Here is a 57472-nt window from a genome sequence, read left to right on the forward strand (position 1 = left end):
CGGAAACCAAAGGAGTGTGATAGAACGTGTGATCAACCAGCGGAACGCGCAGGAAATTGTTTCTCTCGGGGTCTATGCCACGCTGGGCAATGCGGATTTTGTGGTGCCAGGGGACAAACTGGCCACCGCAGCCAAGCTGATAGGCGGTGTTACCGGCAAGCAAGGGATGTGGAAGGACAAACTTTTCAGCCTTACCAACATGCGGCCCAGCGACCTGCCCGGAGCTCTGTCTTTTGTGAAGTTCGAGTCCGGCCTGCTGCTCTACGACCCTGAAGGGCTGCAGCCTTGATCCGCTGAGTTAATCGACGCTCACTTCCACATTCAAAGTGGCGGGCAGCTTCGATGCTTCGGCAGCATTGGCAGCCGCCGGTTCGTCAGGAAAAATCACCACGATTTCGCGAATGCCGCCCTGGTCTTGCGCTTTTTGCTCCTTGAGCACCCAGTGCTGCACAAACTTGGCCACGGAAGTACGGCTGGCTTCGCGCACGTGCTTGATCTTTCCGGGGACACCCGCGCGACGTTCCAGCATCGGGGTCAATCCTTTCTCCAGTTCGGCCATGTTCTCCGCCGCATTGAACCGCAGCCAGCCAGCCTCAGCCTTTTTCTCCATCGTTTCCGTGCGGATCGCCGGTGGCAGCGAAGGCCGGATGGCGGGCGCGATCACCACGCAACGACCGTTTTCGACCGTGATCTTCCACTCGTCGGACAGCTTCAAATGGTAACGATAGACCACCATCGCGCGGATCTCCGCCACGGTGGTGCCGAGGTAAACGGCATCGTTGAACAAGGTCTTCGTGTCATACTTCGTGACGGTCTCCTCGGTTTCCATGGTGGCGAGTTCCAATACATCCCCCTGAGTCGAGGCGATGCGTTTCACGTTTTCACGAAAACTCTCGGTGATGGTCTGCTTCTGGAAATGCTCTACCAGCCACTTCATGCCAAAACCTGAATCCACCACCTTCCAAACCACGAGGCCACCAATGACCACCAGCGCCAGAAACGTCAGGGCCAGGGTGGAGAGGCATCCTGGCCTGCGGCGCGGCGCGGGTGCTGGAGCAGAATTTGGTTCATCCATGGAATAAAGAGTGAGTCAAAGGCCCCTGAACATGCGGCCTAAGGCTTCCTCTGCCAATTACGAATCTGGTAAAAACCTCGCCTTGACGATCTCCCGCAGCCCCTGCGAGACTGGCGACGCATGAAGCCTTCATTCCTCTCACGCGCCGTACTGCTGGCCTGTCTCGCAGTTTTCTCCACCTCTCAGGCTCAACAACCCGCGAACCAGAACGCGGAGGAGCAGGAGAAAAAGCTGCTGGATGACATGGAAAAGGTTGGCTGGGTGCGTGAAGGCGCAGGAGATCTCGGCGGCGTGGCCAAGATCGCCATCCCGAAGGGCTACCGCTTCACCCACGGCAGCGGCACCAGCCGTGTGCTGGAATTGTTTGGCAATCTGCCCCAGCCCTCCGCCTCAGGCATGCTCACCACCGAGGGATTCGGCCCTTGGATCATCTTCGGCTATGACGATTCCGGCCATGTGAAAGACGATGAGAAAAACGACATCAATGCGGATGAGCTTCTCGCACTCCGCCGCGAGGGACTGGCGGAATCCAATAAAGTGCGCAAGGAACGCGGCATCCATGAGCTGGCCATTCTTGGCTGGGCCATGCCGCCGCGCTTCAACGACACCACCAAAACTCTTGAGTGGGCGGTTCGAATCCAAAGCTTGGACGGGACAGGAGGCGAGTCTGTGAACTATGAGACGCGGCTGCTGGGCCGCACGGGTTCCATGAAGGTGCAGCTCGTGTGTGACCCGGCGGAGTTTCAGCCGCTGCTGACCGAGTTTCAGAAAGTCATGGGCGGCTTCTCCTATGTCGAAGGTCAGCGCTACGCGGAGTTCCGCGAAGGAGACAAGGTCGCAAAATACGGCCTCACCGCGCTCATCGCCGGCACCGGCGCCTTTGCCGCAGCCAAGATGGGCCTGTTTGGCAAGCTCGGGCTGTTCTTTGCCAAGCTGGGCAAGGCGGCGATCCTGCTGGTGGTGGGTGTTCTGGCCGGCTTGAAAAAGCTCTTCGGCAAAATCTTCGGCTCGCGTCAGCCCCCAGGCGAATAGCGCATGACCGACGGCCAGACGCTTCTCGCAGTCTTCGTGCTGCTGTATCTCATCGAGTGCCTGCGCCTCGTGCCTTCCACGGCCTGGATGGCTGCGGGCACGGGCAAGTCGGGCTGGAGCCCGCTGCGGCCATGGATGCGGCTGCAAATCGGCAGCGGCTCGCCATTGCTGCTCTCTCCTCTGCCGCCCATGCAGGCGCATGCTCTGGCGCTGCCATGGTTGTTTGTGCCCGAGCAAGAATCACTGCGTGTGCGATTGACCGACAGCATGAGCGTCAGCATTGCATGGGAGAAGCTGGCTCCACGTGTCGAGGAAAGCACGCTACAGCTCGACGCTGTGACCCGAGTGCGCCTGCCTTCTAAAACGCTGGCTGAACTCTGGCAGCAACGGCTCACTGAATGGCGTGGCCTGACGCCCGAGCAGCGCCGCAGCGCATTCCTCAAGCACGCCCGCACGTCACTCGACACGAAGTCTGCCCACACAACCGCCACGGCTTCATCGCAGCTCACCCGATCACTGCGGCTCTGCGCCACGATCCACTTCATGTGGTGCTTTGGCGTGATGAGCGTTTTGTATCATCGCTTTGGCGACAGCCTGATCGTGCTCGCGGCTGCGGGTGTGCTGCTGCTGGTGCAATTCTTCCAATCCTGGCTCTTTCTGCGCAGCACCCGGAAAAGCCGCGTCCTTATTCCGCATCGTCGCTGGCGCGCGCTCGGGATTGCCTTCCTGCCGCAACTGGCGATGCGTGCCTTTGATGTCGTGAATCTGACCACGGATGGCGAACCGCCGCATCCGCTCGCCTGGCGCGGACTGATGGATGACAAGCGGTGGATGGAAAGTGCGCGTCTGTTTTGGCGTGAGTCACGCTACGCTCCTGGCTGGCTTCAAGATGAAACGCTTCAGCTCGAAGCCGAGGCACTGGAAAAATTCTTCCGCCATGAAGGCATCGCAGAGGCTGATTATGACCCGCCCGCGACGGCAAAACTTCCCACCTGCCCGCGGTGCGGTGCTGAATTTCAGAGCGGCATGACCGCCTGCTCTGACTGCGGTGGCGTGGAACTGCGGCAGCCGGCGGCTTAGTTCTACTTTGATAAGTTAGCGGGATTTGGGAGCTGGCTGTACGTTGTGAGTGAGGCGGGGCGCCTTGCAGACGCTGCTGGTGGTCGTGGTATGTGGCGAAGGCGCTGGGTTTGCTTTCCCAAATCAGGTTGTGCCCTCTACCAGGGTAGCCTCGCTGAGGCTCGGCAACCCTTCGCTCTGATGCGCAGTCCCGTTGGGACTGGTGTCAAGCGGAGTGGGATGACGAAAGACGGCGACAACCGGCCAATGGATTCTGTGCCCCCGATGACTTACCAAAGTAAAATTAGGCTGCCATCACTTGGGAACGTGACGCAGCATCCATTCGGCCATTTCTGCGTAGATCGGAAAATCAGTGATCAGCACATTGTCGTGATCCGCGCCGGGAATTTCAACCCAGCGTTTTTCGATGCCGGATGGCAGGGCTTCATAGAGGAGGCGTCCACACTCGACTGGGATCACCCGGTCTGACGTTCCATGCGCGACAAGCACCGGGCATTTGAGCTCGGGAACCAGAGAGAGGGAGTTCGCCGCACTGACTTCCATGTGTGCCTTTCTTTGATAAAACCAGCCCGTCATGTGGCTCCAGACTGAACCCAGCCACTCTCCCACCCAGCCCGAAGTCTGATGACGCACCACGTGGTCCAATGAATCGAAGGTGGAAACCAGCACGGCAGCGCGCCAAGGCGCATCCTTCTCCACGGCTGAGCGGATGCTGACTGCACCTCCCATCGACAGCCCCATGATGCCTGCGGGTTGCGGATTGAAGCCGAACTTCGCTGCGGCCTCATGCAGCGCCAGTGCCGGAAGGTGGGCCTCCCGCACGCCATAGCTGGCGGTTGTTCCCGGGTGATCGCCATGAGCAGGCATGTCGGGCAGAATGCAGCGAAAGCCCACGGCGCAGAAACGCTCTGCGACGAGCAGGTAGTCCTCCTTTCGACCGCGGCGGCCATGCACCAGCACCAGATTTCCCACCACGCTTCCGGGTGCTGGCAAGCTGAGACCTTTCAGCGTCAACTGTTCACGGATGACCTGCCCGCGTTTTCCAAGTGCGCCCTGCGACTCAGGCTCACAGACGAGACATGGGGTGCCATCGGCACAGGTGAAGGATTTCAAAGCCACGCCATGTACCGCCGGATTGGACAGAAACTCATGATGATAATCCTGCAGCGGCCTGCGTGGCGGATGCGCCAGCTGATCTGCGGCCAGCCATCCGGCCAGCGGTGGCACCAGCAGAAGCGCGGCTCCCAGGATGACTCGTTTTCTTTTCACTGGCCGATGATGAGCAAGATTGTGCCTAGTGACAATCTTGTTATGTTCGCAAAAGCAGAACATGAACTTTTCCGCACTTCTTCGATTCCTTGCCATTTCGGTGCCCGCACTGCTGGCCAGCTGCGCCAAGCCTGCCTATGAGATGCGCGGATATGCGTCCTACATCGCGGATCAATATGCAGGCCAGTACACGACCTCAGGGTCCATTTATCAGCCGCAGGGCTGGACCGCCGCGCACAACACCCTGCCCTTCGGCACGGTGGTCAAGGTGAAGAACAACAGCAACGGACGAACGGTGAATGTGACGGTGACCGACCGCTTCCCTTATTACCCGAACCGCGTCATCAATCTCTCCCGCGCCGCTGCCGAATACATTCAGCTTCCCTATCGCCAGCTCGGCGATGTCACGGTGACTGCCAAAACCATCGCCAACGGCGCTGCGCCAGCGGCCAACTACAGTACGCCGCCAACCAGCTACGGTCCTGCTCCAGCCAACTACAACACCCCGGCTCCGGTCAAACACAGCACGCCGCCACGCACTGCGTACAAGGCGCCCAAAACGTATCGCGCTCCTCCAGCAGCCAGCAGCTACCGCACGCCCAGCACGGTGCCGCCTGCAGGCTATGGCACCGGTGCACCGCCCCCAGGGTATGGCACAACGGCAATGCCTGCGGGCATTCCTCCGCCACCGCCGGGGTATGGCGGAAGATGAGGCGGCCATATTTTTCTGCCACACTTTGGACTCGAGCGTCCATATCCACAGTGCATGGATTCTCTCACGCCGCCCAAAACTCCGCAGGATGCCGAACTCGCCAGACAGGTGGAAGCCGGTGACGACGCAGCGTTTCGTCTGCTGATGCAGCGGCATTTGCAGCCGCTGCGCGGCTACCTGGCGCTGCGGGCGCCGGTGCCTGACTTGATCGATGAAGTGGCGCATGACGCCTTTGTGTTCGCTTATCAGAACATGAAGGACTTCACCGAAGGGTCCATGCAGCCGTGGCTGCGCACCATCGCCTACAATCAGCTGCGCGACCGGCTGAAGGCGTATGCGCGGGACTTCACCAAGCACGAGCGCTACTCCGAGCAGGTGCGCTGGGAAATGGCTCTGGAGGCTTCTGACAAGCCCGTGAGTGATGAATCAGACCATCTGGCGACCTGCCTTGAGAAGCTGCGCCACCATCAGCGCACCATCCTGGATCTGCGCTACGAGATGCAGCTCAGCTCCGAGGAAATCGCGCAACGCACGGGCCGCAGCACGCTCGCGGTGCGCACCGTGCTGATGCGTGTACGCCAGCAGCTGCGCAAGTGCATTGAACTTCACCTGGAGCACAAAACCGCATGAACACCGAAGAAGCGATCGACAAGGCTTTGGAGGGGGTGCTCTCCAATCATGAATGGCAGATTTTGATGAGCGCCCCCGACACGCTCAAGGAGCTGGAAGAGCAACTCGGCATGGATGCACTGCTGCGGGTGGCCCTGGAAAAAAATGACACTCCTGAAGCTCTTGCTGATGCCATCGAAGCCAGCGTGAATGTGTCATCCGTCGATGATCTGATGCGCAGCATCGAAGAGTCAACCACTCGCCGTCGCCCGCGGCGCTGGTTCACCCACCTGCCCCGCTGGACCACCGCGGCCGCAGCTGTGTTGATCGGGTTCATCTGCGGTACTCTTGCGTGGCCGGATTTGTTTCAGCGGCTTGATCTTGCCCCCGTGGTGGCTCAGCGCACGGGCAAACGTGTCATCATGTACGGACGCATTGTCGCCAACCCACCTGTGACTCGTGTGGTGGTGGTGCCCGAGCCGATGCTGGTTCAGCCACCCCTTGCACCTGCTCCTCCAGCTCCGAATCCGCAGACACCGAAGGTGGTGGTCGTGGAGAAAAAATCGGAGCCTGCTCCGCCAGCAACTCCGGTGACACCGCCCGCCATCAGCATGGGCAACGCCCCCGCACCGGTGCCGGAGAAAATGGAGACCGTGACGATTCCTCCCATGAATCTTGCCTCGAAACCCAAGAGCGAGATGCCCATGGAGACTCCCGATGTCTCCTCGAAGATCGATTTCGAGCGGCAGGTGCTGCCGATTTTGGAGCGCTCCTGCTTTGAGTGCCACAGCAGCAAACTGAAGAAGCCGAAAGGTGGGATCCGGCTGGATGATCTGGAAGCGATTCGCGAAAAAAGCCAGACGGACAATCTCATCCTGCCGCACAAGGCCGCCAAGAGCACGCTGGTGAAATCCATCTCTCACAAGCCCGGCGACGATGATCTCATGCCGCCGCCCAATGATGGCAAGCCGCTGAGCGCCGAGGAAATTGCGCTCATCCGGCGCTGGGTTGAAGAGGGGGCGAATTTCGGATCGTGGACCTCCATGCGTGCGAAGGAGGTTTCGATCTCGACGCTGAACGAGGCTGTGGATATCACCCAACTCAAGGCGGTGGCGGCACGCATTGATCAGCTGATCGAACGGGACCTGAGCAAGCACGCGGAGGAGGCGCGCCCGATGGCCAGTGAATTCGTGTGGCTGCGCCGTGTGTATCTTGACCTTGTGGGCCGCATTCCCACCAGCGATGAGGCGAAACGTTTCATCGCCCTCAAAGAACCCGAGAAGCGCGGACGCCTGATCGAAGAGCTGCTGGCCTCCAACGGCCACGTCAGCCACATGTTCAACTACTGGTGTGATCTGCTGCGCGCCAAAGACGACCTGGCCGAAGGTGTGCAGGGGGATTTTTATCTCGCCTGGATCAAACAGAGCGTGCGTGAAAACAAACCTTTCGACGAATGGACACGTGAGCTGCTGAGCCCCGAAGGCTACGGCTGGCGTGCACCTGCGGCGGGCTATTACCTTCGTGACGGTGAGAACCGCGCCGCAAACATCGAGAGCACGGCCACGCTTTTTCTTGGCACGCAGATTTCCTGCGCGCAGTGCCATGACCATCCTTACAGCCGCTGGACGCGGAAGGAGTACCATCAGTTCCTTGCCTGGACCTCCGGGATCAAGACTGCGTCAAAAGAAGACGGAGTCGGAGAAGTGGGCGGCAAGGCAATCCGCGAAGCGGCAGAGCGCTATGACCGCATGGCGATGGACAAGCTGGACTATGAACGGCGGCAAAAAAACCAGCGCATCCGAGATGCCCTGCTGGCGCTGCAGCGTGCGGCCGGTGGTGCAGGCGTGGTGAATGGAGAGGGGCAGCCTGCCAAGCTGCCGGACGATTACCAATACCCGGATGGCAAACCCGGCGAGCTGATTCCTGCGGCTGTGCTTTACGGCGAATCACCGGCCACAGGTGCACGCCCCGCAGAAACTCTGGCTGCGTGGGTCACCGCGCCCAATAACACACGTTTCGCCCTCACGCTGGCAAACCGCCTGTGGGCCAAGTTGTTTGGCATGCCGTTCGCAGGCCGGGTGGATCAGGTGCGTGAAGTGGCGGACTGCGAGAATCCTGGTCTGGCTCAGTATCTCGTCAATGTGGTGCGCGATTCGAAATACGATGTGCGACGGATTCTGCACATCTTCACCCTGACCCGCGCCTATCAGCGCGAAGCCGGACTGCCGCCGCAGGATTCTTCGGTGGTGTATCGCTTCCCGGGTCCGGTGGTGCGTCGTTTGAGCGCAGAACAAGTATGGGACTCGATGATGGCGCTGGCGGTGAAGGATCTGGATTTGAAACTGAATTTTGATCCTCCAGGTGTCGCTGAACTTGAAGCTGCGGTCGCTGCTAAAAAAGGGAGCGAAGTCACCGCAGTAGCCCGCAAAATTGCAGGCAAGGAAGAACGTGAAATGAAGGTGGAGGAACGCCGTGCACGCCTGCGCAAGGAGATGGCCCGCGAGTTTGCCGGTGGTGGCCTGGAGCGTGCCTCGGAGCTGCCGCAGCCAACGCCTGATGGTCATTTCCTGCGCATGTTTGGCCAGGGAAACCGTGACTTCATCGGTGATGCGTGGAGCTCCTCCACGGTGCCGCAGGCGCTGCTCATGCTGAACAGCGATTTCTTTGACCATGTGGCGCGTTCCGGCAGTCCTTTGTCCGAAAGTTTGCGGGGGCTCAACAACATCACCGAAGTCTCGCGCGGCGCCTTCCTGGCCGTAATGACACGTGAGCCGACGCAGGCCGAGCTCGATGCCTGCAAGCTGGCGCTGGGAGATGCACGCAATGCCAAGGCGCTCGCCCGCACGCTGCTCTCCACTGCTGAATTCATGTTTCAAAAATAACCCCTCACTTTATGAAGCACTCCCTGAACCGCCTTGATGATGTCTCCCGTCGTGAGTTTGTCACGCGCATGGCCCGCACCTGCCTCGGCGTCAGTTTGGTGCCGCCACTGGGCCTCGCGCGAGCGCTGGAAACGAGCACGCCGAAGTTTGCCAGCCACGTCATTTATCTGAACATGCGCGGTGGCATGAGCCACATCGACACCTTTGACACCAAGCCCGATGCGCCTGCGGGGCATCAAGGGCCGGTGAAAACGATCAAGACCAAGGCGGATGACTTGCTCATCTCCGGCTTCTTTCCCAAGCTGGCGGAACATGGGAAAAAAATAGCGGTGGTCCGCTCGCTGCACCACACGCAGGGTGCCCACGAGCCGGGCGTGTATAAAGTGCTCACGGGTTATGAGATGTCCGCCACGATGCGGCATCCGGCGCTCGGTGCGTGGGTGGCGCGGCAGGTGACGCAGGGACATTCCACCCTGCCGCCTTACATTCGCCTCGCGGGTCTCGCCGGGCATCCGGGCAGCGGGTTCATGGATGCACGGTATGCGCCTGTCCCGGTGCTGGATGCCAGCAAGGGGCTGGAACACACCCAGCTGCAAAACGGCGACTCCATGACCAATCTGCGCAAACGCAGCGGGCTCGCTGAAAACTTCAACCGCGATTTCCTTGCGCGCTACCCCATGGCGGACGTCAAGGCGCATGTGGATGTGTATGCCGACGCCATCAAACTCATGACCAGCAAGGATCTCGATGCCTTCGACATCACGCAGGAAAAAAGCAAGCTGGTGGAAGACTACGGCAATGATGAATTTGGCCAGGGCATTCTGCTGGCGCGCAGGCTGATTGAGAGCGGCACCAAGTTTGTCGAGATCGAACTCGGCGGCTGGGACACGCATGCGGACAACTTTGCCCAGGTGGAATACCTCTCTAGTCGTGTGGACAATGCGGTGGGCACCTTGCTGGAGGATCTGGAGACACGCGGCATGCTGGACAGCACGCTGGTGGTGCTCACCACGGAGTTTGGCCGCGGCCCCAAGATTGATGGAACGGGACGCGGGCACCACCCCATCGCGTTTTCATCGTTCATCGCGGGCGGGGGCGTCAAAGGCGGTCAGGCTTATGGCAAGACGGATGAGACCGGGACGCATGTGATTGAGAACCCCGTCACCGTGCTCGACTTCCATGCAACCATCGGAGCGCTGCTGGGTGTGCCGCCACAGGAAACCATCTCCGCCGGCAGTGGCGGAAGTTTCAGCATCTATGGCGGCACTGGAGCGAAGCGCGGCGTGCCGATCGCGGCGCTGATCTGATCAAGCTGCTTTGGAATTACGCTCGATCCAGTCATAGAGCATCGGCAGCAGCAGCAGCGTGAGCAGCGTGGAGCTGATGATGCCGCCGATGACGACGGTGGCCAGCGGGCGCTGCACCTCGGCTCCCGCACCATGCGCGAGGGCCATGGGCACGAAACCGAGGGCAGCGACGAGAGCGGTCATCATGACGGGACGCAATCGCGTGGAGACACCGGTGAGCACGGCATCGCGGACGCTCATGCCTTCCTCACGGAGCTCGTTGAAGTAGTTGACCAGCACGAGTCCGTTGAGCACCGCGACACCGCTGAGTGCGATGAAACCGACTGCAGCAGTGATGCTGAAGGGCATGCCGCGCAGCTCAAGGGCGATGATGCCACCGGTCAGCGCGAGCGGGATGCCTGTGGCAACGAGCAGGGTCTGACGAATGCTGCCGAAGGCGAAGAAGATGAGCATCAGAATGAGCGCCAAGGCGGTGGGCACCACGATGACCAAACGGGCGCGGGCTTCCTGAAGATTCTCAAAGGTGCCGCCAAACTCGAAGCTGTAGCCCTCGGGGAAGGTTACTTCTTTTTTGATGCGTGCACTCGCTTCATTGACGAAGCCTTCCATGTCGCGGTCCTTCACACCGACGAGGATGGCGGCACGGCGCTGCGTGCGGCTGTGGCGGATGGGCTCCACGGTTTTCTCGGTGTGGATGTCCACGGCATCTCCCAGCGAGAGCATGCCGAAGTCACCGACACGCAGAGGCAGGCTCTTCATGATTTCCTCCTTGGCACGCTCTTCCTCCGGCAGGCGCACGACGATGTCGCGCTTGCGATTGCCTTCGACGACCTGACCGGACACTTCACCGCCGAGACCCGCAGAGACGGCATGATTGAGCTCGGCAAGGGGAACGTTGTACTTGGTCAGAACATCCCGCTTCACCTGCATCACGACGGTGCTGGTTCGACCATCTGTTTCAAGCTCAGCGGATCCCCCCGGAGTGTTGTTGATGATGTCACGAATCTGGCTGGCAAGCTTTTCGAGCATGTCAAATTCGATGCCGTAGATGCGCACGGTGAGCTCGGCCTTGGAACCTTCCATCATTTCATTGAAGCGTGTCTCGATCGGCTGGCCGAATTCGATGCTCTGGTCTTCGTGCTCGCTGAGCGCCTCCTTCTCGATGGCGGCGCAAAGCTCGGCCTTGTTGGTCGGCAGGCCGGGGCCTTTGGGCCACTCGGAGACGGGTGTGTAGAAGACGTAGAAATCCGTTTCGTTTGGCGGCATCGGGTCGGTGGCCACTTCGCTGGTGCCGCTGCGGGTGAAAAAGCGGGTGACCTGCGGAAACTTTTCACGCACCATTTTGCCGAGCACGAGGTCCTCATGCAGCGACTCCTTGAGGCTCATGCCGACTTTGCGGTAAATCATCCCGGCGATGGAGCCTTCGTCCAGCTTGGGCACGAACTCGGCCCCCAGTGTGCTGAAGCGCCAGCCGCAGAAAGCAAAGAAGGCGACTGCCAAAAGCACCACCGCCCAGCGCATTTTGATGGCGGTGCGCAGCATGGGCTGGAACACGCGATTGAGACCCGAGATGATCCAGTTGTCCTTTTCGGCGACGTTGCCGCCGAGGAAGAACGAGCACATCGCGGGCATGAGCGTCAGCGCCAGCAGCAGGGCCCCGGCGAGCGCAAAAATCACCGTCACCGCCATGGGGCGGAACATTTTGCCTTCGACGCCCGTGAGCGTCAGAATCGGCAGATAAACGATGGTGATGATGAGCACCCCGAAAAACATCGGGCTCGCCATCTGCTTGCTGCCGGCGAGCACTTCGCGTGAACGCTCTTCTTTGGTGAGAATGCGTCCGAGGTGATGCTGCTTGACCCCGATCCTGCGGATGATGTTTTCGACCATGACCACGGCGCCGTCGATGATCAGACCGAAATCGACCGCGCCAAGACTCATCAGATTACCAGACCATCCGCCCTGAACCATGCCACAGATGGCAAAGAGGAATGACAGCGGAATGGCCAGCGCCACGATCAAAGCCGCGCGCCAGTTTCCGAGAAGGACGAGCAGGACGACAATGACGAGCACGGCGCCTTCGAGGAGATTTTTTTCCACCGTGCCAACGGTGGCCTCGACGAGATCGGAACGTTCGTACACGACGGTCACATCCATGCCCGCAGGCAGCTTCTCCTTCAGCTCCTCCAGCCGTGGGGCCACGCGATGGCAGACGACGCGTGCATTCTGCCCCATGAGCATCATCACGGTTCCCAGCACGACCTCTTCTCCGTCCATGGTGGCCGCACCGCCGCGGAAGCCGGCCCCCCACTGCACCTTGGCCACGTCCTTCACCCGCAACGGCTCAATGGCGGCACCGAATTTGATTGGCAGCTGGGCGATTTCCTCCGCCGTGCTGACACGGCCCACACTGCGAATGGTGAGCTGCTCATCACCGCGATTGATGACGCCGCCACCGGCGTTTTCGACGTTGCCGCGAATGATGGCGGCGAGTTCGCCCACGGTCATGTTCGCCGCTTTTAATTTATCGAGCATGGGCTCGACCGTGACCTGACGCTGATGTCCGCCGTTGCTGTTGATTTCCGCCACGCCTTGCACGACGCGCAGGTGCGGTTTCACGATGTATTCGTGTGTCTCCCACAGACGCATGAGGCCTTCCTTTTCATCCGCAGGCTTCTCCTTGGCCCCCTTCTTCCAATGAAGCGTGTAGTAGAAAATTTCCCCGAGCCCCGTGCTGATGGGAGCAAGGCTCAGCGAGCTGCCCGGAGGCAGATCGTTCATCACGGCGGTGAGACGTTCGGTGACGAGCTGGCGTGCACGAAAAATGTCCGCGTCGTCTTCAAACTGGATCGTGACCTGGCTGAGGCCAAACTTTGTGAGTGAACGCGAATCGAGCACGCCGGGCATCCCGGAGAGCGCCATTTCGATTGGGCGTGTGACAGCGCGCTCGGACTCCTCAGGAGCCAGGGCCGGCACAGCCACGTTCACCTGCACCTGCGGGCCGGTGAGATCCGGCACTGCATCGATGGGCAGGTGCATGAGTGAATACAGGCCCGCACCGAGCAGGCCGAAAGCCCCCAGCAGCACGAGGGCACGCTGGCGGACAGAGAATTCGAGAATGAAATTGAGCATGATCGCAAAAGAAGAGGTTCAAAACGCGATGCCGCTTATTTCACCAAAGTGCTGCCCGTGAGCTGCTCAAGCTGCAGACGTGCGTCCACAGCACCCAGCTGCGAAGTCAGCACGGCTTTGACGGAGGCGATGTACTGGCGTTGCAGCTCTGTGTAAGTCGCCAGCGGCAGCGCGCCCAGGCGATAGTGCTCATCGGCTTCTGCTGCCGCCTTGCGAAAGCTTTCCAGCGTGTCAGCCGGCCATTTGGCAAGCTCCTCGGTGTGGATGCGGTAATGAGCAGCCTGAGCAGCGACGTCACGTTCGAGCTGGCGCATCTGTGCAGTGAGCATGACTTCCGCCTGCACTTCCTTGGCTTTGGCGGCGTCGATGGCTCCTTTATTACGGTTCCACAAGGGCAGAGGAATGGAAACACCAATGCCCACTTGGGTTTCCCGCGTGAACGTCGTCTGCTTCTGCATATAAGGCTGCACGGTGATGGAAGGCCAGCGCTCGTTTTTGGCAAGCTCCACAGAGTACCCCTGCTGCTCCACATCAATGAAGCGGGCGCGCAGGGCGAAGTTTTTGCGACGTGCCTCGGCCAGCAAGAACTCGAGCGGCGGTGGTGGATTGAGCACGAGATCCTCCATGCGCAGCTCCAGCGGATGCTCTGCTTTTTCACCCAGAAGCTGGTTCAGCTCAAAGCGGGCCGCGGCCAGTTCGTTGCGCGCCAGCGTGGCTTCGGCACCCAGCGTGAGCGCGCTGGACTGAATGATGCGGGCCTCCAGCCGTGGAGCTGCACCGGCGGGATCACGCTGCAGGAGCACCGCCGCGAGGGACTGAAAGCGTTTTGCCACCTCCTCGGCGGCACGGGTTTGCTCCTGTGCGGCCAGCAGCTTCCAGGCGATGGTGCGCACCCGGCCGGCAAGCGCAGCACGAAACTGCACCACCCCGAGCTGGGCGAGTTCAATGTCTTTTTGCGCGATAGCCTTGCGCAGAGAGAGACGTCCGGGCCACTCAAATGTTTGAGTGAGCTGCACCGCCCAGGTGGGACCATCGCCAACTGCACCCGTGGAGAGATCGCGAATATGCCAGTTGCCGACACCGACCATCATGTCCGGGTTTTTAATCTCCCCCGCCTTGGTTTTTCCGCCTTGGGCGACATCGATTTGGGCCTCGTAAAAACGAAGCTCCGGGTGTGTGGCGAGAGCCTTGAGAACGAGGGAATTGACTGAGACGGGCTCCGTTTCGCCCCTGGAGGGCAACTGGAGGCAAACAAGCAAAGTGAGAAGAAGAGAGGAAAGTTTCATGCGCGTAAATTGAGATTGGATGGTGAGTTATGGGCAAGGCGGATTCATCCGCAGCATGTGCCCGAAGTGTCCGCTTTTGCGGCCCCGGAGATTCGATCCATTGCTCAACAACGCATGACGGTCCTGCCAGACTTCAGGGCAAGACCATGCGACCATGAGTTCCTCTGCAAGCGCCCGACTGCAGCAGCCACAACTGGCTTTGCGAGGAGGCAGTGGGCCACGACATGCGAAGGGACCGCCGCTTTGGCAATACCTTGCGTGGACGTCATCAGTCGTTGCGCACGTGATGCGTCATCGACTTGTTTGAATGCCAGCACGTGGTCCGTGGCATTGGACGCAGGCGCTTCGGCAAAAGCCACCAGCACTCTGCAGAGGGCGTCATGCTCATGAATTGTCAGCTCAGCGGCGGACTTGCCTGCATGAGAAAGCACCACCGTCAGGGCACCTTTGTTGGACACACCGACCTTCACGGCGTGATCACCGTCAATCATAGCCGCCGCCATGCAAATGGCCGGTGCGATCCCATGAGAGGAGAGCATCCAGCCAATCAGCAGCAGCAAATGCACCAGCCGGACGAGCGGCTTGGAGTCATGGCGGTGAGATTTCATGTGTGTATGTAAGACAATAACGCACAGCCCTGGCAGTTTCCAGCATGAAAAATCAACCTGACCCAAGCCCTTCAGCTGGATCTGCGGGCTTGCCCGGTACGTCAGGCTCTTTCTGGTGCAAAGACAAGAATGGCTGGTGATCCGGGCCTTCGATGAGGACATACTTGCTGTGCAAGCCTTCTTCCCCGGCGTCAAAGTGGGGATATAGCACCGGAAGGATGAAGAGTGTGAGCAGGGTGGCGGTGATCAGGCCCCCGATGATGACGCAGGCAAATGGACGTGCCGTTTCCGCGCCGACGGCGTGGGACAGGGCTGCGGGCAGCAGGCCCAGAGCTGCCATGGCGGCGGTCATCACGACCGGCCTCACACGGCTGATGGCCCCCTCGCGCACCGCCTCGGCCATGCGCATGCCCTCCTTGCGCAATTCACGAATGCGCTCGACCAGAAGCACCCCGTTTTGAACCGACACGCCGAAGAGGGCGATGAAGCCGACCAGAGCGGAAACAGACATCGCCAGCCCCGCAAGTGGGAGCACTAAAATCCCGCCCACCGCAGCAAAGGGCACATTGAGCAGGATCAGAGTGGCGAGCTTCGCGGAATCAAAGGCGGTGAACAGCAGGAAGAAAATGGCAACGAGTGTGATCGGCACGACCAGAATCAGGCGTTTGACCGCACGCTGCTGATTTTCAAAGGCACCTGTCCACTCCAGGCGAAACCCCTTGGGCAGGACGACCTGCGCATTGACCTTCTGCTGCGCTTCAGCCACCAGCGTTCCCAGATCACGCCCGCGCACGGCGAGCTTCACAGCGGTCAAACGAGCGTTTTCTTCGCGATAGATGCGGGCAAACCCGGGCTTCACTTCCACGGAGGCCAGCGCACCAAGCGTGAGTCGCTCGCCATCCGATCCGGAAACAGGAATGCGCCGGATGCCGTCAATGCTGGCCACGGAGCGCGGGATCATTTTGACCACGAGATCAAAGGTGCGCTCACCTTCGAGCACCTTGGTGGCGACGGAACCGCCCATGGACGTCTCGATCACAGACTGCACATCCGTCATCGACAACCCGGCACGGGAGATGGCGGATCGGTCCACGGCGATCTGCACCTGCGGCTGTCCCATGAGCCGGTCGGTGCCGACATCCGCAGCTCCCGGAACGGTGTTGAGAATGTCCACGATCTGATCCGCAAGCTGCTGGAGCTTCTCGGGTTCATCCCCGAAGATTTTCACACTCAGCTCGGACTTCACGCCGGAGATGGCTTCATTGACGTTGTCCTCAATGATCTGGCTGAACTGAAACTGCACGCCTGGAACTTCGATGTTGAGCTTTGCCTTCATGGCTTTGACGAGGCCATCCCGATCCTTGGCGGTCCTCCATTCCTCGCGCGGATAAAGATCCACGGAAGTTTCACTGACATCAAAGCCATTGACGTCAGTGCCATCGTCCGGCCTGCCATTCTGCGTGATGATGGATTTGGATTCCGGGAAGGAGGCCAGCACACCACGGAGGCGCCGCATGATCTGAGCGGACTCGGAGGGCGAGATGGTCTGCGGCAGGAAAGAGCGGATGTAGAGAGAGCCTTCATCCAGCTTGGGCAGGAATTCCGTACCCGTATGAGAGGAAACAACACCTGCCACGGCCAGCATGGCCACGCCGCTGAGCACAATCATGCGCCCATGCTTGAGCGCCCAGCCAAGCGACGGGCGGTACAGGCGCAGGAGGATCCGCACGAGCCATGACTCATGCTCTCCGGGCCCCTTCTTGAGCGCGTAACTGGCCAGCAGCGGCACAATGGTCAGAGCCAGAATGGTTCCAGCTATCAGAGCAAAAGTCAGCGTGAGAGCCATCGGCTTGAAGATTTTCCCTTCGACCCGCTGCATGGTGTAGAGCGGCAGGAAAGCCGTGAGGAGGATGGCTTTGGAAAAGAGGATGGGGCGTCCCATCTGCCCCACGGCCTTGGGCAGCAGTTTGAAGAGGGACTCTTTTTTATCCCGCCGCTCATGCATCATGCGCAGCAGATCCTCGATCACCACCACGGCGGAGTCCACGATGATGCCGAAGTCGATGGCCCCCATGGAAATGAGATTGGCGGGAATGCCGCGCAGATCCAGCATGAGGAAGGCGCCCAGCAACGACAGCGGCACCACAGCCGCCACCACGAGCGCGGAGCGGATGTTTCCCAGACCGAGAAACATGATGAGGACAAGCAGCACGAGCCCGATGCCGTCCGCCATGTTCTTGTGCACCGTGTGCAAGGTGCGGTTGATGAGGTTGGTGCGGTCGTAGTGCATGTGGATATGCACGCCGGCAGGCAGAAACTTGGTGTTGATGATGTCAATCTTCTCCCGCACCCCTTCGAGCACATCCATGGCGTTTTCCCCTTTGCGGAGCATCACAATGCCTTCGATGGCGTCATCCAGATCGAAATGTTCGGCTGGAATGCTGCGTCCCACGCGCCCGAGGCGCAGCTGCTCGCCGATGAGCACGCGACCAAGGTCTTTGACGCGGATGGGCGTGCCCCCACGTGTCTCCACTGCGATCAGGCCGATGTCTTCAAGCGACTGCACAAAGCCGAGACCACGAACAATGAACATTTCCGGCCCGTGCTCGATATAGGCGCCGCCCGCATTTTTGTTTCCAGCTGAAAGCGCATCAAGCACCTGACGCAGCGAAATGTCATACGACAGCAGCTTCATGGGGTCGATCAGCACCTGATACTGCTTGGTGGCTCCGCCGAAACCGATGACATCCACGACCCCGGAAACCGTACGCAGCTGGCGCTCCACGATCCAGTCCTGCACGGCACGCAACTCGGTGGAGGGCATGCTCTTGGGCGCATCCAGCGTGTAACGGTAAATCTCCCCCACGGGCGTGGTGTCTGGCGAGAGGCGTGCGTCCGCATCCGGCGGCAGACTGACGCTGGAAAGCAGCTGGAAAGCCATGTTCCGGCAGTAGGCGCGGTCGGCATCATCTTCGAAAACGATGGTGACCTGCGAGAGACCGAAGAGCGAAACTGAACGGATGGAGGACCGCTTGGGAATGCTGTTCATGGCATTCTCAATGGGCACCGTCACCAGGCGCTCCACCTCTTCGGCGGCACGCCCCGGCAGCAGCGTGATGATCTGCACTGATACATTGGTGACATCTGGATAAGCCTCAACCGGCAGGCGGTTGAAGGCCAGCGCACCGGCGAGCACAAAAAGCACCATCAGCGCAAAGGCGATGGGCCGGTGTTTAAGAACGTATTTGGTGAGCGTGCCCATGACGTTTAGTGTTCGGCCTTCTCTGCGCCGTTGTTTGCGGTACTGGTGTTGGCATCAAGCAGACTCTCCAAAACGAGAGCCCCTTCTGAGACCACCGCTTCGTTGGCATTGAGTCCTTTGCTGACGAAGACATGCCCGGCATCTTCCGCGGCGGTGGTGATCTGATGCATTTCAAAAGTGGTCTCTGAAGCACGCACAAACACGCAGGCTTTGCCCTCCCGCAAGAAGACGGCCTTGATCGGCACCTGCGGCATCTTGGGTACGTGCGTGATGACATTCACATCCACGTACATTTGCGCCTTGAGCAGTTTCTCCGGATTGGACACCATGCCTTTGGCCACCACGGTGCGTGTTTCTGGATTCAGCGACTGCCCGATCACCGTGAGCGCTCCCGGAAAAACCCGGTCGCCATAAGCGCGGGAACGAATCTCCAGCTTTTGCCCCACCTGCAGGTTCGACAAATCCTGCTCGCTGACATCCAGATGAACCCACAACGATTCAGGATCTGAGATGATGAACAACGGAGCAGCCACCACGGCCATGCCCGCCAGCATCTGATCAGATCTCACCTCCTGCCCGGGCTGCACATTGCGATCCACAATGACTCCGTCCATGGGCGCTTTGAGTGCAAACGCACCGTTCACATCTCCGCCGCGCCCGCCCCAGACGGCCAGGCGCTCCACGGCACGATCACGCTCTGATTGAGCGTCATCAAAAGCGTTCTGAGCCGTATCCAGTTCTTTCTGAGGCAGCACCCCCTGCTTCAGCAGATCCCGCGTGCGCTCCAGCACTCTCTTGGCCAGCGCCAGGTCCGCCTCAGACTTCACAGCATCTGCCTGGGCCTGGCCAAAATCCGGCGATGTGATGCGGGCCAGTTCATCCCCCACTTTCACCTTCTGCCCACGCGCACCTTTGATGCTGGCCACACGCCCGGCCAGAGGAGAGAAGACATTCGTGGTGACGTCCTCGTTCCACACCAGCTTGCCGGTCAGGTGCAGGATCACCGTGTCATTCTCCTTCGCCGGCTGAACTCCGATCGACTTCAGCTGGGGATCACCCGCCGTGAAAATCAGATGGGTCTTTTCCACTTTGACTGGAAACGGATCTATCTCAACGACCGGAGCCGGTTTGCAGGACGCCAGCAGCAGCGCCAGAAGCCATGAATATTTGATGATTTGCATGAGTGAGTGGGTTCAGAAGTGGATGATCCAGATGCCGGCGGCGCGATGCAGTTCAATGACCGCCCGGGCATGATCGCTTTGTGCGTCGTAAAAACTCTGCCAGACCTCGTTGGCCTTGCGCTGGGCATCCAGCAGCTCCAGCAGCGACGAGCCGCCGCGCTTGTAGCTGACCACGCGCTTTTCCAAAGCGGCATCGACATCCTTCAAGACGCCGCCTTGATAAAGATCCACACGCTCACGGGCGGTGGTATAGAGGGAAAGAGCCCGGCGCACATCCACTCCTGCCTGAACTTCTGCAGCATCCAGATCCAGCTGAGACTGGCTTGCCTGAGCCTGCGCAGTGGCGATGCCGGCCTTGTTCCGGTTCCAAATCGGAAGGGGCAGAGAGAACTGCAATCCCATCATGTTGTAGTTTGGCTGGGGAGAGGTGGTGTTGCCCGAGTAGGTGCTGTTGGTCCATCCCACGCCCACAGTCAGGTCGGGAACTCGATTCGCTTTTTCCAGCTTGATGTTTTCGCCCGACGCATCACGCCGATGGCGCATGGCCACGAGGTCCGGGCGATTGCGGATGGCGCTGGAAAGCAGTTTGAAGAGATCCGTGCTTTGCGGTGTGACCTCCAAGGTCCCCACGGGCTGCCAGTGAGTGCTGGAAAACTGCGGCCCCAGAAAGGCATTGAGGCCAAGTTCAGCGTTTGTGGCCTGGGCCTGAGCATTGAGGAGCTCGGCCTCATACTGGCGGACTTCGACACGTGTCTGCAACAGATCCACGTCACTGATGTCTCCCGCCTTCTGGCGCTCCTGCTGAGCTTGCAGCAGGTCCCGCAACAGGGAAGCGGTGCGCTGATACTGAGAAGCCACCCGGCCCATGGCAATGGCGTCTGCATAGGCACCCGAGGCATCCAGCCGCAGATTCTGCAGGAAGCTCTGCAGATTGGAGGCCACCGCCGCATAGTTCTTCCGGGCCACCAGCTGTCGTTCGCGCCGCTTGCCGCCGAGTTCGATGGTTTGTGAGATATACCCATTGTAAAAACCCGGGAGCTTTTGCCCACCGCTGTTGGAGACATCCCGCATGTTGCCGATTTGCAGCACCGGGTTTTGAAAAACCTTCGAGGCCATGATCTGAGCCTCGGCGATCGACACATTGTAGCGCTGTGACGCATAACCGAGGTTTGAGGCAGCCACTTTGGCCAGGTAATCCTCCAGCTTGATCGGCGTCAGCCGGGAGGTGGACTTGGTCAGTTCGGCCAGGCGTTCAGCGGACGGCCCCTCGGCCTCCTCTGGCATGGCTGTGGGATTCGCAGCAATCGCCTGGATTTCCAGGCCCAGCGTCAAGAGCAGAAGGTAAAGACAGGTTTTCATGGAAGATGGACTCATCAATGACATTTGGGGAGGAAGTTTCGATTCATTCGATGCTGCGCCATGCGTGGCGGCATTCTGCCAATTAAGGCCCTGTGGTGGATGAATGATCCGGTTGTGTTAACTGACGGAGTTTGGCGGGACCCGAATGATCAATGACTGAAAATCGAGGATGGCTTTTCGGGAAAGGTATCGTGAAAAAAGACACTGCCTCACCGTGCACTCAAAGAGTCGGTGCAAAACTGCCACGCATCAGATGGCGGCAGTTTTGACAGCGGACAGTTTGCCTTAAGTTCTAAAAATGGCGGGCTCGATCAACCTCGGATCCAAAGGGTTACTTGAGCTGCTGCTTCCGCAATGCCTCGTTGCTCCAGATCTCCCCAAGAACAGCATCTCCACTCACCACCTGCACATGAAAGCCGTGGTAACGATGTCCGGCCTCCTCGACTGTGATGGAAGACCTGCCTTTGCGCTCCGAATGCATGGGGGTGAAAACAAAGGCCACCTTGGGAGTGGTGAGGTCCGCATACCTGCCGTTGGCATCCACACTGATTTGGATATCACCGGACTTCTCGACCACGATGCTGTCCGCACCGCGCCGAAGATTGGCGGCAAACAAGGTCCATTTCAGCGTCGCTCCTTCCAGCTTGATGCCGGAGGGGTTGGTGACACGCACATTGAGCCAGTAAGCACGTGTGACTTCGGCTTTTTTCTTGTCGGCGGTTTTGTTTTCGCTGGCAGATTTAACGTTGAGCATGACCGAACCGGCAGACGCAACGCCGGTAAGAAGCAGGCTGAAAAAAATGGAAAGAAGAGTGTTCATTATCAATGAAATTGGAAGACATGATCTCGTGAGAAAAAGCAACTTCGGCATGGACTGACAGAGACCGAATCGGTCCAGCCGTGATGTAAGAATGGAAGCTGGGGCAAAGCACCTGCTCACCAGCTGTGTATAGCAAACCCCGTGCCTCTTTACGGCATTCCCGCTGCGTGTTCAGAGCATTCCTTGGACATGCTCAGCAGCACATTCTCCCATCATCAACAGCATTCCCGGCACAACCACCGGTGCAGGCGGACACCTGAGCAGACTTTTAAGGTTGCAGCTTCTTCGAGCGACAAAACCAAGTCTGTCTTCTGGCATTGAGCCATGAAATTTAGTCCTGCCAAAATGAATGAATCGCATTCAGTGAAGGAAGGCTCTCGCACTGCGCCCTGCTTCACTTCAGCATCATCGTCATCCAAAACACAGGCAAGGTGAGATGGATCCTTCACCACCGGGGCGCCATGCATTGAACACAACTCCATGCCCAGCGTCAGCAGGACCAAGATGGAGGGGATGTACAAGTACCAGCGCATTATGGGATCGAATCCATGATTAAACGCAAAGTTGTCATGGTGGCTATCACAAGCTTGTAATTTTTTCTTCAGCGGCCGCAAGACAATCCTTTAAGCGACGCCGGTCAGGTCAGGCCTGCCAGCTTGCGCCTCAGTTTGCGCATCAAGACTGCATTGCCTTCCAACTCCTCCATCAGCAAGGTCAGCACGTCCAGCGTCTGGCGGCTGATGTGGTGCTCCATGCCCTCCACATCCTCGTGGACGGTTTGCGGATCGAGTCCAAAACCTGCCAGCAGGCGCGTCAAAACCTCGTGCCGCCGCGCGATCTCGGCCCCCACCTTGCGCCCCTCATCGGTCAAAACCACCCCGCGGTACCGCTCATAGACCACAAAACCCTCGGCATCGAGCTTCTGGATCATGTTGGTCACGCTGGCCTGTGAGATCCCCAGATTCTTGGCGATGTCCACCACGCGGGCGTACCCCTTCCCCTCGATCAGATTGTGGATCTGCTCGAGATAATCTTCGATGGCGGGAGAGTGAACATGCGCAGTGGGTTCTTGGCGCTTGGCAGGCATTGCTGAATTTTAGCCGGGGCGTCGGCGGAGGCAAAGCGAATCATTTCGCCGGAAAATGTTAGCCCAGGCTAAAATTAACACTTGTGCTTTTCTCAGCCTGATGTTTTTAGCCCGGACTAACATTCTAATGCGCGCATATCTCACTTTATTCACATGCCTGGCAATTCCCTCGGCCGCCCTTTACGCAGCTGAGCAGCAGCCGGTGCGCCCGCTGAGCACTGACCGCCCGGACCAGACGGAATCCGCCCACACCGTGCCGAAAGGCTGGTTTCAAGTCGAAAGCAACCTGGTCTCCTTCAGCCGCACTTATGGAGCAAGTGAGCAGGCCCAGGACACCTCCCTGTGCGATTTCATCTTCAAATACGGCATCACACATAACACGGACCTGCAGATCGGCTGGGCTCCGCGTCTGCTTCATCGGGAAAAGGATGCCGACGGCTTCCTGACGGACAAAAACAGCGGCAGCGGGGACATTTACCTGCGCATGAAGACCGGTCTGGTGGGCAATGATGATGGCCCTTACGCCCTGGCCATGCTGCCCTGGGTGAAGGCGCCCACCGCCACCACAGGATTCGGCAACAACGCCTGGGAGTACGGTCTCACCATCAATCAGGAGCTCGACATCGGCGGCGGCTGGGCACTCGGCTCCAGCATCTTCCTGGCCATGGCGGTGACGGATGAGCGGCAGCGCTACTTCGAGCCCGGCTTCACCCTCGCGATTGGACGTGACCTGACCGAGAAACTGGCCTTCTACGTTGAGACCTACCAAGGCTTGCTTTATGACGACAAACGCTACTTGCAGTCTTCTTTCGACGGGGGCCTCACCTACCTTGTCACCCCAGACCTGAAGTTCGATGTTGGGATGAACTGGTTCTTCAATGGCAATCAAACGCTGAATCCCTTTGTGGGCGTCTCTTTCCGCTTCTAATTTTATCCCCATACCCATGGAAAACACCCCCGAAACTGGCTGGCGCTCACACATAGGAGGCTCGTTGCCAGAAGTCTTCCGCGCCGTCGCTGCCATGAAAAAGCCAGCTCTGCTGCTCCTCCTCGGCACTCTTGTTGCATGCGGCCCCTCCCCTGAAAAGGTCAGGTCCGGGCCGAAACGCATTCTCACGACTTTCACGATCATTCAGGACATGGCGCAGAATGTCGCCGGCACGGCGGCCATCGTGGAGTCCATCACGAAACCGGGCGCTGAGATTCATGACTACGAACCGACGCCTCTTGATCTCGTCAAAGCGCAGAACGCCGATCTCGTGCTTTGGAACGGACTGGGCCTGGAGCGCTGGTTTGAAAAGTTCCTCCAGCAGGTGAGGGATGTTCCCAGCGTGGTGCTTACAGACGGCATCGAGCCGATGGGAATTGCGGAAGGCCCCTACACCGGCAAGCCCAACCCGCATTCCTGGATGTCTCCGGCCAACGCCGTCATCTACGTGGAAAACATCCGCAAAGCGCTGGTGAAACTCGATCCGGCCAACGAAGCGACCTACACCAAGAACGCCGCCGCCTACACCGCCGAACTCCGCGCCGTGGATGAGCCTGTGCGCAAAGCCCTGGAGGCGATCCCGGTGGAGCAGCGCTGGCTGGTGAGTTGTGAAGGCGCCTTTTCTTATCTGACGCGCAACTATGGCATGAAGGAACTTTATTTGTGGCCCATCAACGCGGACCAGGAAGGCACGCCGCAGCAGGTGCGGAAGGTCATAGACACCGTGCGGGCAAGCAAAATCCCGGTGGTTTTCTCGGAAAGCACCATCAGCGACAAGGCCATGCTGCAGGTGGCAAAGGAAACGGGTGCGCGTTACGGCGGTGTGCTATATGTGGACTCGCTCACCAGCGACGACGGCCCCGCGCCGACGTTTTTGAAGCTTCTGCAATACAACGCCAACATCATCGTGAAGGCGTTCGCTCAACCCTGACATGCCCGCCGCCCTCCCTCCGCTCGCAATTGAAGTCACAGATGTCACCGTGGCCTATGCAAACGGCCACGTTGCCCTGAACAACGCCACGTTCACCCTCGGAGCAGGCACCATCTGCGCCCTCGTCGGAGTCAATGGCAGCGGCAAAAGCACCTTGTTCAAGGCCATCATGGGATTCCTGCGGCCTGCCAAAGGCGAAGTGCGCATCGCGGGCCGGAGCGTGGAGGAATCGCGCAAGCAAAAACTCGTCGCCTACGTGCCGCAGGCGGAGGAGGTGGACTGGACTTTCCCCGTCAGCGTCTGGGACGTGGTGATGATGGGGCGCTACGGGCACATGAATTTCCTGCGCATCCCGCGAGCGGAGGACAAGCGCGTGGCCGAGGAATGCCTGGAACGCGTGGGCATGAGCGGACTCAAAGACCGCCAGATCGGCGAGCTTTCCGGCGGACAAAGGAAGCGCGTCTTCCTCGCCCGTGCGCTGGCGCAAAAGGGACGCATCATGCTGCTGGACGAACCTTTCACCGGCGTGGACGTGCAGACCGAAACCGCCATCATTGAACTGCTGCGGGCCTTGCGCGAAGAAGGCCACATCATCCTCGTTTCCACCCACAACCTCGGCAGCGTTCCTGAGTTTTGCGACCAGGTGGTGCTGGTTAACCGGACAGTGCTCGCCTTCGGCCCCACCGAGATCGTGTTCACTGAAGACAACCTGACCCGCGCTTTTGGAGGTGTGCTGCGCCAGTTCCACTTTGAGCATTCCACCATCCAGGAGCATGACGGCCGCACCGTGAAGCTGCTCACTGACGACGAGCGCCCGCTCGTGTTCGGCAAGGACGGCCATCTGGAATATACAGACCGCCAGGGACGCGAGAAACTGGTGAAGAAGCGGGAGATGGAGGTGGGCGAATGACTGACTTGCTCACGCCGTTTCACTACGAATACATGGTGAAGGCCATTCTCGTCAGCGGCCTCATCGGCGGGGTGTGCGCGTTTTTGTCCTGCTTCATCACGCTCAAGGGTTGGTCGCTGATGGGAGATGCATTGTCTCACGCGATCGTGCCCGGCGTATCGCTGGCCTGGATGCTGGGCCTGCCGTTTTCCGTCGGCGCCTTCGTCGCCGGCATTTTGGCGGCGCTGGGCATGGGCTGGGTGAAGCACAACTCGCGGCTGCGGGAAGATGCGGTGATCGGCGTGGTGTTCACCAGCTTCTTCGCCCTGGGTCTGCTGCTGCTCTCACTGTACCCGAGCAATCTCAACCTGCGCACGATCATCTTTGGCAACATTCTTGCCATCTCCGATCCGGACATCCTGCAGGTGCTCATCATCTCCGCAGGCGCCATCCTTATCCTCGGCCTCAAATGGCGGGACCTGCTGCTCTACTGCTTTGATGAAGGCCACGCACGCAGCATCGGCCTGAACACGCGCTTCCTGCACTTCCTGCTGCTGGCGCTGCTCTCCGCCACTGCGGTCGCAGCCTTGCAGACGGTGGGCGCGTGCCTCGTCGTCGCCATGCTGGTCACCCCCGGGGCCACGGCCTATCTGCTCACCGACCGCTTTGGCAGAATGCTCGGCATCGCCACCCTCACCGGTGTCTTGTGCGGCGTGGTGGGCGCGTATGCCAGCTACTTCCTGAACGGATCCACCGGTGGCTGCATCGTCGTGCTGCAAACCGTCATCTTCCTCATCGCTCTCGCCTTCGCTCCAAAACACGGCCTGCTCGCGGCCCGCGCCCAACGCCGTGCCGCCTCCGCATGAACCTCCTCGCCCCGTTTCAATACAGCTTCATGAACGAGGCGATGCTCGTCGGCGCCCTCGTCGGGGCGGTTTGCGCCGTGCTCTCCTGCTACCTCGTGCTGAAAGGCTGGTCGCTGATGGGCGATGCCATCTCCCACGCCGTTTTGCCTGGCGTTGTCGGGGCCTACATGCTGGGGCTGCCGCTCGCCGTCGGGGCATTCGTCTCCGGCCTTTTCTGCGCCACCGCCACAGGCTGGATCAAATCCAACACACGCATCAAGGAGGACACCGTCATGGGCATCGTCTTCACCGGGCTGTTCGCGCTCGGGCTCGTGATGTTCACCAAGGTGGAGACCGATGCACACCTCAATCACATTCTCTTTGGCAACATCCTCGGCATTGAGCGTGGGGACATGATCCAGACCATTGCCGCATCGCTGCTGACCCTCGCCGTCATTCTTTTCATGCGCAAAGACCTGCTGCTGTTCTGTTTTGACCCTGCCCATGCTCGTGCCATCGGCCTGAATACGAACCTGCTTTACTACGTCCTGCTGGCCGTCCTGGCGACCACCATCGTCGCCTCGCTCCAGGCCGTGGGCATCATCCTCGTCGTGGCCATGCTCATCACCCCCGGCTGCACCGCACGCCTGCTCACCGATCGTTTTGATCACATGCTGTTGATCGCCGCCAGCTCCTCGGTGCTCGCCAGCTGCCTCGGTGTCTATGCCAGCTACTTCATGAACGGTGCCACCGGTGCCTGCATTGTACTGGCACAGGCGGCCATGTTCGCCCTCGCCTTTGTCTTTGGCCCCAAGCACGGCCTGATCGCCGCGCGAAAACGGCTGGCTTGACGATTCCCATACGCACCGCCATATCAGCGGTCTTATGCGCATCCTTTCCGGCCTTCAACCCAGCGGCAGACTCCACATCGGCAATTTCTTTGGCATGATGGAGCCTGCACTCAAGCTGCAGCATGAAGGCGACGCCTACTACTTCATCGCCGACTACCACTCGCTCACTTCCGTTCAGGACGGCAAAGCACTCCGCAGCTACGTCCGAGAGCTCGCGGTCGACTTCCTCGCCTGCGGTCTTGATCCGGACAAATGCGTCTTCTTCCGCCAGAGCGACGTGCCGGAGCACTGCGAGCTCTCATGGATCCTCAGCACCGTCACCCCGATGGGCCTGCTGGAGCGCTGCCACAGCTACAAAGACAAAATCGCCAACGGCATCTCTCCTTCACACGGCCTCTTTGCCTATCCGGTGCTCATGGCGGCGGACATCCTGATCTATGACAGTGATGTCGTCCCCGTGGGCAGAGATCAGAAGCAGCATGTCGAGGTCACCCGCGACATCGCCATCAAGATGAATGAAACCTTTGGCGCAGGCCTCTTCAAACTGCCCCAGCCGCGCATTCAGGAAACGACTGCGGTCGTCCCCGGCCTGGACGGGAAAAAGATGAGCAAGAGCTACAACAACACCATCCCGCTGTTTGAAGAACCCGGGCCGCTGAAAAAGAAGATCATGGGCATCCAGACCGACTCCACGCCGGTCGAAGCCCCCAAACCCATCGAAGGCAGCAGCATCCTCGCCCTCTACAAACTGGTGGCGTCACAGGCTGACTACGACGCCATGGTGGCCGACCACCTCAATGGCGGCGTGGGCTACGGCGACTTCAAAAAACGCCTCCTGCAGGGCGTGACCGATTACTTCGCCCCCTTCCGAGCCCGGCGTGACGAAATCCTCGCAGACAAAGGCTACGTGGACAAAGTCCTGGCGGAAGGCGCTGAGAAAGCCCGCGCCGTCGCGCGCAAGACTCTCAGTCGTGTGCGCGATGCGGTGGGCCTGGGTTGATACCCCTTATCCTTATCGCCTCTTCTTCGGCTGCTGCGACGCACGCTTGTGGCCATGCCCCGGCTTGCGCGGCGGTGCAGAAGGCCGCTTGGGATCACGGCTTGATGGCCCACGCCGATCCTGACGTTCCGGATCGTTGGAACGAGTCGGTTTGCCCCGCTGCGGGACAGGCATGAAATCCACCTGCTTCTTGATGGTGTCCACCTTGTAGATCTGCACGACGAGGTTGTCCCCGATGCTGATGACTTTGCGCGTGTGACGCCCCGTGACCTGACGCGTGGCAGGATCAAAAACATAGAAGTCATCCTGGATCGAGGAAAGCGGTACGCCACCGCTGAGGCCGAGATCCGGCACATCCACGAAGAAACCAAAGTTCCGTACATCGGTGACAAGCGCGACATAGGGCTGCGGCTTTTTCGAGACCAGCTGAGCCTTCAGGTAGGCGTAGAGTTTGACCTCCTTGCTGTCGCGTTCCGCATCCGACGAGTTCTTCTCAGTCGTGCTGATGTGATCCGCAATCTGCTTCGCGACGCCCACCTGCAGCTCCACCTTGTCGAACAAGGAGCGGTGCACCACGAGATCCGCGTAGCGACGAATCGGCGAGGTGAAATGGGTGTACTTGGTCTTGGCGAGACCGTAATGGCCAAGCGGCTCCACGGCATAGCGCGCACGCATCATCGAGCGCAGGAAACCAATCTTCAATGCAGGGCCAATCGGCAGGTCATCCAGCCGGCTGAGCAACTTCTGGACCTCAGGCCGATGCGTGAGATTTCCGCAGGGCACGCGGTGGCTCAGCACATCTTCGCGATAGTCATTGAGCCGCTTTTCCTTGGGCGATTCGTGAACGCGATACACAGAGGGCCGGTCCAGTCCCATGAGGCGTCCTGCGACGGCCTCATTGGCCAGCAGCATGTATTCCTCAATCAACTGATGCGAGACATCGTTCTCAATGCGTTCGATGCGCAGCACCTTGCCGTGCTCGTCGAGGCGGATCTTGTTCTCCGGGAAGTCGAGATCCAGCGAGCCGTTCTTGAAGCGCAGGTGGCGCACCTTCTGCGCCATCGCATGCGCATCGTGCAGCATCTGCTCGGTCTCATTGTTCGGCGGCACCTGGATGGCGGCAAACGCCTCCTTGTAGGTGAAGCGGCGCTTTGAACGGATCACGGCAGCATAGAATTTCGAGCTGACGACATGGCCATCTTTGGACAGCACGAACTCCACGCACTTCGTCAAACGATCCACGTTCGGCTTGAGCGAGCACAGCTCATTGCTCAGCGCCTCCGGCAGCATCGGAATCACACGATCCACAAGGTAGGTCGAGTTGCCGCGCTTCCTGGCTTCGATGTCCAGCGCACTGCCCGGCATCACATAGTGCGACACATCGGCGATGTGCACCCACAGCTGCCACTGATCTCCCTGCTTCTGAAGGCAGATGGCATCGTCAAAGTCCTTCGCATCATCCGGGTCAATGGTGATGACGTTGTGCGAACGGCAGTCAACGCGACCGGCGCACTCTTGCGCGCTCGGCTGGTTGTCAGCCCGCGACTTCGCAATAGTGTTGGCCTCGTGCAGCACGTTCTTCGGAAAGTGCAGTGGCAAATCATAATGGCGCAGCACGGAGAGCATGTCCACGCCCTCTTCATCCGGCGGACCAAGCACCTCGATGATCTCGCCCTCGGGCGCTGTCTGCTTGGATTCCCACTGGGTGATTTCAACCACCACTTTGTCGCCAACGTTGGGTTTGCGGCCCACATCGCGCGGCTCCGAGACATAAATAGCCCCGGGCAGACGCGGATCATCCGGCGTCACATGCAGGAACTGTTTCGAGCGCTGAAGGGTGCCTACGAACTGTGTCCGCTTGCGTTCCAGCACGCGCACCACGCTGCCAATTTTGTCCGCCTGCCCTGGCCTGACGTCGAGGCGCACCAGCACCCGGTCGCCATGCATGGCGGTGCCCGTGTTGCTTTCCGAGATTCCAATCTCTGTGATACCCGCCTCATCAGGCTGCACAAAGCCACGGCCGCCCCGCGTGATCTGAATCACTCCGGGCACCAGATCAGCTTCCTTCGCCACAATGTAGCGATTGCCTTTCGTGCGTACGATTTTACCCTGTTTCTCCAGGCTTTTGAGCAGGCTTTGCAATACCTGCTGTTGATTGGGCTTCATGCCCAGTTGGGAGAGAAGCTCTGGCACATTGGAGGGTATGTAATCCTCACTGCCGAGCAACCTCAGTAGTTTCTTATCCATCTTATTCTTACCTATCTAATCAAGCCACCTTCGCATGTCGAATGATTCCGTCAATGAGAATTCGGGGGCAGCCGAAACTCACGGTTCAATCGCAGCTTCAATTTTCGCATCACTTCATCCAATTCCTCCCGCACCGCGACCAGCTCTGGCTCCAGTGCTTGATTGACCGGTGTTGAAGCCACACGCTCGTAGCGCTCCACCAGCGCCAGCCCATCCTCACGCAGTCCGCTTTGTTCGATCAAGCCGCGTACTTTCTCCACCAGCGCACGCGTCTCGATGATCATATTCGTCGCCTCAGCCTCGGTGGTTTCACCGCGTTCCACACGACCCAACTGCTGGCAGTTGAACAGACGGCACCGCACGGGCCTCTTCTCATAAACGGTGCAGCGTTTCTCCCGCAGCGCGGAGCATGGCTGTTCCATGTAATACTCCCCGTCACGGCAGCGAATTTTCAGCCCCAGCTTTCCCAGTTCCGCAGGCACCTCCCCCGGCTGCATCCGCACGATCTGAAACATCGTCCCGTCACAGCACATCCCACACGCCGCACAAAGGCGCGACGCCGCAGCCTCTGAATCTTCAGTACTCATGTTCACTCACGCTTTCGAGCTGCCAATTTGAGCACTTGAATCGTGCAGTCCACATTCAGTTCCAAATCGAGCGGCAGCCGTGTTTTGACGGGCCCGGCACTGCCGTGCGCGCGCCAGTGATTGATGCACAGGCCCAGCGTCTCCAGATCGGCAGGATCGTTCAGGACATGACCGTTGATGCCGGGGTCGATCAATTCGCTGGCGCCGTTGAAACTCGTCGTCACCACCGGGATGCCGGCGGCCAGGGCCTCGCTCACCACATTGGAGCAGGGTTCATAAATGGGCAGGAAGGTCAGCACATCCGCGGCGGCATACGCCGCCTCCACATCGCTCAGCGGCCCGGTGAGAATGACGTTCGGCGGAACTTTGCCGCGCATGCGATCCCGCGTGACCACAAGCAGTTTGAGCTGCGGATCATCGCTGCGCCCGGCCATGAACTTCAGCAGCCAGGGCAACCCCTTGCGCTCCCATCCGGAGCCGACGAAGGCCAGCACAAAATCATTTTCTGCGAGCCCAAAGCGCTTGCGGGCCGCAGACCTCGACACTTTCTGGAAGCGCTGCACATCCACTCCGTTGCGGATCGTATGCACCCGCTCCTGCGGGAAAGAGGGAAAATGCTGCGCGATCTCTCCACGCACCATTTCAGAGTTCACGATGATGCGCTGCGTGTTTGCCGGATCAAAAGTTTGCGCCTCAAGCGCCATCATGTTGCGATGAAACGCCCCCAGCCCCACCAGCGGTCGCTTCCACCAGGGTGCGAACTGTTTGCGCCGCTGCAGCCACACGCGGTGCAAGCCGTCTCCTGCGCGATAGACATCCTGCTTCAGCGTGCGCTCCAGACTGAACACACAGTCAAACCTCTCGTGCTGCAAAGCGGCGTTCACGGCCTCCGCAAAACGCCGCGGACGCTCCGCGCGCGATCCATCCACAGGGACACCGTGAAACTGCACGCCCGCCGCCTGCCCCTTCCATTTTTCCGCAAACAGATGCGTCTCATGCCCAGCCGCAGTCAAGGCCCCCAGCAGCCGCTGCACGTACAGCTCCGCGCCTCCGGTGGCGGAGAACTGTCGGCGGATGAGGGCGAGTTTCATGCGAGTGGCGCAAACGTCCCGTTTGCGGGCGGGACGCTTGAATTAGGACTGCTTGGACCGCCACTGCTCAAAGCTCTCCTTCGGAGTGCGAAAAACCGCACCGCAGCGCGGGCAGTGAATCTGCGCCACGCCGTCGGCAAAAATGTGGTCCAGGTCATCCTGCGGCAGGCGCATGATGATGGGCATCAGGCGCTCCACGGAGCAGCCGCATTCAAACACGTAGCCGCGAGTTTCCAGCAGGGTCAGGTGCTCGTTTGTTTCAATGGCGAGCACCTGCTCCAGCGTGAGTTCGGAAAGCCATTGCTCATCGCAGTCCGGCTCGGCGGAGATTTGCACGAACTCTTCATCCTCCAGCCGGAAGAAGCGCGTGAGGCGCTGCTCGCTGGTGGTGTAAAACGTCTCCACGGCCTTCAGCATGTCGTCACCATGAAACTCGATCATGCTCTGCCGGGGTGCCTGATCCGGGCGCGTCGTCTGGGAGATGAACATCGCCTCGCCCTCCTGACGCACGTCTTCGGTGAAAACCCGGCCCGCCACACGGCCGGGACGTGAGCTGCCGGTGACAAACACGTTCGCACGCTGGGGCTCTTTGACGTGGATGGTCCACGCACAGCTTTCATCCTGCGGGCGCGAGCAGAGATGCAGTGCCAGCGCAGCAAGAGCGTCCTTCAGCATTTGATCCAGCGACTCCGCATTCTGAAGGCCGTACTGCATCAGGTGCAGATAGTAATCGAGATAGAGCGGACTGAAGCGCCCCCGTACCAGCAGCGCATTGCGCTTCCGCACGAAGTAGGAGCGGAGGTCCACCACGGAAAGATCCGGTTCAAGCATCTGACTCATGCACAGCTTATCTCACCGGATGAAAGGAGGCGCAAGTGGCGCGGGCGTCACTTCCCCGCCATGCCGCGGAATTTTTGCCGGTAGGCGCTCGGAGTCGTCCCCATCACCTCGCGGAAACGGCGGTTGAAGTTCGCCAGGTTGCGGTAGCCGCAGTCCATGGCGATGTCCGTGATGTTTGACACGTCCTCCGCCAGCATGCCGCAGGCACGGCCAATGCGCACCTCGTTCACATACTGCGGCACCGTCTTGCCCGTGCGCGAGTGGAAGAAGCGGCTGAAGGCCCCCAGACTCAGGTGCGCCAGCTTCGCCAGACGCTCACGGTCGATTTCTTCCGTCAGATGCGTGTGAATGAAGTCGATCACCCGCTCCATCCGCCCCTGGTCGGCAGATTCGAGCTTGGGCTCAAAGTTGGAGCTGGCCAGCGCCTTCAAATCTTCTGAACCGGCCAGCGCATTGAGGATGGCCAGCAGTTCGATCACCCGCGCCAGCCCCTCGCTGCCCGCGAGACGTTTCATGTGCTCCGTCACCACCGCACGGGCCGCACCACGCACCTCCAGGCCGCGCGCCGCACGCTGCAGCAGCCGCTTCACCGGCTCCATCTCCGGCAGTGCCATGAAATCCCGCCCCAGAAAATCCTCGTCAAACCGCACGATGATGGCATTCACCCGCCGCGCCTTCGCGTTCACGTCCTGATGCCACACATGCGGCAGATTGGAGCCAATCAGCACGATGTCTCCGTCCGTGAGCGCGCTGATGTTGTCCCCCACCACCCGATGCCCGCGGCTCTCGATCGCCAGCGTCAGCTGATACTCCGGATGAAAATGCCAGCGCGTCCCATAGTCCAGCGCACGCACCGTCTCACAGTGGAAGGACTCCCACTGACGCTTGGGGACTTTCTCGAAAACAGGCTTCATGGGGGAAAGTTGACGGTGGTTTACGATTGTTGACGGTAGTTGACCGTTGTTTGCAGCAAGCCAAACAACGAGCCCCTGACCAACAACAGTAAACCATCGTCAACCACTGTAAACCACCGTCAACTCTGGTTAGACGTCGTCGTCCTTGTCGTTGTCCCCGGCCTTCCGGCCACGCAGCTTGGCCTCCATGAAGGCATCGAGGTCACCGTCCATGACAGCCTGTACGCTGCTGGTCTTCTCGCCGGTACGATGGTCTTTGACCATCTGGTAGGGCTGGAAGACGTAGCTGCGAATCTGGCTGCCCCAGCCGATGTCGCTCTTCTCGCCATACTGGCGGTCGATCTCGGCCTGACGCTTGTCTTCCTCGATCTGGTAGAGCTTCGCCTTGAGCATCGCCATCGCTTTGGCGCGGTTCTTCGGCTGGCTGCGTTCGATCTGACAGGCCACAATGACACCGCTGGGAATGTGCGTCAGACGCACGGCGGTTTCCACCTTGTTCACGTTCTGGCCGCCTTTGCCGCCAGCACGATAGGTGTCCACGCGCAGATCTTCATCCCTCACGACAATGTCGATCTCCTCTTCGGAATCGGGCGTCACGTCGATCGAGGCAAAACTCGTGTGGCGCTTCTTCGCCGCATCAAAGGGCGAGATGCGTACGAGGCGGTGCACCCCGCGCTCGGTCTGCAGGAAGCCAAAGGCGTTTTCACCAATGATTTCGAGCGTGGCGGAGCGCGTGCCCACGTCATCCCCCGCTTCATGGTCGATGAGTTCCACCTTGTAGCCACGGCGCTGGCACCAGCGCTGGTACATGCGCATCAGCATGTCCGCCCAGTCACAGGCCTCCGTACCACCGGCTCCGGAATGGATGGTGATGAAGGCATTGCCACTGTCAAAGGGGCCGCTGAGCAACTGGCTCAGTTCAAAGCTGGAAACATCCGAGCTGAGCTTCTTGTGCTCCTGCTCCACCTCATGCCATGTGTCCGTGTCGCCCGCCTCTTTGGCCAGCTCGATCAGCCCGTCAAAATCCCCGGCACGCGTTTCCAGATCCTGGAGCGGTCCGATTTTCTTTTTGATGACATTCGTGCGGTCGATCAGCTTGCGCGCCGCGTTCGCGTCATCCCAGAAGCCAGGGGCCGCCATGCGGTCCTCCAGCATGGCCAGTTCGTCTTTTAATTTCGGGACGTCAAAGATACCTCCGGAGCTCCCCCAACCTTGCCTTGAGAGCCGTGGTGTCGAGGGATTGAAGGTCGGTGAGGATGGTCTTGCTGGTCTTTTCCATGCAGCGTAGATAGCGTCTGGGCGTGCGAGTTCAACGCCTTTTGTCATCATGGAAAAAACCGAGGCCATCCTCATCGGACGCACGCGCTATGCGGAGAGCAGCCTCATTGTACAATGGTGCTCGCCGGAGGTCGGCCTGTTCAAAACCATCGCCAAAGGTTCCCTGCGCCCCAAATCACCGCTCTACGGCGTGCTGGACCTGTTTGTCTCTGCGGACCTGCGCTTCGTCCGCAGCAAATCCAGTGATCTCCACACCCTGGCCGAGGCCCGCTGGACCAATCCCCGACTGGGCCTGCGCGAAAGTTACGGCCGCGTTCTCGCCGCCACCTACCTCGTCAAACTCATCACCCTCGTCGCCGAAACCGACTCTCCCATCCCGGAGATTCACGAACTCCTCGTCAAAGCCCTCGACTACCTCGCCGCGAAGGATCCCGTGCCCGCCCTGATCACCCGCTTCGAACAGCGCCTCGCCGAAATCCTCGGCATCATCCCCGAAGGCGAATCCGGCATGGCCGCAGCCGCCATCGAAGACAGCTTTCACCGCAAGCTGCCCGTGCAGCGGCGACAACTCGCGGATTGGATGGCCAAAAAGTAAAAAGCTACTTCAGCGCCGCCTCAATCGCAGCCATCAGCTCCGGTGAATCCGGCGCCACATCCGAGCCAAAGCGCTGCAACACCTTGCCGTCCTTGCTCACCAGAAACTTCTCAAAGTTCCAGCCAACTTCACCGCCGGCTGCCGATTGCAGCGCAGCATACAGCGGGTGTTTGCCATCTCCCTTGATCGCCACCTTGGCAAACATCGGAAACGTCACCTTGTAGTTCAGGGAGCAGAAGCTCTTGATCTCCGCCTCGCTGCCCGGCTCCTGCCCGCCGAAATCGTTGCAGGGAAAGCCCAGCACCGCCAGCCCCTTGCCGTTCATCTTTTCATGCAGTGCCTGCAGACCGGCATACTGCGGCGTGTAGCCACACTCGGAGGCCACATTCACAATGAGCAGCACCTTGCCTGCGTAGGCCTTGAGCGTGGTGTCTTTGCCGTCGATGTCCTTGATGGCGATGTCTTGAACATTGGTGTCAGCAGCGAAAGCCATGGAGGTCATGAGGAGGGAAAGGAGCAGGGTTTTCATGTGGGAAAAGGAACGCGGCAATTGCCACCTTGGTTTCACATCATTCCACCATGCTCAGGAAGATGTCTTCGAGCCGCCGCCCGCGCTTTTCGTGATCACGGCGCAGCTCTTCCAGCGTACCTAGAGCGATGAGCTTGCCGTGGTGGATGATGCCGATGCGGTCGGCCAGCTCTTCGGCGATGTTCAGCAGATGCGTGCTCATCAGCACCGTGGTACCGGCCTGGCTGCGCTCCTTGATCTCCCGCTTCACCGTGCGCGCATGGATGGGATCCAGACCGACCATCGGCTCATCAATGACGAAGACCTTCGGATCATGCAGCAGCGCGCTGGCGATGGCGAGGCGCTGCCGCGTGCCGTGGCTGAGGTTCTCAATGCGCTGCCGTGAGTACTCATGCAGGGCAAATTTGGTGAACAGCGCGTCTGTCTGCGCCTCTGCATGGGGCGGATACATCTCAAACAGCTCCGCAATGAACTCCATGAACTCGTTCGGCGTGAGTTTTTCATAAAACACCGCCACGTCCGGCACATAGCCGAGCAAGGACTTTGCCTGCATGGATTCCAGCTGAACGTCGTGGCCGCACAGCTTCACACGTCCCGAGTCCGGCTTCATCAGCCCCGTGAGCAGCTTCATCGCGGTGGTCTTGCCCGCGCCATTCGGCCCCAGAAAGGCAAACAGTTCGCCGGGCTTGATGGTGAGATTCAAGCCATCCAGCGCCCGCAGCTCGCCATAGTTCATCGTCAGGTCTTCAATCTCGATCATGCTTCAAAAGGGTTCGAATCAGTGCACGGCATCCTGCAGTCCGTGGATGGTGGGTTCCAGCAGCACGTAGTCGTCGGGAAGGTCGATGCGCGCAAGCTCACCAGCCTCGGTGAAGATCATTTTGACCTCGTACATTCCCATGATCGGCAGCGTCAGCACAAAGCACTTCCGCTGCCTGCCTGCGAGCATCATCATCCCCTCACGCGCCTGCAGTTTCGCGGCCTCCTTGTCCTTGTTGTCCGGCTGCTTGCCTGTTTTAGGCATGCTTCCACCCAGAAGCGAGAGCATGGCCAGCGCACTGTCCTGACCGGCCCCCATGCCCATGAGCAGCTTCACATCCTGCGAATTCATCAGCACACGTTCCCCCTGCTTCACCAGAACTTCGGGCGCCGGCTCTGTCTCGCCCCAGGTCAGGCGCATGCTCGCATCACGCTGCGGGAAGCTGGCTTTGATGGCCAGGTTTTGCCAGCGCTCGCCATCGGCCAGCGTGCAGCCAAGACTCCAGCTCGCCATGATGCTGCGCACCTGGTCCTCCGGTGCCACCTGCTCCACGGCCCCATGGGCGATCAGGTCATACACGGTCTCATGATTCGGCTTGATGCGGCGGTTCACCTGCAGGTTCGCATGCCCGATTTTTTCATGCTGATGGTAGAGATGCAGCGTGCAACCGAAGCTCTCCGACTGCCGCAAAAACAAATCCATCACCATGCGCGGAGGCACGATGGCAAAGCGTGAGGCCTCGGGGAAATAGATGTCACGCACCAGCAGTCCGGACATCACCGCCCAGAAAATCACCGCCAACACTGCCGCCATACGCCAGATCATTGCAGAATAGTAGTCGGGAAATGCGCGCACTGGCAAGCACTGCGGCATTTGGCTGCAAAAAAACTCGCCACATCAGCCCTCGTTTGCCACGATGCCCTCATGCGTCTGCTGCTTGCCCTGCTCCTCACCTCCCTCACTCTTTCCGCCGCCGATCAACGCCCGCCGAATGTAGTGCTCATTCTGCTCGACGATCTGGGCTACGCCGATCTCGGCTGTTTTGGCGCGGAGAAGATCAAAACGCCGCACATGGACCGCATGGCATCGGAAGGGATGAAGTTCACCAGCTTCTACGTGGCTCAGGCCGTGTGCAGTGCCTCACGCGCGGCGCTTATGACCGGCTGCTACGCCAACCGCGTCGGCATGCAGGGAGCTTTGAACCACACGAGCAAGGAGGGCATCCATCCCGACGAATTCCTGCTGCCGGAAATGTGCAAGGCACGTGGCTACGCCACCGCCGCCCTCGGCAAATGGCACCTCGGCACCGATCTGCTGTTCAATCCGCTGCACAACGGCTTCGATGAATTCCTCGGCATTCCCTACTCTAACGACAACAGCAAATACCACCCCTCCCTGGCGCAGGAAATGCCGCCCCTGCCCTTCTACGATGGCTTGAAGGTCATCGAAACCGATCCTGATCAAAGCCAGTTCACCCGCCGCTTCACGGAAAGAGCCACGAACTTCATCGAGCGCCACAAAGACCAGCCCTTCTTCCTCTACGTCCCCCACGTGATGCCGCACGTCCCCATCTTTGCCTCCCCTGCCTTTCGCGGTAAATCCAGCGCCGGACTCTACGGCGACGTGGTGCAGGAGCTCGACGAGTCCGTCGGCCAGATCCTCGACACCCTCAAGCGCTGCGGCATCGATCAAAACACACTGGTCATCCTCTTCTCCGACAACGGCCCTTTCCTCAGCTACGGCAATCACGCCGGCAGCGCCAAACCCCTGCGTGAAGGCAAGCTCACCACCTTCGATGGCGGCGTACGCAGCCCGTTCATTGCCCGCTGGCCCGGCCATGTTCCTGCGGCCAAGGTCTGCGATGAGCCGGTGATGGAAATCGACCTGCTGCCAACCATCGCCACCTTGATCGGCGGAAAACTCTCCGAGCGCAAAATCGACGGCAAAAACATCCTCCCTCTGCTGGAAGGAAAACCAGACGCCAAGTCCCCGCATGAAGCGCTGGCCTTCTACGGCGGCGATGAACTCCAGGCCCTCCGCAGCGGCCCGTGGAAACTGCACTTCCCACACCCCTACATCACCGTGGATGGCGAACCGGGCCGCGATGGCAAACCAGCACGCTTTGGCCAGATGAAACCCAAGGCGATCACTCAGAGCGGCATCGCGGGCATTGCCTCGCGACACGGATACCGGGTCGAAAACATCGGCCTGTCACTCTACAATCTCACTGACGATCCAGGTGAGACGCATGACGTCGCAAAAGAGCACCCGGAGATCGTGGAACGCCTCCAAAAGCTCGCCGAACCCACCCGCAAGGAACTGGGCGACACCCTGCTAAAAATCAAAGGCACCGAAAACCGCCCTCTCGGCATGGCACCATGATATAACGCGACAGCGTCCCCGGAGTGCGGCGCTTCAGCGCCGCTTTCGAACAACCCTCGCTCCCCGCAAACACCACCAATCCTCACCGAGCCGCCGCCCGCTCCTTCGCGATAGCATCCCGAATACGTTCCATCCGATTCGCCGGACTCGGATGCGAACTCATAAAATCAGAACTGTTCGCCCCACCACTCACCTGGGCCAAAATCTCCATCACGCCAATCAGCGCTTCCGGATTGTAGCCCGCCTGCATCATGAACCGCACGCCGAGCGCGTCCGATTCCGATTCGTCATCCCGGCTGAACTTCATCACGCGCCATTGCGCCACCATGTTGGCGATCTGCGCCCCCGAGTTGTTGTGCCCGTCGGAAAGCAGCACGCCAAGCCCCTGCGCCAGACCGCTCCAGAGCTGGGAATTCGCCATCTGCTCGTTCGAATGGCGGCCCACCACGTGCCCCATCTCATGCCCCAGCACACCCGCGAGTTGGTCTTCAGACTTCAGTCGGCGAAACAACGCCTCGGTGATGAAAATCTGCCCGCCGGGCAGGGCAAACGCGTTCACCGTTTCGGTGTCGGCCAGCAGATGAAACTTAAACTGATACGAGGTCTCCCTCGCTGCGGTGGAGGCGATCAAGCGCGCGCCCACCCGGTCCACCAGCGCCCGGCCCTTGGCATCACGCGAGAGCCCGCCGCTTTCCCGGATCATCTGCGGCGCTGATTGCAGCCCCAGGGCGATCTCCTCCTGCGGCGTGGCCAGCGCGAGTGCTTGCTTCCTGCCAGTGAACTCATTTTGATAAGAGGTGGTGGCGATCCAGTGGTAAAGCAATGAACCAACGATGATGAGCAGCCCCAGGATGATGCGCGGGTTGATGCTTGGGCCGTTGCCTCGCCGGTCCTCTCCAAAGACGGAAATGCGGTTTGTATTTATGAGTCTGCGAAATGTGGAGATCATGGATCGCTTTATACTTCATGGAAAAATCTTGAGCCAGCAGGTATTTTGCGGCATGGCAGCTCATGTCGTTGTTTCAGGATCATGATCAGACGGTGGATTGGGGCCGCAAAGGCTCGCAGGCGGTTGTGACGCTGGCATGCCTGTTTGTCGTTCTCACCGGCCTGAAGGTCGCCGCCAATGTGCTGGTGCCCATCGTTTACGCCTTCTTCCTCGCGGTGCTCAGCTACCCGATGGTGCGCTGGCTCCGCAGACACAAAGTCCCCGCAGGCCTCGCCTTGGGCATCACCATGCTGATGAATCTCGGCTTCCTTGCGGGCATGGTCACGGTAGGCGTGCGCTTGCTCATCAGCTTCTGGAGAGATCTGCCGCATTATCTGCGCGGCTTGGAGAAGTATTCGAATGACCTCGGAGCCTGGCTTGAACTCAAGGGCGTGGCTGACGCCAAGACAATGCTGGGCGGTGTCTTCGACTGGAACACCCTCATCGGCTACGCCACCAAGCAGGATGTGATGGGAAACCTCACCGGGTTGCTGGGCACCACCTTCGGCACCCTGGCCACTTTCCTCGCCAGCCTCATCATGATCATCATCGTCATGATGTTCATCCTCATGGAGGCCCATGGCACCCAGAGCCGTCTGCAAGCCGTGCAACTCTCCGGCGGCCCGGATCTCACCGGCCTCATGCGCAGCGCGGACGACATCCAGAAGTACCTCGGCGTCAAAACCCTCATCAGCGCCCTCACTGGCCTGCTCGCAGGCTTCTGGTGCTGGTTCTTCGATCTCCACTACCCGCTTCTCTGGGCCCTGCTGGCGTTCTTGTTCAACTACATCCCCGCCGTGGGCAGCACCGCCGCCTGCGTGCCCGCCATTGTGGAGGCCCTGGTGCAGCACGGCCCCGGCACCGCCGTCTTCGTCGGCATCGGCTACGGCGGCATCAATTTCTTCCTCGATAACTTCGTGCAGCCCACCATGCTCGGCAATCGCTTCGGCATCTCGCCGCTGGTGGTCATTCTCTCCGTCATCTTTTGGGGCTGGCTCTGGGGCCCGCTGGGCATGTTCCTGGCCGTGCCTCTCACCATGGTTCTCAAGGTGCTGCTCGACAACAACATCGAATTCAAGTGGATCTCCGTCGCCATGTCCAAGAAGAAAGTGCGCCATGGAGAAGTGGAGGTTGCGGGCTATGACCTCCAAATGAACGAAGAAGAAACCATCGGCAGCGGCGCGAGCACGGAGATGCCAGGGCGGGACAAATAAGCAGCCAAACTGGGCTGCACACCTGTGCCACTTCGACCTTTCATTGTGCCAGTGATGCACTCAAAAGGGGACCGGGAAACGTATTAAAAAGTGGCCTAACCTAGACAAATCAGGCGTAGCAGCCCATGCCATGCCTGTGGCATGCTTCCAGCAAGAAAGTCCGAGAAACAACCATTCTCCCACCCACCATGTCTCCCGAAAAATTCACCGTTAAGCTCCAGGAAGCCTTCAATGCCTCACAGTCCATCGCCACGCGCCATGGGCATCAGGAGTTGAAGCCGAGTCACCTCATCCTCGCCTTGCTTGAGCAGGAGGGTGGCATCGCCACGCCCCTGTTTTCAAAAGCGGCGGTGAACCCGGCCGCCGCCCAAAATTTGCAGCCTGGCATCGAAGCCCTCCTCGCTCGCCAGCCCAAGGTCAGCGGCGGCACCAGCGGTCTGCATCTCTCCAATGAGATGCGCGAGCTCATGACCAAGGCCGAGGACGAGCAAAAGAAGCTCAAGGACGAATACCTCAGCGTCGAGCACGTCATCCTCGCCCTCTTCAAAACGAAAACTGAGCTGTCCGATCTGCTCAAGCAGGCCGGCCTCACCTACGACACCGTTTCCAAAGCCCTCACCGCCGTGCGCGGCAGCCAGCGCGTCGTGGATCAGGACCCCGAAGGCAAATACCAGACCCTCGAAAAATACGGCACTGATCTCACCGCCCGCGCCAAGCAGGGCAAGATCGATCCCGTCATCGGCCGCGATGAAGAAATTCGCCGCGTCATGCAGGTGCTGAGCCGCCGCACCAAGAACAACCCTGTGCTCATCGGCGAGCCCGGCGTGGGCAAGACCGCCATCGCCGAAGGCCTCGCACGCCGCATCGTCGCGGGCGACGTGCCCGATTCCCTCAAGGGCAAACGACTCATCAGCATGGACCTCGGCGGCATGATGGCCGGAGCCAAGTTCCGTGGCGAATTCGAGGAGCGCCTCAAAGCATTCCTCAAAGAAGTCACCTCCAGCGAAGGCGAGATCATCCTCTTCATTGATGAGCTCCACACCATCGTCGGCGCCGGCAAAGGCGAAGGTGCCATGGATGCGGGCAATCTGCTCAAGCCCCAGCTCGCCCGTGGTGAACTGCGCTGCATCGGCGCGACCACCCTCGACGAATACCGCAAATACATCGAGAAAGACCCCGCCCTGGAGCGTCGCTTCCAGCCGGTGAAAGTCGGCGAACCCAGCGTGGAAGACACCATCGCCATCCTTCGCGGTTTGAAGGAGCGCTATGAAGTCCACCACGGCGTGCGCATTCAAGACGGCGCCATCATCGCCGCCGCCACCCTGAGCAATCGCTACATCACTGATCGCTTCCTGCCAGACAAGGCCATCGACCTCGTGGACGAAGCCGCCAGCCGCATCAAGATCGAGCTCGACTCCATGCCCACCGAAATCGACGTCATCGAACGTCAGGTCATGCAGGGCGAGATGGAGCGCCAGGCACTGAAAAAAGAAAAGGACGCCGCCTCCAAAGCCCGCCTCGAAAAGCTCGACAAGGAAATCGCCGATCTCAAAGAAAGCTCCTCCGCCCTCAAAGCCCAGTGGATGAAGGAGAAGGAATCCGTCGATGCCGGACGCAAGGTGAAGGAGGAGATCGACCGCCTGCGCACCGAACTCGAACAAGCCCAGCGCCGTGGCGACTTCGGTCGCGCCGGAGAGATTCAATACGGCCTCATTCCCGATCTCGAAAAGAAACTCAGCGCCGCCCCCGTCGAAGCCTCGCAGCCGCGCTCAGCTCACTCCTTGCTGCGTGAAGAAGTCACCGAGGACGACATCGCCCGCGTCGTTGCCAATTGGACCGGCATCCCCGTCTCACGCCTCCAGGAAGGCGAGCGCTCCAAGCTCGTGAAAATGGAGGAGCGCCTCAGCCAGCGCGTCATCGGCCAGAAGGACGCCATCACCGCCGTCAGCAATGCCGTGCGCCGTGCGCGTGCCGGCATTCAGGATGAGAACCGCCCCATCGGCAGCTTCCTCTTCCTCGGCCCCACCGGCGTCGGCAAGACCGAGCTCTGCAAAGCCCTCGCCGAATTCCTCTTCGACGACGACACCGCCATGACCCGGATCGACATGAGCGAGTACATGGAGAAGCACAGCGTCAGCCGTCTCATCGGCGCGCCTCCCGGCTACGTCGGCTACGAAGAAGGCGGCCAGCTCAGCGAAACCGTCCGCCGCCGCCCCTACAGCGTCGTGCTCTTCGATGAAGTCGAAAAAGCCCACCCCGATGTCTTCAATGTGCTGCTGCAGGTCCTCGACGACGGCCGCATCACCGACGGCCAGGGCCGCACGGTCGATTTCAAAAACACGGTCCTCATCATGACCAGCAACATCGGCAGCAACGCCATTCAGGACGTCAGCAATCCTGAGCAGCGCGATGCCCTCGTCCGCGACAGTCTCAAGCAGTTCTTCCGCCCCGAGTTCCTCAACCGCATCGACGAGATCGTCATCTTCGACCGCCTTGACGCCGCCCAGCTCGACAAGATCGTCAAGATCCAGCTCCAGCGCGTCATCGACCGCCTCGCCAAGCAGAACATCCACCTCACCGTCACCGACGACACCACCCGCTACCTCGCCGACGCCGGCTTCGATCCCGTCTTCGGCGCCCGCCCCCTCAAACGCGCCATCCAAAAACACCTCCTCGATCCCCTCAGCCTCGCCGTCCTCGAAGGCGGCTTCAAAGACGGCGATCACATCACCGCCACGATGAAAAACGGGAAGGTGGAGTTTGTGAAGAAGTGAGACTAAAGTGGCATATTAATCCGTCGGATTAAGTTCATGAGAATCGGGTTCAAACGTAGAAGTGGCTAGGTTGTGAAAATCAAGCCGCCGAAGAACCTCTATTGAGTGTTCCTCGCAGTAATCGTCGGTCGCGGTTTCAATCATCGAATGGGCAATACCCGTGCCCATGTCGGTTTCATGGTAATATTCTGCGCTCAATACGTGAAACTCTACGACGAGCATCTCCTTCTTTCCAAGTCTCCCCGCTGTTTCGTCATCTTCTCGAAGATGGGATTCAAAGCCCAAGGATGCAATTTGACCCATGATCCTCTTAATTCGCGCAGGGGTGATGCTCGTGTAACGCCGAAGCAAATCTAGGTTGATATGAATGTTCTCCGGCAATTCAGCAGGACAACCGTGCAGAAACACATTGAACACAACCTCCCGCTCCAGCTCAGTCATTCGTTGCAGCGCGGAAAAAAATGATTTCGCACCTACAACTAACATCTCCGCCTGCTCGTCGTTTTCGGGTTCCAGAACGTCAATCAGCCGGTCTGGAACAGGTGGCAGGTAATTCCAGCGCTGGCGTTCGCCAAGCTTCTCTGAAATCAAGTCTGCTAGCGAATCCGGCGTGCGGTCTTTGAGGTTGATGTATCCAACCGTGTCAGGAAGTCCGGGAACACGGGTGTCATCAAAACGCGCTGGAAGTATGTATTCGGTGCTTTCCTTGAACGCACGTTCCTGCGCTGCGCGCCGCTCGTGATTCGTCCAAAGTTTCTTCGCGTAATGCTGTGAAATAAAGACGACACAGTATCGCGCAAAGCTGCTGTAAACTTCATGCAGGTGAGCATACAAATCCTTCCCCCAAAGTTCGGCTTCTTCATATTCATCGTAGAAGACACGGATGCCTTTATTGCGGAGAATATGTGCTGTCTGGCTCACATAGTCACGGTCCTCGCCAGCAAACGACAGGCATACGTCGTATTCGAACTGGTCTTCTTTGGTGCTTTTATCAGATCGCATATTGAGGCGGCATTACTTCCTCCTCACCCTCTTCGGCTTCTCCGGCACCAGCGTCATCTCCGGCGTCACCTTGATGCCCATGCGCTTGTAGTAGTCGAGCATCTTCTCAGTGGCCACGCGGCTCGCTTCGATCACAATTTTCGACATCTCCGACATTTCACGCGGCGGAGTCTCCTGAAGGCTGTTGGAGGCAAGCATGGTTTGGAGTTCTTCGAGTGAATGAGTGGCGCTGTCGGCCATCTGCACCGCAGGCGGTGAATGATTGTCCCACAAACCCCACTCGTCGGCAAGTGGCACGTAGTCCTCGATGAAATGCTTGCGACTCCTTTCAAAACGACGGCGAATGTCATCCTCCGGCACATCATGCCCGCCGAGCTTAACTCGCAGCGCCACGCGCCCAACCGCCTGATCCCCAGAACCAATGCGGATGTAATGCAGCAGGAAGCGATAGCCCTGTGCCTTGGCCTCCCGAATCATCGCGACATAAGTTTTGCCACTGAGCGTGGACTCAATCGCAAAGCTCGCCTTGGCCGCGATCAAACTGCGCGTCTCATCAATGAGCAGCCGCCCTGCCTTGAAAGCAGTGAGGCTCGGATCCAGCGGCGAGAGTCCGCGCGCGATCTCATCCGCATTGAGAAACCGCATCAACCCAAGCCTCGGCAGCAGCTCCCGTGCAAGCGTGGTTTTGCCTGCCCCATTGCAGCCTCCAAGAATGCAGAGTGTCGGTGTCATGACGGTTTAGTATGATCTTCCACAAAATCACTCGGACACAACCGCTTCACCGCCTTCGTCAGCGGATTCTGCTCCTTGCGCCCATGCACATACAGCGCCGTCCATTCCGCGAGACGCCGCCCCAGAATACGACACGCCTCCTGCGTCTCCTCCTCACGCGGTGCCTTGGAAGCCACCGCCCCATAATGCAGCGTCATCTTCTTCCCCGAGTAATCCGTGACGCCAAACACGAGAAACCCAAAATTCATCAACACCGTAAGGATCGACTGACACGCCAGCTCCATGCCCCCGCCCCAGCCGCCTGCGCTGCTGAAAGCACACGCGATCTTCCCATCCACCTCCAGCCACTTGTCCGCCATCGTCTCGTCCCAGAAGCGCTTCATCTTCCACGACAGAATGCCCATGTTCGTCGGACTGCCCACCGCAAGCCCATCACACCAAACGACATCCTCCGCCGTCGCCTCATCCACATGCCTCACCCGCACCTCAGTCTCCGGCACCTGCTGCGCCCCCTCAGCCACCAGCGCAGCCATTTTCGCGACATTGCCGCTGCGGGAATCATAGAGGACGAGGATTTGGTTCATGGTGGGAGATCAGAACCTCTCTGCCAAGTTGTCAAAGAGTTCGCGCTGCGCAGGCATGCAGATGCTCCAAAATATGCTCTCTGCGTCCTGGGCAAAAATAGTCACCAATCCCCATGATGCCATTGACCAGCCATAGCAGTCCCCAGCCAGCCAGTGGAAAGATGATCGTCCAAACCATCAAAACAGAAAACACAAGGATGAAGCCGCACCAGACAGCCATAAATACCTGAACGAAGCGGTTGTGCGACATGCACCCAACGATACGGCTGCCACCCTCGGCCTCTTCAATTCTTCCACGAAACAAGGGTTCAAAGCTGTCGCTCACGACTACTGAGCCCCAGCGAATTCGAAGAGTGGATCCAATCACACTGCCGCGTGCAGATCCGTGATTCAATGAGACGATCGTATTCAGCGACTCCCGGATGCAGTACACGAGTTGCTCAGGTGGAAGTCTGGACACGATAATAGTCTCAGCTTCATCCTCAAAAAAGTTCCTGACCTTCGGAGGCACTTTTTGCCAAAACCTTTGTTTGATGTCCATGATAGGCGGAACTCAACATCCCCGCGCCAGCTTCCGCAAGTATTCCAACTGCCTCTCCGGCTGTGCCCCATCTGCATGACACGGAAGGACACCATCAAGCGGCAGCTCCAACGCACGATGAATGCTGCGACGTGCCTCCACATTGTCTTGATTCAGATACGCCGGAGCGATCTGCGGCCCGAAGCCAAAGGTGGCAAACAAATCCCCGCTGAAAAGCAGCCGGTGCTTGGCGGAGTAGTACCCGCAGTGTCCATGCGTATGCCCAGGCAGCGCCACCACACGAAGACCGCCCCATACCGGAATCTCATCACCATCCTTCAGCAAACGATCCGGTTTAAACGAAGGCTGCCTCAACAGCCGACGCCCCACCCACTCAGCCACGCCTGCAACACGTCCGAGCCCGGCGTAACGCGCACGGTTTTCATAATGCTCCAGATCGCGCTCAGGTCCCGCAATCCACGCAGCATGCTGTGCAGCCACAGCAGGAGCATTCCTCACATGATCCAGATGCCCATGAGTGAGCAGAATGCCACGAATCGGCAGCGTCTCCCAACCACGCGCCACCAGCGCTGCGTTCAATGCCCGCCGCCCACCAATAAAGCCGGTGTCGATGAGATAGAGCCCCTCACCATCCCGCAGGACGAAAAACTGCACGATGAACGTGCGGACGATGAGCAGATCAGGCGGCATGCAGACCTGCACACGCTAGAGAGCCTCTTTTCCTGAAGCAACCCGCGAGTTCTTGCGTTTGGATGGAACTCATGAAGTCGTTTTTCATCCTCACCTTGCTTCTCCTCGGCACCTTCGCCCACGCAGCGGACAAGCCAAACATCATCTTCATCCTCGCCGATGACATGGGTTACGGCGATGCCGGCTGCTTCGGCCAAAAAACTCTCACCACGCCCAATCTCGACAAAATGGCCGCCGAGGGCATGAAGTTCACGCGCCACTACGCCGGCTGCACCGTGTGCGCTCCCTCGCGCTGCGTACTCATGACCGGCCTGCACACCGGCCACTGCCGCGTGCGCGGCAATGGCGAAGGTCACATCCCCGACGAAGACCTCACTCTGCCCAAGCTGCTGAAAACCGCAGGCTACCACACCGCCTGCATCGGCAAATACGGCCTCGGCAAACCGCTTCCGCTCGACGATCCCCAGCGAAAAGGTTTCGATGAGTCCTTCGGCTACGTGGGCACCAGCCACGCGCACAACTTCTACACCAAGGCCCTCGTTCGAAACGGCAAGATCGTGGATCTGCCCAACACCGTCATCCCCGGCTCATTCAAGGATGCACATGATTATTCCGACAGCGATCTCGTCGGCACCGGCGTGGCCCCGCTGGACGGTCGCAAAGCCTGGGTTCCTCAACTCCTCGCCGACGATGTGCAGCGCTACCTCGGCGAGCGCGCCAAGGCCAAGGAACCCTTCTTCCTCTACTACGCCTTCAACATCCCCCACGCCAACAACGAGGCCGGCAAAAACTCCCCCCTCGGCCACGGCTTGGAATCCCCCGACTACGGCGAGTTCAAAGACAAAGACTGGCCCGACGCCGAAAAAGGCTTCGCCCAGTTCATCCGCTTCCTCGACAACGAAGTCGGCAAAGTCCTGTCTCGCCTCAAAGAACTCGGCCTCGCAGAAAACACCCTCGTCATGTTCTCCAGCGACAACGGCCCCCATCAGGAAGGCGGCCATCAAAGCGACTTCTTCAACAGCAATGGCGACTTCAAAGGCATCAAGCGCGACATGACCGACGGCGGCATCCGCGAGCCCTTCATCGCCTGGTGGCCCGGCAAGGTCAAAGCAGGCGCAGTGAGCGAACATGTCAGCGGCTTCCAGGATCTCCTGCCCACCGTGGCCGAACTCAGCGGTGCGAAACTCACCGCCGAAACCGACGGCATCTCCTTTGCACCCACCCTCCTCGGCAAGTCAGGCCAGCAGCAGCACTCGCACCTCTACTGGGCCTTCGATGAGCAGGGCGGCAAACTCGCCGTGCTGAAGTGGCCCTGGAAACTGATCCATCTCAACACCGGAGCCACGCCGAAAAACACCAAGGCCAAGGGCAAACCCAAACCTCTCGAAAAACTCCTCTACAATCTCGAAACAGACATCGGCGAAGAAAACAATCTCGCCGCAGAGAAGCCCGAGATCGTCGCTGAGCTGGAAAAGCTCATGCAGTCCTCATGGCGCGCGCCGTAAGGCACCCCGCAGCATGCCAAAGCCCCCGAGTACAAACAGCAGCGGAAACCAGATGGAATACAGCGCCGCACGCGAGCCATGCTGCAGCACCGCCTCATCCGGCGCAGCCGGATTCACAAAGCAGGTCTGACTCGATCCCGTCGGATACTGCTGCTGCTTCTGCACCGCATCATCGAAATGCAGCGTCGGCGCGGCCTCCACCTGACGAATGCGCATGCCGCTGTGCTTCACACCCTTCACCTCATATTCGTAGCGCACCTCCACCCGGTGCGCGGGATCTGAGTGCGGCGTCGGCCTCTCGCTCACGATGCGGGAGGAGAGGATGCGGCATGGAACCTGCGACCACTGCCGCGTGATCTGCGCCTTCTCATATGACAACCACATCCGCCACGCAAAGAACGATCCTGCCACGATGAGGAACAAACCCATCGTGCAAAGCCACAAGCGGCCTGATTGAGATGCAAATTGATTCTGCGACATGCGTTCGGGAAGCAGGCTTTGACTACGCTTCACGCGTGTTCCATACAGAGATGTATTCATCTCGCAAATAATCCACATGTCTGAACCTGCTCCCATTTCGATACGTCCGCCACGCTGGCTGCTGAAGCCCGCCGTGGAGGGCGCTGCCGAGCTGGCGGCAGACATGGGGCTGTCTCCGCTCATGGCGCAGCTTCTCGTGCAGCGCGGCCTTACCTCCGTGGAATCGGCGCGCGACTTTCTTGTACCAAAGCTCGCCACCCTCGGCGATCCCACCGTTCTGCCCGAAATGATTCCCGCCGTGGCTCGCATTCTGCGCGCGGTCGATGAAAAACAAAGCGTCGTGCTCTACGGCGACTACGATGTGGATGGCGTCACCTCGATGGCGCTGATGCATCTCATCTTGAAGGCCTATGGTCTCGAAACGCATCTCTTCCTCCCCACGCGCATGGAGGAAGGCTACGGCCTGAGCCTGGATGGCATCGCCAAATGCTACGAACAGTTTGGCAAACCAAATCTGTTCATCGCGCTCGATTGCGGCACCACCTCCTTGAAAGAAGTCGCCAAACTGCGCGCCGACGGCGTGGACTGCGTCATCATCGACCACCATGAGCTCTCCCCGCAGGGTCGTCCTGAATGCCTCGCCCTGGTAAATCCCAAGCTCGGCAAAGACTACCACTACTTCTGCACCGCAGGACTCGTGTTCAAAGTCTCGCACGCCCTGCTGAAGGCGCGCATGATCGAAAGCTATGATCTCAAGGAAACGCTCGATCTCGTGGCTCTCGGCACCGTGGCAGACCTCGTCCCGCTCATTGATGAAAACCGCCTGCTCGTACGGCGCGGTCTCGAAGCTCTCGCACAGACCACGCGCCATGGCTTGAAAGCCTTGAAGCAGATAGCCGGTGTGGAAGGCCTCGTGCAGACCCATCACGTCGGCTTCCGCCTCGGCCCCCGATTGAATGCAGCGGGCCGGCTCGACACCGCAGCCACCGCCCTGCAGTTGCTCCTTGCGACAGACGCCACCAAAGGCGCCGCACTGGCTGAACTGCTCGAAGCCCACAACAAGGACCGTCAAAACGTGGAGCAGCAGGTGCACCTCGAAGCCGAGGCCATGCTCGCCAACATCGGCGAAATCGACAAGGTTTCCGCCATCGTACTGGCCTCGCGCAAATGGCATCCAGGAGTGATCGGCATTGTGGCCTCACGCATCTCTCGGCTGTGCCACCGCCCCACGATCCTCGTGTCCATCAACGAAGATGGCATCGGCAAGGGCAGCGGACGCAGCATTCCTGGCTTTTCGCTCGTCGAAGCCATCGACATCTGCCGCGATCACCTGCTCGGCGGCGGTGGCCACGCGATGGCTGCCGGCATTTCCGTCCACGAAGACAAGATCGACTCCTTCCGTGCGGCGTTTCAGGTGGCCGCACGCGACGCCCTGAGCAAGGAAGCCATGACCGCCCTGCTGGAACTCGATGCCGAGGTCAAGCTGCGCGACCTCTCACTGAGCTTCTTCGAAAGCTACAAGCTCCTCGAACCCTTCGGCCAAAAAAACCCCGAGCCGTTGTTTCTCTGCCGCAATGTGAAGCCCAAGCTTCCAGGCCGCACGATGAAAGAAAAGCACCTGCGCATCATCCTCACCCAGGAAGGTGCCTCCATGGAGGCACGCTGGTTCAATGCACCCATCGGCCATCTCCCTCCCGCCCCGTGGGATGTCGCCATGCGCATCCAGCGCGGCTGGTTCCGTGGCACGGAGCAGTGGCAGCTCACGCTTGAAGCGGTGCGCCCCGCTGAATCCGTTCAGCGTGGGTGAAACCGGTAGTGCCCCGTGATCGGAAACTCAAACAGCCGGCTCTCATGCTTGGGCCCCTGGCCGATGTTATGCACGATCCAAGGCGTCGCACTGCCATCCGCCGCCGGCACCACAATCGCAATGTGCGGCAGCCTGCCCGCAACCGTGCAGGTGATCAGATCCCCCGGCAGATAATCCTCCGCCTTCTGCGTCACCGGCAGGGCCGCTCCACGCCGCTTGAAAAAGGTCTGCAAATTCGGCACTCGGCGGTGATCAATGTTTTTGTCCGTTGAGTTCAGCCCCCAGGTCTTCGGATAGGCCGCAAACGCGCGCCGCATGTCCTCATGCACCAGCTTTTGCAGATCAATCCCCAGCGCCCGGTAGCTGCGGATGACTTCATCCGTGCACACCCCCGTATCAGCAGGCACATCGCCATTGGGATAATCCAAAATGACATACGCAGGATCATAGCGCACCGTGTGCTGCACCCGTTCCAGCGCCGCTTCCACCAGCCGCTCCGCAAAACTCGGCGCAACGGTTTGCGCACTGCATACCAGAACGCAGGCCAAAAACAGGAAGCTGCGTCGAAAGAGGTTATTCATGCCCCACTTCGACACCGCCGATGAAAGTCCGTTGAACTTCCAGCCGCCGGTTGAGCACGAGCACATCCGCCAGCTTCCCCTTCTCCAGACTTCCGCACGTTTTCCCCATCCCGGTCCGCTCCGCCGGCGTCAGGCTCGCCATGCGCACCGCATCCGGCAGCTTGGCCGAGGTGCTTTTCTTCATATGACGCACCATGTGGTCCAGCCCCATCACGGAACTCGCCAGCCCCTCTCCCGGCACGAATCCCACCCGGCCATCGCTTTCAAAAAACGAGCCGTCATCCTCCGATCCAAACCGGTAGCGCCCCGGCGGCATGTCCATCGCACGGTTGCTGTCGGTCACAAGGCACAGCCGCTGCGCCCCCTTCATGCGAAAGGCGAAATCCAGCAGCTCCGGCGCCAGGTGCATGCTGTCAGCAATGACCTCCGTGCTCATATCCGCCTTGGCGAGGACGAACTGCTCCATGCTCGCCTGCATCGGCGTGCCAAATCGAGTGCGCAGGGAGGCCACCGAGCTCATCGCGCACCAAAAATGATCCACATGCCGCATCCCAGCCTTGAAGGCACTCGCCATCTCCGCCCAGTTGGCATTCGAATGCCCGCAGGTGATCAGGCAGCGCTTCTTGCGCGCCATCTGATAAAACGCCTCAGCCCCCGGAAGCTCCGCCGCACACGTGGCGATTCGCACCAGATCATCCCGAAACCACCGCGCATACTCCTCCGCATCTGGCGCACGCCGCCCTTCACGCGAGTGGCACCCCACCTTGTCCGGCGCAAAATACGGCCCATACAAATGCACCCCGGCAATGCGTGATCCATGCCGCGGCTCCCAACTTCGCTGCGCCTCTCGGCACGCTCCCAGCATGGCCATGATCTGCACCGGCGCCCCCGTCGTGGTCGTGGGAAAAATCATGGTCGTGCCATGCCGCGCATGCACCTTCAGGGCCGTGCGCACCGCCGGCACCGTGCCGTCCATGAAATCAGCCCCGGCACCGCCATGCACATGAATGTCGATGAACCCCGGACTGATGTAGCCACGCTTGGCATCCACCACGACCGCGTTCTTCGGCACAGCGATGCCCTTGCCCATGGCCTTGATCCTGCCGCGTTCACACAGCACGGCTCCATCCTCGATCAACCTGTCCGGCAGGATGAGCGTGCCGTTTTGGATGAGCAGCGGTTGGGCAGGCGGCTTTTTCATAGCAGCGTGAGCGGATTGACGCGCGTCTTCAGCGGAAACGTCACCCGCTGACCATTCATCCGGTGGGATTCAAAGATGGCGCTCACCATCTCAATCGTCTCACGCCCCTGCTTCGCATCAATCAGCGGTGCCCGGTTTTCCCGGATCGCGGCGATCAGATCCAGCCCTGCGGTTTCATGACTGGCAACCTGAGCCCCAAGATTGGCAATAGGTTCCGGCTTGTTAACACCACCCGTAGTGATGGGCTGCCACTGGCGCGGCTCTTTGACGGCGGGATTGAATGGACTGCCGAGACAGATGTGAGCCACCGGCTCCTTGTCGATGCGGAAATCGATGACGCCTTTGGTCCCAATGATCTGCAGGCCAAAACCCGCCTCTTTCGTGCCGGCACTTTGCACCGAATCAAAGAACATGGGAATGCCATTCGCCAGCTCAAACCTCGCATGCACCGCGTTGCCCGCCAGCGCACCGATGCCTTCATCCCCATCCTTCACATCCGCCTTCGTGATCGGCTTGCCATCCTGCATCACCACGGCGCTGCACGCCTGCGGCGCTCCTCCAAAATACGTTGCGAGGTTGAAAAGATGCGTGCCCAGCACCCACAGATCCAGCGAGCCACCTCGCGTATCCTCCTTGCCCCGCCCCCGCATTTCCAGCACCCGGCCGATCACACCGTCCTGGATCAGTTTTGCAATCACCGGCAGCACCGGATGGTACCGGTTGCGGTGCGCGATGGCGATCTTCGTCCCCGCCTTCTCAGCAGCGGCGATGATTTCATCCGCTTCCGCCAGGCTGCGGCAAAAAGGTTTTTCAATGTAGATGCCACGCGCCCCCGCCTGAATCGCCGCCAGCAGCATATCGCGATGCTGGTCAATGTGACGCGGACCGATGGCAACGATGTCCGGCTTCACCTCGCTGAGCATGGCGCGGTAGTCGGCAAAGCCCTTGCTCACAGCCAGCTTCTTCAGCTCACCCTTGAGCCCCTTGTCATCCGCATCCGCCACAGCCACGATCTCGACGGCGGGAATTTTGAGCCACATCGTATCGAGTCCGTGGCCATAGTTACCACGCCCCGTATGACCAATGACGGCAACGCGAAGTTTGGAATCAGCCGCAGCAGCAAAGCTGGAAGCGGTGAAAACAGCAGGCAGAGAGACGAGAAGATGGCGGCGGTTCATGCGAATTCATGAACGTCACCAGCATGTCCAAACACGCAATCAGATCCATTTTGAAGCATTCACAGCCCCGGCGGGTCATACTTTGCGATTCTGGAGCCACCTTTTGAGTTTGTTTGTGGCAAATTGTGTCTATTCATCCCACCGCGTCCGCTCCCCAACCGCGCAGAGGACATTCCACCCCCCATGTCAGAGACCCAAGTGCATGCCGCTGGCGACTCCGTGCCGGAGTTGAAGCAGCGTATTCGCGAACTGGCAGGCATGCTGCATGCCTGCCGCCTGCGCCTGCCCGATGCACCCGCAGAGGCCGTGCGCGAAATGGCGGAAAGCGAGGAGCGCTTTGCTCTGGCGGTGCGTGGCACCAATGACGGCATCTGGGACTGGGACATCCGCACCGGCAAAGTGTTTTTCTCCCCACCGTGGAAAAGCATGATCGGTTACGAAGACGAAGAGCTCGAAAACGTCTTCGCCACCTTCGAAACTCATCTGCATCCCGAAGATCACGACCGCGTGATGGCCACCCTGAATGATTACCTGGCAGGCCGCACTCCGCGTTATTCCGTGGAGTTCCGCTTCCGCCACAAGGACGGCAGCTGGCGCTGGATCCTCGCCCGTGGTCGCGCCTTGCGTGATGAAACTGGCACCCCCTACCGCATGGCCGGGTCACACACGGATGTAACCGAGCGCAAGCATGACGAGGAAGAGCTGCGTCAGGCGCGTCGGGCCGCCGAGTCCGCCAACAGCGCCAAAAGCGCCTTCCTGGCAAACATGAGCCATGAAATCCGCACCCCGATGAATGGCGTCATCGGCATGAGCGAACTGCTGCTCGGCACGGATCTCAACGAAACCCAGCGCGAATACCTGGAAATGCTCAAGCTTTCCGCCGACTCCCTGCTGGAACTGCTCAACGACATCCTCGACTTCTCCAAAATCGAGGCCGGTAGAATGGAGCTGGACGCACACGAGTTTGATCTGAACGAGGTCGTTACCGAGATCTCCCAGGCCATGGGCATTCGCGCGTTTCAAAAGCGCCTGGTGTTCCTCCATCACATCAGCCCGGATGTCCCCCTGCGTCTGATTGGCGATGACGGCCGCCTCCGGCAGATCCTGGTCAATCTGATCGGCAATGCCATCAAGTTCACCCACAAGGGCGGCGTCACCATCGAGGTCAGCTTGGAATCTCAGACTGCCGACATGGTCACGCTGCATTTCAAGATCAACGACACCGGCATCGGCATCGCCGCAGACATGCGGGAGAGCATCTTTGAGGCCTTCACCCAGGCGGAGCAGTCCACCTCACGGCGCTACGGCGGCACCGGCCTCGGCCTCGCCATCTGCCATGATCTCGTCGCTCTCATGCATGGCCGCATCTGGGTGGAGAGCCAGCCCGGCACCGGCAGCACCTTCCACTTCACCGCCGCCTTTGGCCGCACCAGCGGCATTTCGATCAAGCCCAAATCGCCACGCTTCAAACCTGTGGTCACCGCTCATGCTTCCATGAAGGTGCTCATCGCCGAGGATGGCCACGTCAGCCAGCTCGTCGGGGCACGCATGCTGGAAAAACGCGGCCACGTCGTCACCCTCGCCTCCAACGGCAGGGAGGCCATCGACCGCTGTGAAAAGGAAGCCTTCGACGCCATTTTGATGGATGTTCACATGCCCGGCATCAATGGCTACGAAGCCACCGCCAAAATCCGTCAGGCCGAAAAGGCCACTGGCAGGCATGTCCCCATCATCGCCATGACGGCCAATGCCATGAAAGGCGACCGCGAGCGCTGCCTTGCCGCAGGCATGGATGATTACATCGCCAAACCCCTGCGCTCAGCTGAGTTGTTCCAGATCGTGGAGCAGTTCGCTCCACGGTCGGCCACACCCCAGCCAGCCCCGGCATCTCCTGCACCCGCACCCCGCCCGCAGATCGAGACACCTCCCTTCGACCTAGCCGAGTTTCGTGAATCCACCGGCGATGAAAAACTCATGCGCAAGCTCGTGTCCATCTTCTCTGAAGATGCGCAAAAATACCTGCGCAAAGCTGAGAAAGCGCTCGCAGCAGGCAAAGCCACGCAAGTCTATGAAGCCGCTCACTCGCTCAAGGGCATGCTTGGCGTTTATGCCGCCAAAAAGGCGCTCAAACTTTCCACCGAACTCTGCGACTACGCCCACGCCGGAGATTTAAAGGGCGCCCAGCTCATGCTGGATCAGTTGAAAAAGGAATGCGTCCTGCTCGGCGAGGCCCTGCTCGCCGCTTTCGAGCCCGGCATTTAAATCAGCGGTACTCCGTCATGCCATCGTAGCCGTGCACCAGGTGGATCGGATGCCCGACCTCCTTCAAAATCTGGCGCGTCAGATTCAGCTTGGCCTGCAGCGCAGTGTCATCGTGATCCGGATCGTGATGCACCACGATCCACTTTTTAGCGCCCACCAGTTTGGTCAGCGCACACGCCGTGGCCAAATTCGAATGCCCCCAGCCGATGCGTTTCGGATAGTCCGCCGGCAGGTACTGCGCCTCATGCACCAGCAGATCCACACCATCAAGGAAGGCCAGCATCGGCTCATAGGGCACCACCAGATTTGAATCGCGCGTCAGCAGGACGGGGGAACCCGTGTAGCCTTGGAGAAATTCATTATCGGGCACAAAAGCCACGCTCCAGCCATCATGCGTCACCTTGAATCCCACCGTCGCCCCGGGATGCTGCGTGAATTCACGCGTCACCGTCACATCACCGATTTTCACCGGTGCATCATCGAGAAACACGAAGTTGATTTTAGC

51 protein-coding genes (2 of these 51 cut by a window edge) are annotated in these 57472 nt (G+C 59.7%); 20 read left to right on the top strand and 31 right to left on the bottom strand.

Annotated features, from left to right (window positions below):
- On the top strand, nt 1-289 hold the 3' portion of the coding sequence (locus tag AC24GY_RS14200) for a pilus assembly FimT family protein (protein WP_487684064.1). It extends 140 nt beyond the left edge of the window; only the last 289 of its 429 coding nucleotides appear in the window; its start codon lies off the left edge, out of view; it ends in the stop codon at nt 287-289.
- A 9-nt stretch (nt 290-298) separates the two neighbouring features.
- On the opposite strand, the gene AC24GY_RS14205 is transcribed toward AC24GY_RS14200, so the two are convergent.
- A complete protein-coding gene (locus tag AC24GY_RS14205; RefSeq protein ID WP_487684067.1) occupies nt 299-1075 on the bottom strand; it encodes a hypothetical protein in 777 nt (258 codons plus the stop codon).
- Nucleotides 1076-1195: 120 nt separating this feature from the next.
- On the opposite strand from AC24GY_RS14205, the gene AC24GY_RS14210 reads away from it, so the two are divergent.
- Together AC24GY_RS14210 and AC24GY_RS14215 are read left to right on the top strand one after the other, a co-directional pair.
- A complete protein-coding gene (locus AC24GY_RS14210) occupies nt 1196-2107 on the top strand; it encodes a DUF2167 domain-containing protein (protein ID WP_487684069.1) in 912 nt (303 codons plus the stop codon).
- A 3-nt stretch (nt 2108-2110) separates the two neighbouring features.
- Nucleotides 2111-3187, top strand: coding sequence for a zinc ribbon domain-containing protein (locus tag AC24GY_RS14215; RefSeq protein WP_487684072.1), 1077 nt, complete (start codon nt 2111-2113; stop codon nt 3185-3187).
- A gap of 294 nt (nt 3188-3481) precedes the next feature.
- Here the strand turns inward: AC24GY_RS14215 and AC24GY_RS14220 are convergent, their stop codons facing one another.
- On the bottom strand, nt 3482-4456 hold the full coding sequence (locus tag AC24GY_RS14220) for an alpha/beta hydrolase (RefSeq protein ID WP_487684073.1): 975 nt from the start codon (nt 4454-4456) through the stop codon (nt 3482-3484).
- Nucleotides 4457-4517: 61 nt separating this feature from the next.
- On the opposite strand from AC24GY_RS14220, the gene AC24GY_RS14225 reads away from it, so the two are divergent.
- The 4 genes from AC24GY_RS14225 to AC24GY_RS14240 are packed head-to-tail and all read left to right on the top strand — an operon-like array spanning nt 4518 to nt 9966.
- Nucleotides 4518-5168 carry a septal ring lytic transglycosylase RlpA family protein gene (locus AC24GY_RS14225; RefSeq protein ID WP_487684076.1) on the top strand — a complete coding sequence of 217 codons (651 nt, stop codon included), beginning with the start codon at nt 4518-4520 and terminating at the stop codon, nt 5166-5168.
- A gap of 54 nt (nt 5169-5222) precedes the next feature.
- The gene (locus AC24GY_RS14230) at nt 5223-5798 is read left to right on the top strand and encodes an RNA polymerase sigma factor (RefSeq protein ID WP_487684079.1); all 576 of its coding nucleotides are present in this window, start codon (nt 5223-5225) and stop codon (nt 5796-5798) included.
- The gene (locus AC24GY_RS14235; protein WP_487684082.1) at nt 5795-8659 is read left to right on the top strand and encodes a DUF1549 domain-containing protein; all 2865 of its coding nucleotides are present in this window, start codon (nt 5795-5797) and stop codon (nt 8657-8659) included. The genes AC24GY_RS14230 and AC24GY_RS14235 overlap by 4 nt, the downstream gene beginning before the upstream one ends.
- 11 nt (nt 8660-8670) lie before the next feature.
- Nucleotides 8671-9966 carry a DUF1501 domain-containing protein gene (locus tag AC24GY_RS14240; protein ID WP_422319191.1) on the top strand — a complete coding sequence of 432 codons (1296 nt, stop codon included), beginning with the start codon at nt 8671-8673 and terminating at the stop codon, nt 9964-9966.
- Here AC24GY_RS14240 and AC24GY_RS14245 read toward each other — a convergent pair whose 3' ends face one another.
- The 9 genes from AC24GY_RS14245 to mntR form a co-directional block, all read right to left on the bottom strand.
- Nucleotides 9967-13098, bottom strand: a complete 3132-nt coding sequence (locus AC24GY_RS14245; RefSeq protein ID WP_422319189.1) for an efflux RND transporter permease subunit — start codon at nt 13096-13098, stop codon at nt 9967-9969.
- 35 nt (nt 13099-13133) lie between these two features.
- Nucleotides 13134-14384 (bottom strand): TolC family protein, encoded by a 1251-nt coding sequence (locus AC24GY_RS14250; protein WP_422319187.1) that lies wholly within the window; start codon nt 14382-14384, stop codon nt 13134-13136.
- Between the two features lie 104 nt (nt 14385-14488).
- Nucleotides 14489-14992, bottom strand: coding sequence for a hypothetical protein (locus AC24GY_RS14255; RefSeq protein WP_487684086.1), 504 nt, complete (start codon nt 14990-14992; stop codon nt 14489-14491).
- Nucleotides 14993-15044: 52 nt separating this feature from the next.
- Nucleotides 15045-18254 carry an efflux RND transporter permease subunit gene (locus AC24GY_RS14260; RefSeq protein ID WP_487684089.1) on the bottom strand — a complete coding sequence of 1070 codons (3210 nt, stop codon included), beginning with the start codon at nt 18252-18254 and terminating at the stop codon, nt 15045-15047.
- Between the two features lie 5 nt (nt 18255-18259).
- Nucleotides 18260-19435, bottom strand: a complete 1176-nt coding sequence (locus AC24GY_RS14265; RefSeq protein WP_487684092.1) for an efflux RND transporter periplasmic adaptor subunit — start codon at nt 19433-19435, stop codon at nt 18260-18262.
- A gap of 12 nt (nt 19436-19447) precedes the next feature.
- The gene (locus AC24GY_RS14270) at nt 19448-20794 is read right to left on the bottom strand and encodes a TolC family protein (protein ID WP_422321740.1); all 1347 of its coding nucleotides are present in this window, start codon (nt 20792-20794) and stop codon (nt 19448-19450) included.
- A 331-nt stretch (nt 20795-21125) separates the two neighbouring features.
- The gene (locus AC24GY_RS14275) at nt 21126-21614 is read right to left on the bottom strand and encodes a hypothetical protein (protein WP_422321739.1); all 489 of its coding nucleotides are present in this window, start codon (nt 21612-21614) and stop codon (nt 21126-21128) included.
- Nucleotides 21615-21829: 215 nt separating this feature from the next.
- Entirely contained in the window at nt 21830-22135 is a 306-nt protein-coding gene (locus AC24GY_RS14280; RefSeq protein WP_487684095.1) for a hypothetical protein, read from the bottom strand.
- 116 nt (nt 22136-22251) lie between these two features.
- Nucleotides 22252-22701 (bottom strand): transcriptional regulator MntR, encoded by a 450-nt coding sequence (gene mntR / locus AC24GY_RS14285; protein WP_397380837.1) that lies wholly within the window; start codon nt 22699-22701, stop codon nt 22252-22254.
- Between the two features lie 202 nt (nt 22702-22903).
- Between mntR and AC24GY_RS14290 the strand changes: the two genes are divergently transcribed.
- The 6 genes from AC24GY_RS14290 (at nt 22904) to trpS (ending at nt 28205) form a co-directional block, all read left to right on the top strand.
- Complete coding sequence (locus tag AC24GY_RS14290) at nt 22904-23629, top strand: transporter (RefSeq protein ID WP_487684098.1); 726 nt, start codon at nt 22904-22906, stop codon at nt 23627-23629.
- Between the two features lie 94 nt (nt 23630-23723).
- Nucleotides 23724-24620 carry a metal ABC transporter substrate-binding protein gene (locus AC24GY_RS14295; RefSeq protein ID WP_487684101.1) on the top strand — a complete coding sequence of 299 codons (897 nt, stop codon included), beginning with the start codon at nt 23724-23726 and terminating at the stop codon, nt 24618-24620.
- Between the two features lies 1 nt (nt 24621).
- Nucleotides 24622-25530, top strand: a complete 909-nt coding sequence (locus AC24GY_RS14300; protein WP_487684104.1) for a metal ABC transporter ATP-binding protein — start codon at nt 24622-24624, stop codon at nt 25528-25530.
- Nucleotides 25527-26375: a metal ABC transporter permease gene (locus AC24GY_RS14305; protein ID WP_487684107.1), complete on the top strand. Its 849-nt coding sequence runs from the start codon at nt 25527-25529 to the stop codon at nt 26373-26375. The genes AC24GY_RS14300 and AC24GY_RS14305 overlap by 4 nt, the downstream gene beginning before the upstream one ends.
- Nucleotides 26372-27205 (top strand): metal ABC transporter permease, encoded by an 834-nt coding sequence (locus AC24GY_RS14310; RefSeq protein WP_487684110.1) that lies wholly within the window; start codon nt 26372-26374, stop codon nt 27203-27205. The genes AC24GY_RS14305 and AC24GY_RS14310 overlap by 4 nt, the downstream gene beginning before the upstream one ends.
- 34 nt (nt 27206-27239) lie before the next feature.
- Nucleotides 27240-28205, top strand: a complete 966-nt coding sequence (trpS, locus tag AC24GY_RS14315; RefSeq protein WP_422321733.1) for a tryptophan--tRNA ligase — start codon at nt 27240-27242, stop codon at nt 28203-28205.
- Nucleotides 28206-28217: 12 nt separating this feature from the next.
- Here trpS and rnr read toward each other — a convergent pair whose 3' ends face one another.
- The 6 genes from rnr to prfB all read right to left on the bottom strand — a co-directional run bounded on the left by rnr (nt 28218) and on the right by prfB (nt 35163).
- The gene (rnr, locus tag AC24GY_RS14320; protein WP_487684114.1) at nt 28218-30452 is read right to left on the bottom strand and encodes a ribonuclease R; all 2235 of its coding nucleotides are present in this window, start codon (nt 30450-30452) and stop codon (nt 28218-28220) included.
- 50 nt (nt 30453-30502) lie between these two features.
- Nucleotides 30503-31039, bottom strand: coding sequence for a YkgJ family cysteine cluster protein (locus AC24GY_RS14325; RefSeq protein ID WP_487684117.1), 537 nt, complete (start codon nt 31037-31039; stop codon nt 30503-30505).
- A 2-nt stretch (nt 31040-31041) separates the two neighbouring features.
- Complete coding sequence (locus tag AC24GY_RS14330) at nt 31042-32130, bottom strand: glycosyltransferase family 4 protein (RefSeq protein ID WP_487684120.1); 1089 nt, start codon at nt 32128-32130, stop codon at nt 31042-31044.
- Between the two features lie 42 nt (nt 32131-32172).
- Nucleotides 32173-32970 (bottom strand): Hsp33 family molecular chaperone HslO, encoded by a 798-nt coding sequence (locus AC24GY_RS14335; protein ID WP_422321729.1) that lies wholly within the window; start codon nt 32968-32970, stop codon nt 32173-32175.
- Nucleotides 32971-33017: 47 nt separating this feature from the next.
- On the bottom strand, nt 33018-33884 hold the full coding sequence (locus AC24GY_RS14340; RefSeq protein ID WP_422321728.1) for a helix-turn-helix domain-containing protein: 867 nt from the start codon (nt 33882-33884) through the stop codon (nt 33018-33020).
- 129 nt (nt 33885-34013) lie between these two features.
- A protein-coding gene (gene prfB / locus AC24GY_RS14345) for a peptide chain release factor 2 (protein ID WP_487684125.1) occupies nt 34014-35163 on the bottom strand; the annotation gives its coding sequence in 2 pieces (ribosomal slippage) (nt 34014-35075 and nt 35077-35163; 1149 coding nt in all).
- A gap of 48 nt (nt 35164-35211) precedes the next feature.
- On the opposite strand from prfB, the gene recO reads away from it, so the two are divergent.
- Entirely contained in the window at nt 35212-35757 is a 546-nt protein-coding gene (gene recO / locus AC24GY_RS14350) for a DNA repair protein RecO (protein WP_487684128.1), read from the top strand.
- A 4-nt stretch (nt 35758-35761) separates the two neighbouring features.
- Here the strand turns inward: recO and AC24GY_RS14355 are convergent, their stop codons facing one another.
- The 3 genes from AC24GY_RS14355 to AC24GY_RS14365 are packed head-to-tail and all read right to left on the bottom strand — an operon-like array spanning nt 35762 to nt 37823.
- Nucleotides 35762-36286 (bottom strand): glutathione peroxidase, encoded by a 525-nt coding sequence (locus AC24GY_RS14355; protein WP_487684131.1) that lies wholly within the window; start codon nt 36284-36286, stop codon nt 35762-35764.
- 40 nt (nt 36287-36326) lie between these two features.
- Complete coding sequence (locus tag AC24GY_RS14360; protein ID WP_397380805.1) at nt 36327-37046, bottom strand: ABC transporter ATP-binding protein; 720 nt, start codon at nt 37044-37046, stop codon at nt 36327-36329.
- An 18-nt stretch (nt 37047-37064) separates the two neighbouring features.
- Nucleotides 37065-37823 carry a hypothetical protein gene (locus tag AC24GY_RS14365; protein WP_487684136.1) on the bottom strand — a complete coding sequence of 253 codons (759 nt, stop codon included), beginning with the start codon at nt 37821-37823 and terminating at the stop codon, nt 37065-37067.
- A 147-nt stretch (nt 37824-37970) separates the two neighbouring features.
- On the opposite strand from AC24GY_RS14365, the gene AC24GY_RS14370 reads away from it, so the two are divergent.
- Nucleotides 37971-39428 (top strand): sulfatase family protein, encoded by a 1458-nt coding sequence (locus tag AC24GY_RS14370; protein ID WP_487684139.1) that lies wholly within the window; start codon nt 37971-37973, stop codon nt 39426-39428.
- A gap of 82 nt (nt 39429-39510) precedes the next feature.
- Here AC24GY_RS14370 and AC24GY_RS14375 read toward each other — a convergent pair whose 3' ends face one another.
- On the bottom strand, nt 39511-40377 hold the full coding sequence (locus tag AC24GY_RS14375) for a M48 family metalloprotease (protein WP_487684142.1): 867 nt from the start codon (nt 40375-40377) through the stop codon (nt 39511-39513).
- A 62-nt stretch (nt 40378-40439) separates the two neighbouring features.
- Between AC24GY_RS14375 and AC24GY_RS14380 the strand changes: the two genes are divergently transcribed.
- Nucleotides 40440-41630, top strand: a complete 1191-nt coding sequence (locus AC24GY_RS14380) for an AI-2E family transporter (RefSeq protein ID WP_422321719.1) — start codon at nt 40440-40442, stop codon at nt 41628-41630.
- 188 nt (nt 41631-41818) lie between these two features.
- Nucleotides 41819-44404, top strand: coding sequence for an ATP-dependent chaperone ClpB (gene clpB / locus AC24GY_RS14385; protein WP_487684145.1), 2586 nt, complete (start codon nt 41819-41821; stop codon nt 44402-44404).
- Nucleotides 44405-44419: 15 nt separating this feature from the next.
- Here clpB and AC24GY_RS14390 read toward each other — a convergent pair whose 3' ends face one another.
- Genes AC24GY_RS14390 through AC24GY_RS14410 form a run of 5 tightly spaced genes read right to left on the bottom strand, consistent with a single transcriptional unit; the run spans nt 44420 to nt 47953 of the window.
- On the bottom strand, nt 44420-45406 hold the full coding sequence (locus AC24GY_RS14390) for a toll/interleukin-1 receptor domain-containing protein (RefSeq protein ID WP_487684148.1): 987 nt from the start codon (nt 45404-45406) through the stop codon (nt 44420-44422).
- Nucleotides 45407-45418: 12 nt separating this feature from the next.
- On the bottom strand, nt 45419-46138 hold the full coding sequence (locus tag AC24GY_RS14395; RefSeq protein ID WP_487684151.1) for an ATPase: 720 nt from the start codon (nt 46136-46138) through the stop codon (nt 45419-45421).
- A complete protein-coding gene (locus AC24GY_RS14400; protein ID WP_487684153.1) occupies nt 46135-46722 on the bottom strand; it encodes a flavodoxin family protein in 588 nt (195 codons plus the stop codon). The genes AC24GY_RS14395 and AC24GY_RS14400 overlap by 4 nt, the downstream gene beginning before the upstream one ends.
- A gap of 31 nt (nt 46723-46753) precedes the next feature.
- Entirely contained in the window at nt 46754-47263 is a 510-nt protein-coding gene (locus tag AC24GY_RS14405) for a hypothetical protein (RefSeq protein ID WP_487684156.1), read from the bottom strand.
- A gap of 12 nt (nt 47264-47275) precedes the next feature.
- The gene (locus AC24GY_RS14410; protein ID WP_487684159.1) at nt 47276-47953 is read right to left on the bottom strand and encodes an MBL fold metallo-hydrolase; all 678 of its coding nucleotides are present in this window, start codon (nt 47951-47953) and stop codon (nt 47276-47278) included.
- 71 nt (nt 47954-48024) lie between these two features.
- Here AC24GY_RS14410 and AC24GY_RS14415 point away from each other — a divergent pair, with 71 nt between their 5' ends.
- The gene (locus tag AC24GY_RS14415) at nt 48025-49458 is read left to right on the top strand and encodes an arylsulfatase (RefSeq protein ID WP_487684162.1); all 1434 of its coding nucleotides are present in this window, start codon (nt 48025-48027) and stop codon (nt 49456-49458) included.
- On the opposite strand, the gene AC24GY_RS14420 is transcribed toward AC24GY_RS14415, so the two are convergent.
- A complete protein-coding gene (locus AC24GY_RS14420) occupies nt 49441-49998 on the bottom strand; it encodes a DUF3592 domain-containing protein (RefSeq protein ID WP_487684165.1) in 558 nt (185 codons plus the stop codon). The two genes, AC24GY_RS14415 and AC24GY_RS14420, sit on opposite strands and share 18 nt — an antisense overlap.
- A 16-nt stretch (nt 49999-50014) precedes the next feature.
- Between AC24GY_RS14420 and recJ the strand changes: the two genes are divergently transcribed.
- Nucleotides 50015-51745 carry a single-stranded-DNA-specific exonuclease RecJ gene (gene recJ / locus AC24GY_RS14425; RefSeq protein ID WP_487684168.1) on the top strand — a complete coding sequence of 577 codons (1731 nt, stop codon included), beginning with the start codon at nt 50015-50017 and terminating at the stop codon, nt 51743-51745.
- On the opposite strand, the gene AC24GY_RS14430 is transcribed toward recJ, so the two are convergent.
- From AC24GY_RS14430 to AC24GY_RS14440, 3 genes are read right to left on the bottom strand one after another with little or no spacing between them, the layout of a single operon-like run.
- Nucleotides 51733-52326 (bottom strand): DUF1287 domain-containing protein, encoded by a 594-nt coding sequence (locus AC24GY_RS14430; protein ID WP_487684171.1) that lies wholly within the window; start codon nt 52324-52326, stop codon nt 51733-51735. The genes recJ and AC24GY_RS14430 overlap by 13 nt on opposite strands.
- On the bottom strand, nt 52319-53527 hold the full coding sequence (locus AC24GY_RS14435; RefSeq protein ID WP_487684174.1) for an N-acetylglucosamine-6-phosphate deacetylase: 1209 nt from the start codon (nt 53525-53527) through the stop codon (nt 52319-52321). Before AC24GY_RS14435 ends, AC24GY_RS14430 begins: the two co-directional genes overlap by 8 nt.
- Nucleotides 53524-54705, bottom strand: coding sequence for a Gfo/Idh/MocA family protein (locus AC24GY_RS14440; protein WP_487684177.1), 1182 nt, complete (start codon nt 54703-54705; stop codon nt 53524-53526). The genes AC24GY_RS14435 and AC24GY_RS14440 overlap by 4 nt, the downstream gene beginning before the upstream one ends.
- A 183-nt stretch (nt 54706-54888) precedes the next feature.
- On the opposite strand from AC24GY_RS14440, the gene AC24GY_RS14445 reads away from it, so the two are divergent.
- Nucleotides 54889-56967 carry an ATP-binding protein gene (locus tag AC24GY_RS14445; RefSeq protein ID WP_487684180.1) on the top strand — a complete coding sequence of 693 codons (2079 nt, stop codon included), beginning with the start codon at nt 54889-54891 and terminating at the stop codon, nt 56965-56967.
- A 1-nt stretch (nt 56968) separates the two neighbouring features.
- Here the strand turns inward: AC24GY_RS14445 and AC24GY_RS14450 are convergent, their stop codons facing one another.
- Nucleotides 56969-57472 carry the end of a response regulator gene (locus AC24GY_RS14450; RefSeq protein WP_422321706.1) on the bottom strand. The gene runs 831 nt beyond the window's last position, so 504 of the gene's 1335 nt are visible here — the last part of the coding sequence; the start codon falls outside the window, past its right edge — the gene reads right to left on this strand; the stop codon is at nt 56969-56971.

Source organism: Prosthecobacter sp. Pr1, assembly GCF_057652315.1.

Excerpts from the sequence above, each read along its gene's own strand:
- AC24GY_RS14205 (WP_487684067.1), bottom strand. The coding sequence starts at position 1,075 with ATGGATGAACCAAATTCTGCTCCAGCACCCGCGCCGCGCCGCAGGCCA.
- AC24GY_RS14210 (WP_487684069.1), top strand. The coding sequence starts at position 1,196 with ATGAAGCCTTCATTCCTCTCACGCGCCGTACTGCTGGCCTGTCTCGCA.
- AC24GY_RS14215 (WP_487684072.1), top strand. The coding sequence starts at position 2,111 with ATGACCGACGGCCAGACGCTTCTCGCAGTCTTCGTGCTGCTGTATCTC.
- AC24GY_RS14225 (WP_487684076.1), top strand. The coding sequence starts at position 4,518 with ATGAACTTTTCCGCACTTCTTCGATTCCTTGCCATTTCGGTGCCCGCA.
- AC24GY_RS14230 (WP_487684079.1), top strand. The coding sequence starts at position 5,223 with ATGGATTCTCTCACGCCGCCCAAAACTCCGCAGGATGCCGAACTCGCC.
- AC24GY_RS14235 (WP_487684082.1), top strand. The coding sequence starts at position 5,795 with ATGAACACCGAAGAAGCGATCGACAAGGCTTTGGAGGGGGTGCTCTCC.
- AC24GY_RS14240 (WP_422319191.1), top strand. The coding sequence starts at position 8,671 with ATGAAGCACTCCCTGAACCGCCTTGATGATGTCTCCCGTCGTGAGTTT.
- AC24GY_RS14245 (WP_422319189.1), bottom strand. The coding sequence starts at position 13,098 with ATGCTCAATTTCATTCTCGAATTCTCTGTCCGCCAGCGTGCCCTCGTG.
- AC24GY_RS14250 (WP_422319187.1), bottom strand. The coding sequence starts at position 14,384 with ATGAAACTTTCCTCTCTTCTTCTCACTTTGCTTGTTTGCCTCCAGTTG.
- AC24GY_RS14255 (WP_487684086.1), bottom strand. The coding sequence starts at position 14,992 with ATGAAATCTCACCGCCATGACTCCAAGCCGCTCGTCCGGCTGGTGCAT.
- AC24GY_RS14260 (WP_487684089.1), bottom strand. The coding sequence starts at position 18,254 with ATGGGCACGCTCACCAAATACGTTCTTAAACACCGGCCCATCGCCTTT.
- AC24GY_RS14265 (WP_487684092.1), bottom strand. The coding sequence starts at position 19,435 with ATGCAAATCATCAAATATTCATGGCTTCTGGCGCTGCTGCTGGCGTCC.
- AC24GY_RS14270 (WP_422321740.1), bottom strand. The coding sequence starts at position 20,794 with ATGAAAACCTGTCTTTACCTTCTGCTCTTGACGCTGGGCCTGGAAATC.
- AC24GY_RS14275 (WP_422321739.1), bottom strand. The coding sequence starts at position 21,614 with ATGAACACTCTTCTTTCCATTTTTTTCAGCCTGCTTCTTACCGGCGTT.
- mntR (WP_397380837.1), bottom strand. The coding sequence starts at position 22,701 with ATGCCTGCCAAGCGCCAAGAACCCACTGCGCATGTTCACTCTCCCGCC.
- AC24GY_RS14295 (WP_487684101.1), top strand. The coding sequence starts at position 23,724 with ATGAAAAAGCCAGCTCTGCTGCTCCTCCTCGGCACTCTTGTTGCATGC.
- AC24GY_RS14300 (WP_487684104.1), top strand. The coding sequence starts at position 24,622 with ATGCCCGCCGCCCTCCCTCCGCTCGCAATTGAAGTCACAGATGTCACC.
- AC24GY_RS14305 (WP_487684107.1), top strand. The coding sequence starts at position 25,527 with ATGACTGACTTGCTCACGCCGTTTCACTACGAATACATGGTGAAGGCC.
- AC24GY_RS14310 (WP_487684110.1), top strand. The coding sequence starts at position 26,372 with ATGAACCTCCTCGCCCCGTTTCAATACAGCTTCATGAACGAGGCGATG.
- trpS (WP_422321733.1), top strand. The coding sequence starts at position 27,240 with ATGCGCATCCTTTCCGGCCTTCAACCCAGCGGCAGACTCCACATCGGC.
- rnr (WP_487684114.1), bottom strand. The coding sequence starts at position 30,452 with ATGGATAAGAAACTACTGAGGTTGCTCGGCAGTGAGGATTACATACCC.
- AC24GY_RS14325 (WP_487684117.1), bottom strand. The coding sequence starts at position 31,039 with ATGAGTACTGAAGATTCAGAGGCTGCGGCGTCGCGCCTTTGTGCGGCG.
- AC24GY_RS14330 (WP_487684120.1), bottom strand. The coding sequence starts at position 32,130 with ATGAAACTCGCCCTCATCCGCCGACAGTTCTCCGCCACCGGAGGCGCG.
- AC24GY_RS14335 (WP_422321729.1), bottom strand. The coding sequence starts at position 32,970 with ATGAGTCAGATGCTTGAACCGGATCTTTCCGTGGTGGACCTCCGCTCC.
- AC24GY_RS14340 (WP_422321728.1), bottom strand. The coding sequence starts at position 33,884 with ATGAAGCCTGTTTTCGAGAAAGTCCCCAAGCGTCAGTGGGAGTCCTTC.
- recO (WP_487684128.1), top strand. The coding sequence starts at position 35,212 with ATGGAAAAAACCGAGGCCATCCTCATCGGACGCACGCGCTATGCGGAG.
- AC24GY_RS14355 (WP_487684131.1), bottom strand. The coding sequence starts at position 36,286 with ATGAAAACCCTGCTCCTTTCCCTCCTCATGACCTCCATGGCTTTCGCT.
- AC24GY_RS14360 (WP_397380805.1), bottom strand. The coding sequence starts at position 37,046 with ATGATCGAGATTGAAGACCTGACGATGAACTATGGCGAGCTGCGGGCG.
- AC24GY_RS14365 (WP_487684136.1), bottom strand. The coding sequence starts at position 37,823 with ATGTCCGGACTGCTGGTGCGTGACATCTATTTCCCCGAGGCCTCACGC.
- AC24GY_RS14370 (WP_487684139.1), top strand. The coding sequence starts at position 37,971 with ATGCGTCTGCTGCTTGCCCTGCTCCTCACCTCCCTCACTCTTTCCGCC.
- AC24GY_RS14375 (WP_487684142.1), bottom strand. The coding sequence starts at position 40,377 with ATGATCTCCACATTTCGCAGACTCATAAATACAAACCGCATTTCCGTC.
- AC24GY_RS14380 (WP_422321719.1), top strand. The coding sequence starts at position 40,440 with ATGTCGTTGTTTCAGGATCATGATCAGACGGTGGATTGGGGCCGCAAA.
- clpB (WP_487684145.1), top strand. The coding sequence starts at position 41,819 with ATGTCTCCCGAAAAATTCACCGTTAAGCTCCAGGAAGCCTTCAATGCC.
- AC24GY_RS14390 (WP_487684148.1), bottom strand. The coding sequence starts at position 45,406 with ATGCGATCTGATAAAAGCACCAAAGAAGACCAGTTCGAATACGACGTA.
- AC24GY_RS14395 (WP_487684151.1), bottom strand. The coding sequence starts at position 46,138 with ATGACACCGACACTCTGCATTCTTGGAGGCTGCAATGGGGCAGGCAAA.
- AC24GY_RS14400 (WP_487684153.1), bottom strand. The coding sequence starts at position 46,722 with ATGAACCAAATCCTCGTCCTCTATGATTCCCGCAGCGGCAATGTCGCG.
- AC24GY_RS14405 (WP_487684156.1), bottom strand. The coding sequence starts at position 47,263 with ATGGACATCAAACAAAGGTTTTGGCAAAAAGTGCCTCCGAAGGTCAGG.
- AC24GY_RS14410 (WP_487684159.1), bottom strand. The coding sequence starts at position 47,953 with ATGCCGCCTGATCTGCTCATCGTCCGCACGTTCATCGTGCAGTTTTTC.
- AC24GY_RS14415 (WP_487684162.1), top strand. The coding sequence starts at position 48,025 with ATGAAGTCGTTTTTCATCCTCACCTTGCTTCTCCTCGGCACCTTCGCC.
- AC24GY_RS14420 (WP_487684165.1), bottom strand. The coding sequence starts at position 49,998 with ATGAATACATCTCTGTATGGAACACGCGTGAAGCGTAGTCAAAGCCTG.
- recJ (WP_487684168.1), top strand. The coding sequence starts at position 50,015 with ATGTCTGAACCTGCTCCCATTTCGATACGTCCGCCACGCTGGCTGCTG.
- AC24GY_RS14430 (WP_487684171.1), bottom strand. The coding sequence starts at position 52,326 with ATGAATAACCTCTTTCGACGCAGCTTCCTGTTTTTGGCCTGCGTTCTG.
- AC24GY_RS14435 (WP_487684174.1), bottom strand. The coding sequence starts at position 53,527 with ATGAAAAAGCCGCCTGCCCAACCGCTGCTCATCCAAAACGGCACGCTC.
- AC24GY_RS14440 (WP_487684177.1), bottom strand. The coding sequence starts at position 54,705 with ATGAACCGCCGCCATCTTCTCGTCTCTCTGCCTGCTGTTTTCACCGCT.
- AC24GY_RS14445 (WP_487684180.1), top strand. The coding sequence starts at position 54,889 with ATGTCAGAGACCCAAGTGCATGCCGCTGGCGACTCCGTGCCGGAGTTG.